We start from the raw sequence: 47,132 nt of genomic DNA, 5'->3' as shown, positions 1-47,132 counted from the left end.
TAATCAGCATTGCTGCTGGTTCTTGCTCTGTTCAGGATGCCGTACAATTTATTGACTTCATTAATACCTTATGACTCATACATATTACTACATATAAGACAAGTATTGACGGTTCTATTTTTTTCTTGTACTACTTGTATTGTTTATCAATATTTCAAAGAACTAACGTGACTTCTGTCGCGCTGCTTTCTTAGCGAAAGCGGATGCAAAGATAAGGACCTTTTCAGATAACTTCCAAACTTTTTTCGAAGTTTTTTTGTTTTTATTTTCTGAAGCCTTAAACTTTAGCAGAATGTCAATTGTTAGGCCGTCCCTCTCTTGGAAAGCGGGTGCAAAAGTACGAGGTTTTGCTATACAATCCAAATATATCTGACTATTTTCTACCACTTTTTTGAAACTTTTCTGTAACCACCTGATTGACAATGATATTGTAGAGTATCTTTTTCTACTGTAATTGTAAAAGCTATTTTCTTTATACATTAATATATATTCACGCGTGAGTAAAGGATTGAATAGATAAAAATCACGACTACAAAATTAATATCGATGAATCAGTGAGCGTGAATAATATACAAACTTGCGGAAAAGCTTGCCATTTACAAACGTATGGAATAAAAAAGATAATAAAAAAAATGGAAGAATCTGTTTAAGTTTTATTATATCGAATTGCCGGAACAGTGTAACAAAACAAAGATTCCGCCACCTTTCTTGCCAAGAAAAGCAACGGAACCTGGTTATCATTTGAATTTCTGAATTTTATGGATGGAGTAAATCTTTCTTTATTTCTTTAAAATAGGGATTCCAACTACTGCTACTATATGCCGAAATCGCAGCCTCTGGCACAAATAGTGTACTTATTGATTTTAGAGAAGAATCAAAAGCAGCCGTACCAAGCGTAGGTGGAGTACTTCCCAAACAGTAAACTTGGCTCATTTTCGTACATAAGTGGAATGCATTTGTTTCAATGGATGTTAATGAAGCCGGGAAAAAAGATCCCACTAACGCAGAACAACCTGAAAAAGCAAACTCACCGATTGTTTCTACTACATTCGGATAATAGAAGGTAGTTATACCACTACATCCGGAATATGTATTCCTGAGTATATTTTTCACCTGTGTACGTTGCATATTAATACTTTCCATGTTCTTACAATCCGTAAATACACCTGCTCCTAAAGTTTGCAGTGCATTGGGGAGTGCTGCTCTATCTATATAAGCATCTTCGTAAGGGAAAAACTCTGACTTAAGTAAAGTGCAATAAGAGAAAGCTCTTACTTGTATCTCAGTGATATTATGATGTAATGTCACATACTGCAAATTCGCACATTCATCAAATAGATTATTCCTGAGTACTGTTACTCCTGTAGGAATAGTAATAGCCTTTAATGAACGGCATCTTAAAAATGCAGCCTCCCCTATCTGAGTGATACCATTATGCCATGTGACGCGCTCCAGATTCTGACATTCCTGAAAAGCATAGTCAGGGATATCTGTTACTGTCGTAGGTATATTGATAGATACGACTCCACAACGAGAAAAGGTTGAGACATATAATTTCTTCAAACCCTCATGCAAAGTGATCGTACTTAAGTTCGTACAGTTTTCAAACACCCAACCTTCATACTGTGACGTAGATACTTCTGTATTTTTGCCCAAATCTGTTACACTACCTGGAATATCTATCAATGTCAGTGAAATACAGTTATTGAAGGCTTGTCTACGAATCTCTTTCAATCCGTCGTGCAATTTCACTTCCACCAAACCGCGGCATTGTTCGAATGCCCATTCACCTATGATTTCCACATTCTCAGTATCAATACTTGTCAATGCTCTGCAATTAGTGAAAGCTGCATAACCGATAGTTTTCATAGATAAAGGCAGTCTGACTGCTTTCAATGAAGTGTTTGGTGTATCACCACCGAAACGTAATGCACGATCCGGCAGTTCAGTCAAGTCGGTCATCGAAATATCCAGCACTTCAAGTGCAGTTAATGATTCTCTGATATATTTAAAATCTTCTACCGTAATAGAGCCCTTTAGGGCCAGTCTTTTCACAGATGTATCCAATCCTTTGATACTTAAATCACCTCCGGTACATGCCACTATCTCACCATCAAAATATTTCACTTCTCTCGAAACTGATATTGTACCATCATTAGCGTCAGTCACTGTCACCGTCAATAGAGCTGTATCCGACAGTTTGACATTTGCCGGAGGGGTAATAGTAATCTTTGCACTTCCCGGAGTATATGTTCCGTCTGTGCCGGTGAAAGTCGGTTCCGTTACTGCTACTTTCCATGTATCTACCGCACCACGACTTTTAATAATCCAGTCTGCTTCATTACCATTCGTAATAGTAGCAACAATGGATTTATAATCTTCCTCTTTCATAGTAGAAGCAAAAGTGACATCTATAGAATTGTCTGAAGGCGATGCATAGAACAAATCGCTGCCACCAATACCCACAGCGAGGCCGTCAACTAGCATCGGAAGCGTGAATTCCTTTCCATTTGCTAATGTGAAGATCACTTTGCCGTCTTCTATTTTCACACCGTCTTTTTTGAAAACAGAATCCCCCTGCTCACCTTGCGGACCTTTCTCCCCGTCTTTCCCAGCGGAACCGGTATCTCCCTTTTCACCGGTGGCAGCCACTTTATTACTATTACTGTCCAGTAACCATTCATCATCTACTTTCCAGTACAGTTTGCCTTCAAACGTATCTACACTGATAACGGGAGAATGACCGGGCTCACCATCCTTACCAGGCTCACCATTGTTTCCAGGTTCACCATCGTTTCCATTTTCTCCATCTTTACCGGTAGTAGGTATTTTATTGTTATCAACATCAGTCAACCATGCAGAATCGGCATCACCGAGCTTTATAGTCCAATAATATATACCGTCGGTATCTTTCTCCGCACCAATAAGAGGGGTGATGCCGTCGACACCGTTTATACCGTCAGCACCGTTCTTACCATCCTTGCCGTGATAGATGGTGATGGGCTTGCTTTTAGTGAAAGTGATAGTGTAACCCACTTCTACTGATCCTTCTACAATAGGAGTAACTCCGGTCACATAGTCATTCTGTTCCAATGCTGAAACCAGTCCCTGCAAGGCGCTGATCTGTGTATTGGTAGTGCTGCACCATGATTCCAGTTTTTCTACTCTCGATTTAAGGTCGTTCACATCTTTGCGCAAAGCAGTGTCGTCATAGTCATCTCCGCAACTGAAAAATGTTGTTGCCAAGAGGAGTGACATACCTAAATGTTTTAATTTTCCCATATTCTCTAGTTATTAATTAATAATGTAAATCGCTATCAGATCCCTAAGAAAAAAGAAGTGTTATAAATGCAATGATTATTTTAAGTTCGAAGTTATACAACCATTTCCCATTCATGCTTGAAATAGGTAAGTATGGTTCCGGGACTAAGATACTCACGACCGGGTGCCCGTGTCCGGCTGCGAAATCGGTAATGGGCGTGTATCACAAGGCAGGTCAGCCGGTAATTAAAATATTTATGGCAACGGTGTTGAAGATAGTCGAACAGACGGCAGATGCGCGTAAAGAAACTGAAGACTTCATTATAAGGAATAGTATGACGTTTATGATTACCTTTTTCGGCTTCTTCCAGTTCGTGAAGGGCATAGATGAGCTGATCAATATCATCTTTGGTATTTTGCATGGTACGGTTAAGACGTTCCTGTCTGATTGCCTGCATGGAAAGCTGCTCCTGTTTGTGCTTAAGACGCTCTTTTATGAATTTATTTTTTTGCTTCATTATACTTAAGTTGTCCGTTTGTATAGGCGAAAATTACTTCGTAAGTAACAGAAACTTGTTTTATGACAGAACAGAGCGCAGTTCTACCATAATCCTGATTATCAACAGATTATTTAAGTCAAGAAAGACAAATAGCAGTGTATTCCGCTTTATTCATTTCAAAGTGGGAAGAAAAAGTTATATGCGTTTTCATAACTCTTGCAACTAGTATGTATCCCTATCCTTGTTTTTTGCCTTGTGTCGAAACTTTTTTAGTGATCTAATGAAAATAACTTTGTAAATAATATATTTTTTATTAAAATTCTTATATCTTTGCAGCATCGATAACTCTCTGTTACTTACGAAGTAACAGCATCTTAAGCTTCATTCCACATTCTCTTTTCCCCTGTGATTATGTAATTATTAACGACTATATTTGCCCGATTAAGTTCCTCCCCTTCAAAACTCTTGAGATACGTCCGTGTGACTTCAAGTGAAGAATGTCCCAGTCCTTCGGAAATCACCTCTTCGGGAACCTGGCAATATTTGGCAAGTGTAGCCCAAGTGTGGCGTGCCGTGTAGGAACTGACTTTTACCTCCTCCATTCCCATCAGTCCGGGTAGTCTCGAAAGGTTGAAGTTCAGCTTACGCAAGCAACGGCGATAATCATCAAAAGCTTCTCTATCGAAAGAAGTGGGAGTAAGGATATCCAACAGATAGGGCGAAGATTCTTCCCGGCTCCTATAACGTTCGATAAGCTGACGTGCCTGCGGCATAAGCTTGACACAAAGTTCAGTACCCGTCTTTTGGCGTCGGCATATCAGCAGGTCCCCTTTCAAATCCACTTTGCGCAAGTGAGCAAGGTCTACAAAAGGCATCCCTTGCAGCAACAGCATCAATCGCATTGTGTCCTGCGCCCGGTACACCTCCGGAGGGAGTACAGGACTGGAGAGTCTGCCGGAAGAATACTTTCCGTCAACAACATCACCCAGCAACCGGCTCGTCTGCCCGGCAGTTAATGCCAATTTATGTTCGGAAGATACCCCTGTTTTGAGATTGACAAACAGGCGACATTCTCCCGCCACAACCCCACGATCTACCGCACGGTTATAAATAGCACGCAGCGCACGGATATAAGTAGAAGTTGTGTTATAACTCTTCTGCTCTTTCTCCAGATAATATTGAAATTTACACAAGCTTCTTCGGTTCAGTCCTCCCCAAAATATTTTGCCACCACCTACAGAAGCGGTGAATGCCTGCAAGGCATAGTGATAGATATAGGCCGTCGCAAAACGGTTCTCTTGCCGCAACTCGCCAATAACTTCGTAAACAAAGTCTGTAAAGCTATGCTGTTTCATATAATCCTTTCTTTTTAAGTTCATAATTGAGATTCTTTTTTCGCCATAAACTATATAAAATGAACTACCCTACACAATGTTCAACCGATTTTTTTGTCGAAATAAAAAGGAATGTACTCTCCTTACCCTTATTACCAATGCGGTGCTTCACGGTTTTTCCACACCTGCAAACGATTTTTACCTTTGCAGCGTTTTAATAAAACATATGTGTAAGGTGATGAAATATTCTCTCTACAAAGCGGATGCTGAGGAAGAAAACGAAGATTCTCCGAAACTTGACGAGAAACCCGGAGGGGGTAGCACCAATGAATACACGGCGACGTAACAAAAAGAAACGCTACTACGGATATTAGGAGAACTGAAACTGTTATTTCCACAGGCGAAAATCGTAGGGCATTATCAGTTAAGTGCGGATGTCTGAATCAAGTGTCCGGAGGTTGCGAGGAAGGAGTATGAATGGTTGTAGGGGGGAGATAAAAAAAATGTGCTGCTTCAGGGCGGCACACTTTCTTTTTATTCTGACTTTATTCTTACCATCCGGTTCCATCCCATCCGGCAGCAGTGTACCATGACAAAGTACGATAGAAAGTATTCATAGTAGAATTGCTTGCGCCAGTAGGTATATATGTAGAAAGTCCTTCCGAACCTTCCATAGTAAACATTCTATGAATGATACCGGAATAGTTTTTGAGAGTTGTTTTCCTATATACAACAGCTGCTTCAAAGGCTGTATACCAAGACCGATAATCCGTATTATCTACTCCACCTGTCAAATTTCGGATCAGTTTTTCAAAATCATAATTAGCGTCATCGTTAAAATCATAAGCTAGTATATCACTACGGTCTACTTCCCTTTTCTCTTGAATATATTTAGGAATGATTGTCTTGGTTGCTGCTGCCAAATTATCCAAAGCCGCACTCTTTATCACAGAAGTAGCAACTCCTCCCGTCCAATTCTCATTACTAACAGGAGCAACCCCTGTATAAGATTTTTCATAATATCCATAATACGCCTCTGCTATATTCGTCGCCAAATTTGTTTCAGTAAACATTTCCGGTACTACTGCCTTATAAGGTGCACCCGGTCCCGGAATCTCCGTAGGAGAACCAATAAAATATTCGGCACAGTCACGAAGTTCATAGGCGACTTCCACAGATTGCATATTACATGAGTCAAACAATATGAATTTTAATGGTTTTGGAAAAGCAGAGGACAATGCTTCACGGAAATCCGGTATATTCATCTGAGTCCTACGATAATATCCGATGGAGCGAGAGTTCGCATTATTACTGGCCGGCACCCATGAAGAGCTATGAGACAAAAATACAAACCCATAACTATCTGCCGGGAAATAACTAACTGTTTGGGAAATAACACTGGCCATAACTTCCTTATCCAGCGGATTTTGTTCATCATAAGTAAAAAGAGTATCGGCCACTACTTTACCATTCTTCTGTTTCAATGAAATCAAGTGAGGAACGTCATTTACCATCTCACTATAAACAACCAAATTACACTTGGAATAATCAACCTCTTCCATACCCGCCTTCATATCGCTAAAGTTGACTTTAAAAAGGCTTGATAACTCACTGACTCCATTATCCCCCACGATATAAACCAACACTGTACGTCCTACCTGCTCACGTGGTTCGGGTCCTTCAGGACCTTCGTTTTCATTATTCTCACAAGCTGCAAACAACGCAGCCAAACCCATGAGAAGGGATAATATTTTAATCTTTTTCATTAGATTACCAATTAGTTACGGCTGCAAAGATAAAAAAATAAGAGATGCAAACCTGCATCTCCTATCATATTAACAATTAATCTTTTACTCTTCCGGTTTTATAAAGTGGAATTTATCAGTATCAATCCGTGTTACTGTGGTATTCCTGTTCCTTTTATATTTACTCAGAATCTTCGTTGCCTCTTTCTCCAGTTTTTTCCTGTTTTCTGAGAAATAGATCATACAGGTACTATTCTGTTGCAGTCCGTTATCTTCCACATAATTCTTCAGCTGATAGCTGTACAGATCACGATGAGTCAGAAAACCTTCCTTGCTAACCTTTGCGCTATCCAATATTTGAATATCCGTAAAATACACGACTGTATCCGTAAAGGAAGCGGCAATTCCGAAGGCATAAACTGTTTTTGAGTGGTCTTTCTTTAAAGAGAAAGCCGAGCACATTGTCAACACAAGTGCCATTGCAAATAGTATTTTTACGTATTTCATATCATAAATTTTTAATTGTGGCAAAGGTAACAAAAAAGAGGAAATATCATCTATTTATCATTAAGATTTAGTATTTCTATTCATATATCCATAGCAACACGGGCTTCTTCTCGGCTTTCAGCAGCGCATCGACCTTCCGCATCACGTCATCACAGATCACAGGACATCCCTGACTGATCCCCAATGGAAGATGCATGGGGTATATCTCCAAAGTCGGTACCGGAGTGTACGAATGAAGCACAATGTAACGCTTGAAAGCATTGCTGTTGGTCGATTCCAATCCATGCAGTTTATAATGTACATTAATCCCCCATTTACTATACGAACGGATTCCTACCTTATACTTCCCCAAAGAAGAGCAATAGCTGCCTTCCACATTACTATATACCGGTTTCTTCGGCGTGCTCTCCTTGCCATATCCATGAGCACACAGACTTGAATATTTGATGGAATCGCCTTTGAAATCCCAGACAAAGAAACGTTTCTTGCCGGAAGGAATGCTGAAATCTATCAGAAAGCAATAATTCGTATTAAATCCTTTCTCTACGCAATAGGTTTTCGCCGCAAGGGCCTTTTCCCGCAAGGGTTGTTCGGCCTTGGCTACGATGCCAATGCCCAAACCAACAAGCGTGAATAATATCAGAGCAGACTTCTTCATAAAATGGTGCATAGTATAGTATTGACGAATAACGGCTAAATAAAAAGTCGCATAAGTACATTCTTCAGATGATTACTCCAAGAAGTGTAGCTTATGCGACCCCTAATTCTTTTTTTCAGAAACTGATATTCCTCACTTATCCCAAGTAGGATTTGAGCAATTTACTACGATTACTTTGTCTTAGTCTTCTAATTGCTTTTTCTTTAATCTGACGAACGCGCTCACGTGTGAGGCCAAACTTATCGCCGATTTCTTCCAATGTCATTTCTTGTTGTCCGATACCGAAAAACATCTGTATGATTTCTTTTTCGCGTTCGGTTAACGTAGAAAGAGCTCTATCAATTTCCCTCGCAAGAGACTCATTAACCAGAGAGCGGTCCGCCATAGGCGAATCGTCGTTTACCAACACATCCAGCAGGCTGTTGTCTTCTCCTTCCACGAAAGGCGCATCCACCGAAATATGACGGCCGGATACCTTCAGCGTATCAGAGATCTTGTCAACCGGAATTTCCAGTTCATCTGCCAACTCTTCGGGAGACGGACGCCGCTCGTTTTCCTGTTCGAACTTTGAGAAGGCTTTGCTGATCTTATTCAGCGAACCTACCTGATTCAACGGGAGACGAACAATACGCGACTGCTCTGCCAATGCTTGCAGAATAGACTGGCGAATCCACCATACAGCGTAGCTGATAAACTTGAATCCACGTGTTTCATCAAACTTTTCGGCGGCCTTGATCAGTCCTAAATTGCCTTCATTAATCAAGTCAGGCAAACTCAAACCCTGGTTCTGGTACTGCTTAGCCACAGATACGACGAAACGAAGATTGGCACGTGTCAATTTTTCCAATGCTACACGGTCACCCTTACGAATGCGCTGAGCGAGTTCCACTTCTTCCTCGACTGTAATCAGGTCCTCACGGCCGATTTCCTGCAAATACTTGTCAAGAGAAGCGCTCTCTCTGTTAGTGATACTTTTGGTAATCTTTAGTTGTCTCATTCTTTAAAAACAGATTTGGAGTGCAAAGTTACGACAAATAATTTGTTAACATACATATTTAGGCAACTTTTTCACTATATTTTCAACTAATAAAACAAAAAAGAATGCCGACAAGTTGTGTGACGGCATCCTTTTTCTATTTCATTAGCTTATCCTACAATCTTCTTACCTTAATTTATAACTTATTCCTGAGTCAGGTCTACTGCAAAGTATCCGCGCTTGCCGGACGGGAATACGCCGGTCAGGAACAATACCTGATTCGGAGACTTAACAGCGGCTTTCATCACTTCTTCCAGATCGCTAACTTTACGCATCGGCTGGTCGTTAGCTTTCAGGATGATGAAACCTTTGCGAACTCCTGCATCTGACATCTTACCGGAAGAAACGCCTGTCACTTGCAGACCATAGCCGAGATTCAGCTGTTTCTTCAAATCATCCGGCAGTTCTTTGAATGCAGCACCCAGAATTTCCATACCAGCTTCCTTCACGATCTTGGTAGTACCCTGTTCGTTCTTCAGCGTCACTTCGACTGACTTTTCTTTCTTGGCACGAACCAGTTTCACAGTTACCTTATCGCCCGGACGGTGTTTAGCCAATGCTTCCTGCAGGTCGGCAAAGTTATGTACTTTCTTGTTATCCACACCGACAATGACGTCGTCTACCTTGATATCAGCACCGGCAGCCGAACCGTTATCAACGATTTCACGTACCCATACGCCGTCTACCACGCCAAATTCTTTCGCTTTATCACGCAGTGTAGTACCGGACTTATCGATAGGACTCTGATCTTCCATGATGCTGCTGCCCAAAGAAGCTCCCTTGATGCCAAGGAGGGCACGCTGTACCGTTCCGTATTGTTTCAGGTCGGCAACTACCTTAGTCATGATGCTGGTAGGAATAGCGAAGCCGTATCCTGCGTATGCTCCCGTAGGTGAAGACAACACGGAGTTGATACCTACCAGTTCGCCTTTCGCATTCACCAGTGCACCACCACTATTCCCTTGGTTGATAGCGGCATCTGTCTGGATGAAAGATTCAATACCACCATTGTATACTCCCAGAGTACGGGCTTTGGCACTTACGATACCTGCTGTCACTGTAGAGTTCAGATTGAAAGGGTTTCCTACAGCGAGTACCCACTCTCCTACTTTCAGTGTTTCGGAATCTCCGACCGGAATAGTAGGCAGATCATCTTCCGACTCAATCTTGATCAGAGCAAGGTCTGTGCTCGGGTCAGTACCGATCACACGTCCTCTGAACTCACGGTTGTCATTCAGTTTCACACTGATCTCATCGGCACCTTCAATTACGTGATTGTTGGTCACGATATATCCGTCTTTAGAAATGATGACTCCGGAACCAAAGCCAACACGAGGCTGGGATTGTACCTGACGCTGCTGTCCGCGTCCGTCTCCAAAGAAGAAGTCAAAAATATCCGGTGCTTGCTGAACGGTTCTTGTTTTAGCTTCCTGAGTAGACTTTATATGTACGACAGCATGAAGCGAATTCTCCGCAGCTTGTGTCAAGTCAACCGGTTGAGCGTTTACCGCGTCAAAAGCAGCCAATTTGACATTGGGATTCTGCTGGAACATCTCATTAAAAGATGTCTCCTTGGCAGCATCATTGGATTGCAACAATTTATAAGTTGTCAATCCTGCAACTCCTGAGCTAAGAAGAATAATAGCTCCTACTCCCAGAATGTTCTTTGTTGTCTGTTTCATGATTTATAATTCTTTAAAATGTTAATATTCGACATTGTTTTAACTTTTACGACGTTAAAATAATAACAAATATCGTTCACTTATTCTACTTGTCACTCTTTTTTGTCCTCTTTTAACAGAGAATATTTGAGGCTTAACAGCGCTTAACGACAGCAACTGACAAATTTACATTCGTTGTATGTCAGATGGCTTTAACAGTCTGACATTCATTCAGTAAGATCAGATTTTCATGACACCGATTCCGGGTAAGTCATTCAAGGTGATTTTCCCCTTCACCACTTCTACCCCTTTGAAGCGATCGTTGGAGATAAGCAGGTTACCATCGAGGTCAGCAAAATCGACCGCCGGAGAAAATTGCGAGGCGGCAGATATCGCACACGAAGTCTCCGTCATACAGCCCACCATCACGCGCATTCCCAAAGCGTGCGCCAGCGTCACCATCTTCCATGCTTCACGCATACCGGTACATTTCATCAGTTTGATATTGATTCCCGTAAATGCGCCCTTCAAAGCGGCCACATCCTTTAAACGCTGTAACGACTCATCGGCAAACACCGGCAGAGGGCTTTGCTGCGTCACCCAGGCTATGTCATCCAGTTGCTCCTTCGGCATGGGCTGCTCTATCATCACAATCCCCTTCTCTTTCAGCCAATGGATCATATCGAGCGCGTATTGGCGGTCTTTCCATCCTTGGTTGGCATCTATGGCAATCGGAAGGTCTGTCACCGAACGGATCGTCTCTATCATTTCCTTATCGTTGTCTCTTCCCAGCTTTACCTTTAATATATTAAACCGGTCTGCACACTCTTTTGTTTTGGCACGAACCACATCGGGCGTATCGATACCGATCGTAAAGGTGGTGGAAGGGGTCTTTTCCTTATTCAATCCCCATATCTTATGCCACGGAGCTCCCAGCAGCTTTCCCACCAAATCATGAAGGGCAATATCTACCGCTGCCTTTGCCGCCGTGTCTTTCGGAGACAGACTGTCAACGTATGACAAAATGTCCTCTAACTGAAAAGGATCACTGAATTGCTCCAGATTTACTTTTTTAAGGAAGTTCATCACCGACTCCACCGTCTCCCCAAGATAAGGGGGCATTGACGCCTCTCCATATCCGGTCACTCCCTCATACTCGATTTCTACCTGCACATCGGGTGTGGTGGTGCGCGAATAAGTGGCTACCGTAAAGACGTGCCTCAACTTTAACTCATAAGGGAAAAAAGTCATTTTCATCTTTCCTCCCATACCCTGTTTGTTTATATGAATGGTGGAAGCTACAGATTCTCCCGCCAATGCCTGGCTGACAGCTATTCTGGAGCCTAAAGTTGCAAAGGCGGCCGTTTTCAGGAAATCTCTTCTATTTGGCATTTGTTGAATGGATAATTGATAATGGATAATGATTAGTCATATAGATAATAAGGGTTATGGTCAGTGGTATTCATACCTTTCTCCTTATTTATATAAGGCAGGAAGCGGGTGGCAAAAAGCAGACGGCCGGTGTTGAACTCGTCGTAGTACTCGTCTTCGGGATCAAAGCTGCTGATATGTACGTCTCCCAAGGCATGGATGAAGCGTTTGTTGCCCAGATAGATGCCGACATGCGAAATGCCTTCTTTGCGGTCGGCTGTGGCTTTGCGACCGAAAAAGACGAGATCTCCGCGTTGCACGTTGGAGAAATCAGGAGCGATTTCAATGCGTTCGCCTACATAAGCCTGTTGCGACGCATCTCTCGGAATGATTATATCGTGCATAAAAAGCACTGTCCGGACCAGACCGCTGCAATCGACTCCTTTCGAAGAAGTTCCCGCCCACAGATAGGGGATTCCGATCATTGTATAGGCGGTTTGAATAATGCTTTCGACATCCTGTTTCAATGAAGCTCTCCACTTCGTTTCGGGTTGTGAAATATGTTTGGATATATATGCCTGGCGACCGTCGGGATAAGACACTTTGTAAAAGCGCCCTTTGCTCCCCTCCCACTTCAGACGGTTGCCGGCAACGACATCCGATACGGTCTGAGAGTCATCATTCGGTTTTTCGTACGTAAATCCGTAGTGGGAAGTCACTACGATCTTCTCAGCACGGTTCCATTCATCGTATTGCTCTTTCGACATCGGAGTAACCACCATCCGGTGTACCCATCCCGTATAGTCATCCGGAGTCTGAATCTCATACCAGCCGGTATATTGCAATACCTTGACCGGCATTCCAAGCAGCGCCTGCGTACTCATCCCGGACGTAAACTTACCTTCATCGCGCATATTACAAACAGAAATATGTACTACCCCATAAGCCGAATCAGCAGGCATGGGGCGTATTTCCTGAGCTTTCAGACTAACTACCGCTACTACCAGCAAGCAATAGAAAAAAAGGATATTTTTCTTCATTGAATCATGATTTAATGATAGCAAAGGTAGAAATTATTTCTATTTGTGACACTTTCTTTGGCTAAAACAAAATAAATGACGTATTTTTGCAGTCTAAAGCAGTTGGCCGGTCTGTCGCGTGCGCGTTTCGCGCAGGAGGAAAGTCCGGGCAACACAGAGCATCCTACTTCCTAACAGAAAGCTGTCCGCAAGGGTAGAGTAACGTAGAAGAAAATAACCGCCGCTCCTTTCGGGGAGAGGTAAGGGTGAGAAGGTAGGGTAAGAGCCTACCAGTCGTATGGCGACATACGGGCTGTACGTCTTAGGAGTTGTAAGGTCATGTAAACCGGCGTTATGAGAGCTGCTCGCTCCATGTCGGAGGGTAGACCGCTAAAGTGTCGTGGTGACACGCCACTCAGATAAATGACAGGCACCTTATATCTATAAGGTACAGAACTCGGCTTACAGGCTGACTGCTTTTTTTCTTTTTTAAACTGCTTTTTTAAAATTCTGAGCCATGAAGAAGAAAATCACCGATATATGGAAATTCATCACGTATGACATCTGGCGCATCACGGAAGATGAAGTGACTAGAACGAAATTCTCGCTCTACAATATTATCAAAACCATCTATCTCTGCATCAACCGATTTACTAAAGACCGGATGGCAAACAAGGCCTCAGCACTGACATACAGCACACTGCTTGCTATTGTGCCTATACTCGCCATCCTATTCGCCGTGGCCCGCGGATTCGGATTTGATAATTTGATGGAGCACCAGTTTCGGAGCGGCTTCGGGGGAAATATAGAAACGACGGAAGCTATTCTTTCTTTCGTCAACTCCTACCTCTCGCAAACCAAAGGCGGTATTTTCATTGGGGTAGGTCTGGTGATGTTACTATGGACCGTGATCAATCTGGTGAGCAATATCGAAATCACTTTCAACCGTATTTGGGAAGTAAAGAAAGCGCGTTCCATGTACCGGAAGATTACGGACTATTTCTCCATGTTCCTGCTCATGCCGATTCTGATTGTGGTATCGGGCGGTCTTTCTCTGTTTGTGAGTACCGTTCTGAAGCAGATGGACGATTTCGTTTTACTGGCTCCCGTCATGAAGTTCATGATCCGCCTTATCCCATTTGTTTTGACTTGGCTGATGTTTACAGGGCTGTATATCTTCATGCCCAACACGAAAGTAAAATTCAAGCACGCTCTGATTGCAGGTATCCTCGCAGGTTCCGCTTATCAGGCTTTCCAGTTCCTGTATATCAACAGCCAGTTATGGGTATCGAAATACAATGCTATCTACGGTAGCTTCGCCGCTCTCCCCTTGTTTCTGCTCTGGCTGCAAATCTCATGGACCATCTGTCTGTTCGGAGCTGAATTGACGTATGCCGGACAAAATATCCGCAGCTTTAGCTTCGATCAGGATACCCGCAACATCAGCAGACGTTACCGGGACTTTATCTCTATCCTGATCATGTCGCTTATCGCCAAACGTTTCGAAAAGAATGAACCGCCTTATACAGCAGCAGAGATATCGGAAGAGCATCAAATCCCTATCCGGCTGACTAATCAGGTACTCTATCAATTACAAGAAATAGACCTGATCCATGAAGTAGTGTCCGACCAAAAGAGTGAAGATATTGGTTACCAACCCTCTATGGATATTAACCAGCTGAATGTAGCCATCTTGCTCGACCGACTGGATACTTATGGGTCCGAAAACTTCAAGATCGACAAGGATGAGGAGTTTAATGACGAATGGAAAGTACTGACTGAATCCAGAGAAGAATACTATAAGAAGGCAAGTAAAGTGCTACTGAAAGACCTATAGAAATTCCCATAAACGTCTTTGTTTTTTACCAATTCTCAATTTTGAGAACCATATTTAGGCAAATACCTCATAATCAAGAAATTAAAGACTCTTGATTTTTCCTTTAAAAGAAACAGGCCGTTGGTTTTAAAGGAAAGCCTCGTTGGTTTTAAAGGAACGACCTCTTCCTTTTAAACCAACGAGGCTTTTTACTGTATATCTACTCCGGCAAGTCCAAGGAGTAATCTTTTTTCAATTAGTATTGATTATAAGAAATGACCTTTTCTTTCGGCTTCCTCATCTTCTTTCGTTTCTCTTTCACCGGATACCCGATTGCAATATCCAGCAATAAACGTTTAGAAGCAGGAATACCTGTCAATTCCTTGATCTCTTTTTCATCAAACCAGCCCAAGATGCAGGAACCCAGTCCTTCATTCTCTGCAGCCAATGTGATATGAGCAGCAGCGATTCCAATATCAATCAGCGGGAAATGCTTGCCTTTTACTTTTCCTCCAAGCAAGGATGTAATATTAGCAGACTCTTCTACAACCAGAATATGTACAGGGGCATCTTTGGCGAACTTATTCATGCCAAGTCCGGCTGCCGCCTTCCCCACTTTTGAAGCCAGCTCATGGTCCGTCACGACCACAAACTTCCATGGCTGCGCATTGCAGGCAGAAGGAGCCAGACGAGCAGCTTCCAGAATGCGCTCCAGCTTCTCTGCTTCTACCGGGCGCTCTTTATCATACGCCCGGTCACTCTGACGAGACAGTACCAATTGCAGAAAATCCATCAGACATCTATTTTTTAATTATCTATACTGAATCATCCGGCTGATATATTTACCGATGATATCAAATTCGATATTCACTACGCTACCGATTTCAAATGTATGAAAGTTGGTATATTCGTAAGTATAAGGTATGATAGCTACCTGGAAAGTATCATCCGTCGGATTGCATACCGTCAGACTGACACCATTAACAGTCACCGAACCCTTGTCTACCGTGATATAACCACGTTTCGCCATTTCCTTATCAAATGCATATTTAAATGTAAAATACCAGCTTCCTTCCGCATCCTTGATTTCCACACAAGTAGCAGTCTGGTCTACGTGTCCCTGCACGATATGTCCGTCCAGTCGGCCATTCATCATCATGCTGCGCTCTACATTCACCTTATCGCCCACTTTCAGCAAACCAAGATTCGAACGGTCCAGCGTTTCTTTCATGGCAGTTACCGTATACGTATCATCGGTCAGACTCACTACCGTCAGGCATACTCCGTTGTGAGAAATACTCTGATCAATCTTCAGCTCATTTACAAACGAACACTTAAATGTAAAGTGTATATTCTCCTGGTCTTTCACCAGTGCTACCAAAGTAGCGTACTCTTCTACGATTCCAGAAAACATAATGTTATTTATTTTAGTACGGCTCAAAGATACAAATAAGGAAGGAGCTTAAAAAATAAGAGCAAAAAAAAATGGGGCTTTTCACAAAGCTCCATTTTTCAGTTTTCAATAGGTATTAGTTTTTTTTTAAGGTAAAAAGATTGTTTTCAGGATAACGGTGCAAATATAGTCGCTTTTACTGATACTCTCCAAATTATAAAACATGTCATATAACATCTTTTTGAAATTTCTTTGGATTTATTATCATTTGACGCAAAACCGCCCATAACTTGTCCGTTACAAGGGACAAATATAGGATTATTTTCTAAGTAGCCCTAATTTTTGTTTAAAAACATGCAAAAAATTACGATTTCGGGTAGTTTTCGTCCACTTTTCCGCTATGTTTTAAGACTTTCGCATCAATAAAGAAGACTATTTCTTCGGCTATATTAGTAATATGGTCGCCCGAACGCTCCAGTTTGCGGAACACACCAACCAAGTCAACACATGTATGCGCCGTCTCCGGATGTTCGCGGATGTAATCTGCCAGGATGCCTGTGGCTTCCGCATTGATATCATCCAGCAGATTATCTTTGCCGAATACCACCGTTGCCATTTCAATGTTCTCTTCGTTCAAGGCACGTTTTGCCAGTTCCAGCATGGATAATACCTCTGCCTGCATCTCTCCCAAACGCAGACGAGTCAGCAGATCGGCGTCCAGCACCGGTTCTTTACAGCGAATAACGAAACGGGCTATCCCTTCTGCAAAGTCCCCCAGACGTTCCAGATTCGTATTGATTTTCAGCATTGCCAGCACAAATCGGAGATCAATCGCCACCGGATTATACAATGCAATGATATCCTCTATATCACTGTCGATCTTCAGTTCAAAGGCATTCACCCGACGTTCGCGAACCATTACCTGTTGTGCCAGTTCCTTGTCAAGTGTCATGACTGCTTCCCCTGCACGGTCAAGCTGATTGTACACCAGTGTCCACATTTCATCCACTTCTTTCTTCAATAGAATGAGTTCCGATTCTATAAACTTTACCATAGTCTATATATATATAAATGATTAATATTCTCGTTTTTCACAAACACTCCGGTGGCGCTTAGCCGAAACGTCCTGTGATATAATTCTGGGTAGCCTCTTTCTCAGGGTTGGTGAATATCCTTTTCGTATCACCATACTCTACCATCTCTCCCAAGTAGAAGAAAGCCGTCTTGTCACTGACACGTGCCGCCTGCTGCATATTGTGAGTTACGATCACGATTGTATAGTCCTTCTTCAGTTCATGAATCAGTTCCTCTACTTTGGCCGTAGAAATAGGATCGAGCGCGGAAGCCGGTTCATCCATCAACAGTACCGAAGGAGATACCGCCATGGCACGGGCAATGCAAAGACGCTGCTGCTGTCCACCGGATAAAGCATAGGCAGACTCTTTCAGTTTATCTTTCACCTCATCCCAAAGCGCAGCCCCTTTCAGCGTCTCTTCTACCCGCTGGCGGATGAAAGCGTTATCTTTCACTCCATTGACGCGAAGCCCGTAAGCGACATTCTCGAATATGCTTTTCGGGAAAGGGTTAGGGCGCTGGAAAACCATGCCCACATTCTTGCGAAGCTCGTCCACTTCCATCCCTTTGGCATAAATATTATGCCCGTCAATCCGGATTTCACCTTCCAGACGGGTAGCGGGAATCAAGTCGTTCATCCGGTTGAAAAGACGAAGGAAAGTCGATTTGCCACATCCTGACGGTCCTATAAAGGCAACTACAGACTTTTCTTCAATCTCCATGCTAATCCCCTTCAAAGCGTGAAAATCACCATACCAGAAGTTTACATCACGCGCATCTATTTTTATTGTATCCATATACTTATCAATTCGTTTTTACTCTTTTCTCGAAATATTTTCTCAATGCATTTGCCAGCAGATTAACCAAAAGGATAATCACAATCAGTACCAAAGCCGTACCATAAGCCAACGGCAACTGCGCTTCCATATCCGTTCCGCTGGTCGAAATCACATACAGGTGATACGGCAGCGCCATACACTGGTCCAGAATGCTCGTCGGCAACTGCGGCAGGAAGTAAGCGGCACAGGTAAACAGAATCGGTGCCGTCTCGCCTGAAACACGTCCCAAAGCAAGGATTAATCCTGTAATGATGTTCGGCATCCCCATCGGAAGAATCACATGCCAGATCGTCTGCAATCTGGTAGCCCCCAATGCCCTGCTTCCTTCACGCATACTGTCGGGAATCGCTTTCAACGCCTCCTCTGTAGTACGAATAACCAAAGGTACGCAAAGTAAACCTAACGTCAAAGAACCCGCCAGAATACTGTCACCGAAGCCCATATAATTGACAAACAGCGCCATACCGAACAGACCGAAAACGATAGAAGGAATACCGCTCAGATTATTCGTCATCACTCGTATAAAACGTACCAGCTTCCCTTTCGGAGCATATTCATTCATATAGATTCCACTCATCACTCCCACCGGAAAAGCGAAAAGCGCACTGCCAACCATCAGATAGAAAGTACCGACAATAGCCGGCCAGATACCTCCGCCGGTCATCCCGTCCGTAGGTGCCGAAGTGATGAAGTCCCAACTGATAGCGCCCGCTCCCTTATATATAATGAAACCGAGAATCGCAAACAAAATCAACACTATGCAGAGACTCAACAACCGGAAAATTCCGAAAGCCAGCCTCTGAGAACGGTGTTTCGCTTTATTATTACTTCGTATTTCCATATCACTTGCTACGTTTTATTCCTTTAGAAGAGATATACTCCACGCTAAAGTTGATGATTAATGTTATAAAGAACAGTACGACACCCAACAGGAACAATGCTTCGTAGTGCGGTCCGCCTGCCGGAGCTTCTCCCAGTTCCGCCGCAATCGTTGCCGGAATCGTACGGAGCGGTTCGAGAATTGTTGTCGGTATCACTGCGGCATTACCCGTTACCATCAATACTGCCATCGTCTCTCCGATAGCGCGTCCGATGCCCAGCACCACGCCGGAAGTGATTCCGGAGATCGAATAGGGAATCACGACCTTATATATAGTCTGCCACTGCGAAGCTCCCAGCGCCAGACTTGCTTCCCGCATCGAACGCGGGCAATTGCGCATGGCATCTTCGGTAACCGTTATGATAGTAGGCAGCGCCATGATAGCCAGGATGATACTTCCTGCCAAACCGCTCTCCCCTACCGGCAGATCAAAGAATTTCTGAATCAGCGGAACAACAACGATCAGGCCGAAAAAGCCATAAACCACCGAAGGAATACCACTCAGCAGCTCAATAATCGGTTTCAGCCAGTTACGCACCTTCGGATTGGCGACCTCAGACATATAGATAGATACCGAAAGCCCGAACGGAAGCGCAAAAAGTATAGCGAACAGACTCACCCACAAAGTACCCGCTATCAACGGCAGAAATCCGAATAAGGCGGCAGGAGTAGCTGTAGGGAACCATTCGGCACCCGCAAAGACATCTTTTACCGAAATGGTATTATCCTTGATAAAATGCACCGCATCGGGCTGTACTATAAATTTCTGCGGAACAAAAGCCACGATACCGGGCGTTTTTTCCACCAACTGCGTGATTCTTTCACCGGCATACTCGTAAGCCGGACCCAGTTCTTCCTCCGTATAATACTCCGTGATGTCTTCCAAACGAAAAACCCGGATAGGGAGATCCTCCCCACCGAGTTCTTTCCAGTTCGTTATCTCCTCGTCGAAAACGTCCTTTATCTGAGCAGGGCTCAGCGTATTTACCTTATTGCCTTTGTTCAAAGCCAACACGTACCCTTCTTCAATCACCTTGCTATTGAACAGCCCGAAAGCCTCCGTAAACAGGAAAAGCACAATCAGCAGGATTGTAATACTTGTTACGAAACCGCTACAAGTCAGAATTCCTTCTATTATTTTCTCAAAAATCTTCTTCATACCTATTGGTTTTCTGATGCAAAGAAAGCAACTCCTTATTAAGGAGGTGTGACTAACGTTTGAAGGAAGTATTTCAATGCTGTTACATTTGTGTTACAAACATTATTTCTCCCTTATCTGAAACAAAAATGTAATATGTGATTGTTTTATTTGCACCAACAATAAAAAGAATAATTATGAAAGTGAGAAGAAATTTATTAATCGCCCTTTCCCTTCTGTCTCTCAGCGCCAACGCACAGCGTATCAAAGGCAGCGACACCGTATTGCCTGTTGCCCAACAAACAGCAGAGCGATTTATGAATCAGCATCCGGATGCGCGGGTCACTGTCACCGGAGGAGGCACCGGGGTCGGCATCTCCGCACTGATGGATAATACGACGGATATTGCCATGGCTTCCCGTCCGATCAAATTCAGCGAAAAGATGAAAACCAAAGAAGCCGGACAAGAGGTGGACGAGGTGATCGTAGCCTACGACGCCCTTGCCGTAGTGGTGCACCCTTCCAATCCGGTGAAACAGCTCACCCGCCAGCAGCTGGAAGATATCTTCCGTGGAAAAATCACCAACTGGAAGCAAGTGGGCGGAGACGACCGCAAAATAGTTGTCTATTCCCGCGAAACCTCTTCGGGAACTTACGAATTCTTCAAGGAAAACGTGCTGAAAAACAAGAACTATATGGCAGGCAGCCTTTCCATGCCCGCCACAGGTGCTATCATCCAGTCCGTCAGCCAGACGAAGGGAGCCATCGGGTACGTCGGGCTGGCATACGTATCTCCCCGCACCAAAACGCTTTCCGTTTCGTATGACGGAAGCCACTACGCCGCCCCGACAGTGGAGAACGCAACGAACAAGACTTATCCCATTGTCCGCCCCCTTTATTACTATTATAATGTGAAGAACAAAGAGCAGGTAGCTCCTCTGATCAACTTCATTCTTTCGCCCGAAGGACAGGAGATTATAAAAAAGAGCGGTTATATTCCAGTAAAATAAAAAAAATGTCCTACTTTTGTAGCCTATAAATAGAGTTAACATTTTAACGTTATGACAGATATTAAAAACGAAGACACAGGCGATAAGAAAAGCCTGAACTTTATTGAACAGGCAGTAGAGAAGGATTTGAAGGAAGGTAAAAATGGTGGAAAAGTGCAGACCCGCTTCCCGCCCGAGCCGAACGGATACCTTCACATCGGTCATGCCAAAGCTATTTGCCTTGATTTCGGCATCGCTGCCAGACATGGCGGTGTATGTAACCTTCGTTTCGACGACACAAACCCGACCAAAGAGGACGTGGAATACGTAGAAGCCATCAAAGAAGATATTCAATGGCTTGGCTACCAATGGGGAAACGAATACTACGCTTCCGACTATTTCCAGCAATTATGGGACTTCGCCATCCGCCTCATCGAGGAAGGAAAAGCATATATCGACGAGCAAACAGCTGAACAGATTGCCCAGCAAAAAGGTACTCCCACGCAAGCAGGTGTGAACAGCCCGTACCGTGACCGCCCAATCGAAGAAAGCCTGGAACTCTTCAAGAAGATGAACAGCGGTGAGATAGAAGAAGGCGCTATGGTACTCCGTGCCAAAATCGACATGGCCAATCCTAATATGCACTTCCGCGACCCGATCATCTATCGTGTCGTGAAGCATCCGCACCACCGCACAGGTACTACCTGGAAGGCTTATCCGATGTACGACTTCGCCCACGGACAGAGTGACTTCTTCGAAGGAGTAACCCACTCTCTGTGTACGCTCGAATTTGTGGTACACCGTCCGCTCTATGATCTCTTCATCGACTGGCTGAAAGAAGGTAAGGATCTGAACGACAACCGTCCCCGTCAGACTGAGTTCAACAAGCTGAACCTGAGCTACACGCTGATGAGCAAACGCAACCTGCTGACGCTGGTAAAAGAAGGATTGGTGAACGGATGGGACGATCCCCGTATGCCGACTATCTGCGGCTTCCGCCGTCGTGGTTATTCTCCGGAATCTATTCATAAATTTATCGATAAAATCGGTTATACGACTTACGATGCCCTGAACGATATCGCATTGCTGGAAAGCTCCGTACGTGACGATCTGAACAGCCGTGCTACCCGCGTATCTGCTGTCATCAACCCGGTGAAACTCATCATCACCAACTATCCGGAAGGACAAGTGGAGGAACTGGAAGCTATCAACAATCCGGAAGATCCGGAAGCAGGAAGCCACATGATCGAGTTCAGCCGTGAATTATGGATGGAACGCGAAGACTTTATGGAAGACGCGCCCAAGAAATATTTCCGCATGACTCCGGGACAGGAAGTACGCCTCAAAAACGCTTACATCGTAAAATGTACCGGATGCAAGAAGGATGAGAACGGCGTAATCACAGAAGTATATTGTGAATATGACGCGAACACCCGCAGCGGTATGCCGGATGCCAACCGCAAAGTGAAAGGTACGCTCCACTGGGTAAGCTGCAACCACTGCCTGCAAGCAGAAGTACGCCTCTACGACCGTCTGTGGAAAGTAGAAAACCCACGCGACGAACTGGCTGCCATCCGTGAAGCAAAGAACTGCGAAGCTCTGGAAGCAATGAAGGAAATCATCAATCCGGATTCTTTGAAAGTTCTGCCGAATTGCTATATCGAGAAGTTTGCGGCAACCTTGCCTGTGCTCTCATACCTGCAATTCCAACGCATCGGTTATTTCAATATCGACAAAGACTCGACTCCGGAGAAACTTGTATTCAACCGCACGGTAGGATTAAAGGATACCTGGGGCAAAATCAATAAATAAAATTCAGCCCTCACAGGCTACTTAAACATAAAAAGGCAGTGCCAAAAGCCGAATAAAGAATAAATCTATGATATTATTCAGGCACGAATTACACGGATTGCACGGATTTAAAGAGTTCACGTAACTTACAAGCCGCTTCAATCTGTGTAATCCGTGCCTAAACATCTTTTTAGCGCTGCTTTATTCAAATCAAAATAAATCAGAATGGGGAGAAAAAATTCACCGTCCGCAAATAAAGAACTAAACGAGTTAATCGCTCAATATGAAACGGCAAAAGCAGAAAACCGACAACTCTATCTGGACGGAGACCAACTAGCCGACATTGCTGACCGATACGCTGCCGAACGGAAATTCGACGAAGCGCAAGAGGTCATAACTTACGGCCTCCACCTGCATCCCGACAGCACAGATCTACTGGTAGAGCAGGCCTATCTTTATCTTGATACCGGTAAAATACCTCTGGCGAAAAAAGTAGCAGAAAGCATCACAGATGATTATATTACTGATGTAAAAATGCTGAAAGCGGAACTTCTGCTGAACGAAGGACAACTGGAAGCAGCCCGAAGCACATTAGATACCATAGAAGATACGGATGAACTGGAAACAATTATTAACATCATCTATCTCTATATGGATATGGGATACCCCGAAGCCGCCAAGGAATGGTTGGATAAAGGTACCCCCCGATTCGGTAAAAAAGAAGATTTCATAGCTGTCATGGCAGACTATCTCGCAGGCACCAATGAACTCGAAGCCGCATCGACCTATTACAATCAACTGATTGATATGGACCCTTACAATGCCAGTTACTGGGTGGGACTTGCCAAATGCCGCTTTGCAGCTGAAGACAGCGAAAAAGCAATCGAAGCCTGTGACTTTGCACTGGCTGCCGACGAGACGTTTGGAGAAGCCTACGCTTACCGCGGACATTGCTATTTCTATCTGAACAATTCGGATGCCGCCATTGAGAATTATACAAAGGCGATAGAATACAAAGCCTTTCCTCCCGAAATGGGTTACATGTTTTTGGGGATGGCATATTCCAACAAAGGAGCATGGCAAGAAGCAGACGATTGCTACCAACGTGTCATCGACCGTTTTGTAGCAGACGGAGCCGGCAACTCTCCTCTATTGATAGATACTTATACCAACAAAGCTGTAGCCGCCTCCCAACTAGGCAAGCATGAGGAAGCGCATCTGTTATGTAAAAAAGCCAAAAAGATCCAGCCGGATGATCCCGGTATCCATCTGACAGAAGGTAAACTCTACATGAAGGAAGGTCAGAAAAAAAAGGCAGTCAAGGCTTTTGACAAAGCACTGGTGATGGAACCGAGTGCAGAAATGTGGTATTTGGTAGCTTCGGCCTATTCGGACGCAGAGTACTTATATCAAGCCAAACTCTGTTTTGAAGAGTCATACCGGATTGATCCCAACTATGCAGACGTCACAGAGAAACTGAGTATTCTCAGTCTGATGCATAACGAGATAGACGACTTCTTCAAGTACAACAGTGAAAGTGCCCATCCGATCAGCGAGGACATCATTCTGGATCTGCTGTCCAGACCTAACCAAACGGAGGAAGGCGAACAAATGCTCAAAGAAGTCTGGAAGCGCATGAAGAAAGAGAAAGGAAATAAATAATCATATTAATAAACTTTAGCCCAAAAACACATGGAATCAGTAGCTTTTATCCAGTGGTGTCTCGAACATCTGAATTATTGGACAATCACTTTATTAATGACTATAGAAAGCTCCTTCATCCCTTTCCCATCGGAAGTGATCATCCCGCCGGCAGCATACAAAGCAGCTGTCAATGACGAGCTTAATATTTACTTGGTAGTCTTATTTGCCACCATCGGTGCAGATATCGGCGCATTAATCAACTATTATCTGGCCAAATGGCTGGGACGTCCCATTATTTATAAATTTGCCAACAGCCGCATCGGGCACATGTGTCTGATCGACGAAGCCAAAGTACAACATGCCGAATCTTATTTCGACAAGCATGGCGCACTTTCCACCTTCATCGGCCGATTGATTCCGGCAGTTCGCCAACTGATTTCCATACCGGCAGGACTTGCCCGCATGAAAATGCACACCTTCCTGTTGTATACCACTATCGGAGCCGGATTATGGAATACAATCCTCGCCATAATCGGGTATTACCTCTCGACAGTGCCCGGCATCGAAAGCGAAGAACAACTGATTGCCAAAGTAACAGAATACAGCCACGAAATCGGCTATTGCTTCATCGCAATCGGAATATTCATCGTGGGCTTCCTGGTTCATAAAGGAATGAAGAGAAATAAATAATAAGTAATAGGTAATAAGTATTAGGTATTAACCGAAGCTGCTGTGTTATTAGCTTATCCGCACGGTTTAATACTTAATACTTATTACCTATTACTTATTACTTATTACTTAAAAATTAAACTGCACTCCTACGCCCAGCACTTCTTTGAATTGCAGGCGTGATCCTTTGCTGCCGTCTTTCTGAACTATTTTGATATCATCGTCATAGACCATATTGGTAGTCAGCGTAGTGGAGAACCATTTGTTGATTGCCATATTAATCTGCACTTCCCAGTTCACATCAATATTCTGAGGTTTATGCAAGTAGTCAGAATACAAGTCCAGACGGGAATATACAGTCATGTTCTTTAAGAATTCATATTTCACCTCTCCTTTCAGATTAGCACCGAAGCTCGACAAAAGATGTTTGCCGGGATCGACACCAAAAGCGCCTTCATCAGACAAACGGTCATTTAGAACAAAGGTGCCGCGCCAAGAGGCAGGAGACAATACAACCGTGAAAATCTTTCCCGGATCATATGTGAATCCCAAACCGGTAGTCAGATATGCCGGAGACATAAATTCGGAGATAGCGACATCCTTATTGACTGAATAGTCGTATCCTGGCGAGAATTGTGTCTGGAAAGTGGTAAATGCACTTGCATACCAGTTTTTGGCGATAGAATACCCATAGTTGGTATTCATATATATTTTATCATTGGCCTTTCTCATGCCATCCTCCCCTGTCTTATTCAAGCCATAAGCCAGTTCAAGACGGTTGTTCCATATATGCTTTCCCTTTTTATAGTTAGCCTGATAAGTACCTTGCAAGTCAAAAGCGACAGAATTGTCACCTCCGGCAGACCAGTTGGTCAAACTAACCTGCGTCAGCTTGAGTCCGGCAAAACCTTCCGTTGTCCAGGGAGAAGTTTGTGTACTATCGGCCGTTTGAGCCGACAAGTGTGCAGCGCCCATACCTAACAGGGCGATGAAGAAAAATCGAATTTTGTCCATGTGGTTAAGGTTTAATGTAAAGTAATAGGTAATAGGTATTAAGTAATACTCCGCATAATTAATGCCAATAATGAAATAAGCGACTTCGGCTAATACTTATTACTTAATACCTAATACTTATTACCTATTCTTTAACTGCCGCCAATGCCTTCTCATAGTCAGGTTCCTGAGTAATCTCCGGAACAAGTTCCGTATATGCTACTTTGCCGTCTTTGCCGATTACGACTACTGCACGTGCCAGTAAGCCTGCCAACGGTCCGTCTGCCATACGCAGTCCGTAGCTCTCGTCAAAATCAGAGAAACGGAAATCTGACAATGGGATTACGTTTTCGATGCCTTCCGTCGTACAGAAACGTGCGTGGGCAAAAGGAAGGTCTTTGGAGATAGCTAATACTACCGTATCTTTGAGACCTGCTCCCATTTTATTAAATTTGCGTACCGATGTTGCACAGACACTGGTATCCAGACTTGGAAAAATATTTAGAATCACATTTTTGCCGTTCAGGTCTTTCAGGGAGAAAGAAGACAAATCTGTTTTTACTAACTCAAAGTCAGGAGCGACTTTACCTACTTGTATAAATTCACCGATCAGTTTCACCGGTTGTCCTTTGAAATTTGTTGTTGCCATATTGCATTTACATTTTAAAATTACTTTATAATAAAAACAACTTATCCCCGGAATATGTTCACACGAAAACCTTTTCTAAAATCAATTTGTTATTCCTCCACAAATTCACAGAGTATTCATTTAAAATTAAAGAACGTATGGAAACTGTTTTCAATGAGATCAAACATTCAGTAAAAAACTGGTGGACCTCTCTCCTGTTAGGAATCGTGTATATTATTGTCGCCCTTTGGCTTATGTTCTCACCTCTCAGCAGCTATGTGGCACTTAGCATCGTTTTCAGCATATCGATGCTGATAAGCGGTATTCTCGAAATTATATTCTCCCTCAGCAACCGCAAGGGTGTACCGAGTTGGGGCTGGTATCTGGTAGGAGGAATTATCGACCTTATCTTAGGTATTTATCTGATTGCCTATCCGATGGTCAGCATGGAAGTGATTCCGTTTATCATCGCCTTCTGGCTTATGTTTCGGGGCTTTTCCTCTACCGGCTATTCCATCGACCTCAAACGTTACGGCACCCGTGACTGGGGCTGGTATATGGCCTTCGGTATCCTCGCCATCATCTGTGCTCTCATCATATTGTGGCAACCGGCAGTAGGTGCATTGTACGTGGTCTACATGATTTCCTTTACTTTCTTCATCATCGGACTTTTCCGCGTCATGCTTTCGTTCGAATTGAGGAATCTGCATAAAAGAAAATAAAAATCTTTCGGCAGTTACTTCGTATTTTGTTTATCTTTGTAGGCAATTTACACGAATCAATAAACTAAAAAAGAAGAAAAATTATGGCAATGCATACTTGGTTTGAGTGCAAAATCCGTTACGAGAAAACAATGGAAAACGGAATGCAGAAAAAAGTGACTGAACCTTATCTGGTAGATGCACTCAGCTTTACAGAAGCAGAAGCACGTATTATTGAGGAGATGACTCCATTTATAACAGGAGAATTTACAGTATCGGACATTAAACGTGCCAACTATAGCGAACTTTTCCCCAGCGACGAGGAAAGTGCCGACCGCTGGTTTAAGTGCAAACTGATCTTTATCACCCTTGACGAAAAAAGCGGTGCGGAGAAAAAGACTTCTACCCAAGTGCTGGTTCAGGCTGCCGACTTGCGCGACGCAGTGAAGAAGCTGGATGAAGGCATGAAAGGAACGATGGCCGACTACCAGATCGGTATGGTATCCGAGACCCCGTTGATGGATGTATATCCTTACAGTGCCGGACCGAATGACAAACCGGAGTTTGATCCGTCAAAAGCATAAGTAACCATGAGTATTGCTGACAATCTTAAGCAAGTGCTGGCCGAACTCCCACAAGGAGTCCGGCTGGTTGCTGTCTCAAAATTCCATCCCAATGAAGCGATAGAAGAGGCTTATCAGGCGGGACAGCGTATTTTCGGAGAAAGCAAAGTGCAGGAAATGACAGCTAAATACGAAACGTTGCCGAAAGACATCGAATGGCATTTTATCGGGCACTTGCAGACAAACAAGATCAAATACATGATCCCCTACGTAGCGATGATACATGGAATCGATACGTACAAACTGCTGACGGAAGTCAACAAGCAAGCTGTCAAAGCGGGACGTATCGTGAACTGTCTGTTACAGATTCACGTTGCACAGGAAGAGACCAAATTCGGTTTCAGCCCCGAAAAATGCAAGGATATGCTGCATGCCGGCGAATGGAAAGAACTGTCTCACGTACGCATCTGCGGATTGATGGGAATGGCAAGCAACACCGATGATGTTGAACAAATTAACCGGGAATTTTGTTTACTGAATAGGCTCTTTCAGGAAATAAAAGCAAACTGGTTTGCCGAAACCTTTACTTTCCGTGAATTGTCGATGGGTATGTCACATGACTATCACGAAGCAATCGCCGCAGGAAGCACTCTGGTACGGGTAGGAAGCAAGATATTCGGAGAAAGAAACTATTAATCAGTAGCCAACTACTTTAAAAAGATATAATTATGACCGATTTAAAAACTACTTTCGCAGGGCTTTCTCTCAGAAACCCAATCATTATCAGTAGTTCGGGACTGACCAACAGTGCCGGCAAAAATAAGAGACTGGCAGAAGCAGGTGCAGGTGCCATCGTACTGAAATCTCTGTTTGAGGAGCAAATCATGCTGGAAGCGGATCAACTGAAAGATCCCGCTTTTTATCCGGAAGCAAGCGATTATCTGGAAGAATATATCCGTGAACATAAATTAGCTGAATATCTCACCTTAATCAAGGAAAGCAAAAAAGAGTGTAACATCCCCATCATAGCCAGCATCAACTGCTATTCGGATGCGGAATGGATAGACTTTGCCAAACAGATACAGGAAGCCGGTGCCGATGCACTGGAAATCAATATTCTGGCATTGCAATCGGATGTACAATATACGTACGGTTCATTTGAGCAGCGTCATATCGACATCCTGCGTCATATCAAACGGACAGTAAGCATTCCGGTGATTATGAAACTGGGGGACAACCTGACAAATCCTGTCGCTCTGATCGATCAGCTGTACGCTAACGGAGCAGCTGCAGTGGTTCTCTTCAACCGTTTCTACCAGCCGGATATCAATATCGAGAATATGGAACAAATATCCGGTGCAGTATTCAGCACTTCCGCCGATCTTGCCACTCCTCTCCGTTGGATTGGAATCGCATCCTCAGTGGTAGACAAAATCGATTATGCAGCCTCCGGTGGTGTTTCCAGTCCGGAAGCAGTAGTAAAAGCAATCCTTGCCGGAGCTACTGCCGTAGAAGTTTGCAGCGCTGTCTATCAGAACACGAACGCATTCATCGGAGAATCCACCCGCTTCTTATCTGCATGGATGGAACGGAAAGGTTTCGAAAGTATTGCTCAGTTCAAAGGAAAACTGAATATTAAAGACGTTCAAGGCATCAATACGTTCGAACGTACGCAATTCCTAAAATATTTCGGTAAGAAAGAAAATTAAGAATGAAGGACTAGAAACAAAGAATAAAAAAGAAGAATGAAGAATCCGCCGGCGCATTTATACTACCGGTAATTCTTCATTCTTCTTTTTTTTAGTTCTTTATTATTTATAACAGATTACTGGCCAACTCACTCAACTGACTGCGTTCGCCTTTCACCAGATTGACATGTGCAAAGATATTCTGGTCTTTCATACGGTCGATCATATATACAAGACCATTAGACTGACTATCCAGATACGGCTGGTCAATCTGCTGGATATCTCCCGTAAACACCATCTTCGTACCTTCGCCTGCACGGGTAATGATCGTTTTTATTTCATTCGGGGTCAGGTTCTGCGCTTCGTCAATGATACAGTACATTTCACTCAAACTACGTCCGCGGATAAATGCCAGCGCTTCAATCACCAGTTGCTCGCTCTTCTGCATATCTTCGATACGTTTCACTTCGGTCGAGTTAGCGGCAAACTGACGTTTGATCACATTCAGGTTGTCAAACAGCGGTTGCATATATGGAGCAACTTTTTCCTGTGCGTCTCCCGGAAGGAAACCGATATCTTTGTTGGACAACGCCACCACCGGACGTGCCAGCAATACTTGCTTATAATCAGTCAACTTACCTAAAGCAGCCGCTAAAGCCAGCAATGTCTTACCCGTTCCTGCCTTTCCTGTCAATGCCACCAGTTTGACGTTCGGATCGTTCAGTATCTCGAAAGCAAAACTCTGTTCGGCATTACGAGGTTCAATACCATAGTTGCGTCCCTTCGTGACGCGGCAAATGGAATGGGTAAAAGGATTGTATCGTGCCAGTACACTGTTCCGGTCACTTTTCAGAACGAAGCATTCGTTAGGATGAATGACGTCTTTAAAGTCAAATTCACTCAGATCGATGCCTTCTTTGGAGGAATAGATACGGTCGATTAATGCCGGATCCACGTTTTCAAAGATCTCATTGGATTTCTCGAATATATCGACATTGGATACTTTATCTGTGATATAGTCTTCGCTGGTAATGCCGATGGAACGTGCCTTCATACGCAGGTTCACATCCTTGGTCACTAAGATAGCCGGAGTCTTCGGATATTTACCCGCCAGATATTCAACGGCTGCCAATATCAGATGATCAGGTTTCTTCACCGGAAAAGATTCATGAACTTTGGGAGCATCCACATTGCCGGGGACAATGAACAGGCGTCCCAATCCTTCTCCCAGACTCACTCCTTTAGAGAAAAGTTCGTCACTTGTCAGCAAATCCAGTTCCCGGACAAACTCACGGGCATTGAAATTAATCTGCTCGTTTCCTTTCTTGAACTTGTCCAGTTCTTCCAGTACGACAAGGGGGAGATAAATATCATTTTCCTGAAAATTCTTCAAACAATTATAGTCGTGAAGAATAACATTTGTGTCAATTACAAAATTTTTCTTAGTTCCCATGATTTCTTAGATTTTAATGTTGATATTTGCAGTCTCATTCATCAATCCTCCGTTTACAGTTGGAATGATGGTTCTAAAGATAAACAATTTTGCGAGCAATAAAGATTGCCCGGAGTTAAATATTATAAAACATGGATTATCAGAACACTTTAAAGTACTTATATGAAAGTGCACCGATGTTTCAGCAAATAGGTGGTAAAGCATATAAGCCAGGTTTAGAGACAACACACAAATTGGACGAACATTTAGGTCATCCGCATCAAGAATTCAGAACGATACATATCGCCGGGACAAATGGAAAAGGTTCCTGTTCGCATACGATCGCTGCCGTGCTACAAGCCGCGGGCTATAAAGTCGGGTTATTCACTTCCCCGCATCTGATCGATTTCCGCGAGCGTATCCGTATCAACGGTGAAATGATTCCCGAAGAGTATGTGGTCAACTTTGTAGAAGACCACCGTTCCTTCTTCGAACCTCTGCACCCTTCTTTCTTCGAACTTACCACGGCAATGGCATTCCGCTATTTTGCCGATCAGAAGGTAGATGTGGCAGTGATCGAGGTAGGCATGGGCGGACGTCTGGACTGTACCAATATCATCACCCCCGATCTGTGTGTTATTACCAATATCGGTTTCGACCATATGCAATATCTGGGCCACACACTGACTAAAATAGCCAAAGAAAAGGCAGGAATTATCAAAGAAGATGTTCCGGTAGTAGTGGGAAAAGTATCCGGAGCGGTGAAAAGAGTATTTACGATGAAAGCCAAGGCAATGAATACCTTCATCACCTTCTCGGAAGAATTAAAGAGTTTCACCCATGTGCAATATTTGTCATATGATAACCTGAAGGAGTCCAGAGCCGATTTGCAGGAATTATTGGAGGAGGAAATAAAACTTCAGCAGATACAGACGCTTCCAATGAAAATGATGCAATTTGTCTCTCTTATCAACCCGGCTGACGCCATACGTGCGATAGACAGAATCATGGATAAAAGAAAAGACGCAATATCCATTCATAATTCCAGTTTTATGACGGGATTATACTACGAACTGAGCGGTCTCTATCAAACAGAAAATTGTCTCACAATCCTGGCAGCCCTGGATATTTTAAAGAACCTGGGATATGAAATCTGTAATAAAGATTACCATACCGGATTCTCTAATGTATGCGAGATGACCGGTCTGATGGGACGCTGGCAGAAACTCCAAAGCTATCCTGACCTCATCTGCGACACAGGTCACAACGCTGATGGCTTTAAAAGTATTCGCAAGCAATTGAAGTATATACACGAAAAGTTGCATCAGGAATTGCATATTGTATTCGGCATGGTCAGCGACAAGGATATCAGCAGTGTTCTGGAACTGTTGCCGAAAGACGCCACCTACTATTTCACCAAAGCGAGCGTGAAACGTGCAATGCCGGAAGATGAGCTGATGAAAATGGCTTTGGAAGCGGGACTGAAAGGCACCTCCTACCCTACCGTAGTGGATGCCGTGCGGGCAGCAAAAGAAAACTGCCCCCCTAAAGACTTCATCTTCGTGGGAGGCAGCAGTTTTATTGTCGCCGATTTGTTAGCGAACCGCGATACACTCAATCTCCACTAACGCATCCTTCGGCAAAGCCTTTACGGCCACAGCCGAACGTGCCGGAAAAGCTCCGTCAAAATACGTAGCATATACACCGTTCATTCCGGCAAAGAAAGACATATCCTGGAGGAATACAGTCGTTTTTACAATGTTTCCCATTGTCAACCCTGTTTCTTCCAGGATGTGTTTTATATTCTCCAACGACTGGCGTGCCTGTTCTTCAATTCCTTCCGCCATCTTTCCGGTAGCCGCATCGATAGGCAACTGACCCGATACGAATACCATTCCATTGGCTTCTATCGCCTGACTATAAGGACCGATAGCTCCCGGTGCTTTTTCACTGCAAATTACTTTTTTCATATTTATCTTCTTTTTTCTGTTTACCAATCCTCAAAGGTAGTAAAAAAATGCCTCTCGCAAAACGAATTTTGCAAGAGGCAACCATATTTCTGCTTATTAAAGACTATTCGGCTTTTTCTGTTTTTTCTTCTTCGGCAGATGCTTCAGCAGGAGTTTCTCTCGACACATTCACTGTTACATTTACAGAAGTTGGCTGCGGCTGATATGGCATACGGTTCTTCGGATCTTCACCATACTGATTAGGACCTACCGTACCATCGGCAAACAACATGTAGAGACTGAATACCCACCCGATGATAGGAACACAACAAATGAGTATCAACCAACCGGACTTGTTCAAGTCATGCAACCGCTTCACGCCCTGCGCCAAAGAGAACCATATAGAAGCTATTCCCGCTACGATACCAATCAAGATACCAAACAAGGAACCACCTGCGGAACCGGCAGCCGCACCAAGAAACAAAGTAGCTAAACCGAGAGAATAGGCAACACCAAAAACGATACCACCGATAATACCAGACAGGAAATATTCGATTCTACGAATACGACCGTCAAAAGAAAAAGGAGCTTTGAACATAATTTTATTAAGTTTATGTGAATAAATAGTTGATTGTAATCTTGATATGCTAGCAAAGATATAAAATAAATTAAATAAAGAAAGCTTTTATGTCAAAAAATCACCTCTTCTATCAAGAATAGAAAGCAAAAAAGAAACCAGCTAGTTTTTTTGTAGCACATTTTCTTAAACCTATTAACTGTTGATCAATGAAATCTCCTCGCTTGCGAAGCCTGCCACAAAAATATTCCCCCAAAAGCATATTACGCGATATTACAACCTATTTTGAGGATTCCGTTTTCCCTATCCGAGAAATAAATAGCATGTTATAATCTGGTTTACAAAAAGTTGCATGCACTCATCCGCATTCGACACTTCGCTTTATCCTTCTCTCTCAAAAAGACAAAAGGACAAAAAGGCACATGATAGTTTTGAAGATGGCAATGAGGAAAAAGAAGCGGATCAGCAAGGTAAAAAACAGAAAGCAAAGGCCATGTTTTCCTAAAATCATGTACAAATATCTGCCTGATTTCCTGTTGTTATGAGCATAACCAGTTATTATTGTCCTTAATGCTATCTCCCACACTTTATCCTTTAAATAATCCGTATAATATCCAACACTTTATTGGTAAACTACCGGAAGTGTTCATCAACAAAGCAACAATCTAGCTCGCGTAAAATACAATTTCGGCAATCACATAAAAACAGTCAATAAAAAGCAGTCAATAAATTAAAAATCAGCAAAGTAGTTTAAAGAACGCATCATAAGAATTTATAAAAGAGGCCATATGTCCTTTTTGTCATTATGTCACTTTGAAAGCTTACAAAAATCATTGGGAAGTTTGAAGAAATCTTCTTAATGATTGGATTCAAACATTGAGAAGATTCAATACAATCTTCTCAATGTTTTTTCTTTTTATCGGTGCGTTCGTTCAAGAATACGCTCCCAATCGTCGTTTATTTCAATTCTAAGAACTGAATTGCAGGTAATTGGAGTAATATCCTAAAACACATTCTGCCAATCTTTTAACCTTGGATGCTTACTGTCTTTCTCTGAGAGAACCACTTTTTCAGCAGGAATACGCCAATCAATATTCAAATCCGGATCATTCCATGCTATTGCTCCTTCACTTTGAGGAGAATAGAAGTTATCACATTTATATTGGAAAATCACTTCTTCACTTAAAACACTAAATCCATGAGCAAATCCACGAGGTATAAAAAACTGACGATGATTTTCACCTGTTAATTCTACAGATACATATTGCCCAAATGTAAGAGAGCCTTTTCTTATATCAACAGCAACATCTAACACAGCTCCTTTTATAACTCGCACTAATTTACTTTGAGCAAAAGGAGGTTTCTGGAAATGTAGGCCTCTCAATACTCCATAGCTAGACTTACTTTCATTATCTTGAACAAAAGTCGTTTTACAAACCTTTTCCTCAAATTCTCTTTGAGAAAAAGATTCAAAGAAATAACCACGATCGTCTTTAAAAATACGAGGTTCAATAATAACGACTCCCTCTATATTAGTCTTTATAATTTCCATTACTTTATTTCTCTACATAAACTCCTTCATTCATTGATACAACTCAGAATTTCTTTCCAAAACAAATACTCAAAAATGTTTTTACTAATATTTTAAAATCAAACCACCACGATCGATGTTGCAAATAGAATAAATCGTACCGTAAACGGCGCAACATTTTCTCCATAGTATCTGTATAACCATTATACAATGTAGCATAAGAAGTTACCCCAGGACGAATCTGATATAAAAAACAATAACGCGAATCATGTTCCATTATTTGATCAATATAAAATTTTCGTTCAGGTCGTGGTCCAATAAAAGCCATATCACCACAAAATACATTCCAAAGTTGAGGCAACTCATCCAAATGATGTTCACGAAGGAATTTACCAATTTTAGTTAATCGGCTATCCTTCCCTCCAATATAAAGACGTGGTCCAGCAGATTCTGCATCTAATCGCATACTGCGAAACTTATAGATATAAAATGGACGTCCAAATCTTCCGATACGCTCCTGCTTAAATATTGCTGGTCCGCCATCCTCACGCTTTACAGCTATATAACATATCAAAAATAATGGAGAAAAAATAATCATTAATACTACTGCAATTACACAATCCCCAATCCGCTTAACATTGCGTTCAAAAGCATTCATCCCATCAGGAATGAAACCTTCATTATACCCCATAATCATTATAGTAATAAAATAAATACATCAGACAAAATACAAAGTCGTTTTATAGATCAACACTCATTTTTTGTAATTCACCAAGTACACGCTTATTGATGTTTCTTCGTTTTAAGTCGAATAGCCATCCCCATTTATTAAAGTATTTAATCATATTTAAAATATGTATTTTCAACATTCTTTTGTTTGTTTTTGAGGCAGCAGCATGTGCATGGACAATAGATACTTCAGGAAAAAAAATAGTCATATACTTTTCATGCATACGGCGAGTAATATCTATATCTTCTGGATACATAAAAAAACGTTCATCAAATAACCCAATATCCTGTAAAGCAGATATGCGAAAAAACATAAAACACCCAGACAAATAAGGCACATTCATTATTTTATTGTATTTTGTAAAGCGTAACTGAAATTTAATCATACGTCTTTCCACAATTGAAGAAGGTAAGAAACGTTTAAACATCAAATCAAAGGGAGTAGGTATTAGCTTACACAGATATTGCAATTCACCATTCGGATAATAGACTTTGGGCATAATTTGTCCCACATTTTTATGCAAATTCATAAATGACACTAACTTTTCCAACACTCCTGTTTCAAAGTAAATATCAGGATTTACAACCACATGATAAGTTGCTCCCAGATCCATTGCTTCCTGAATGGCAATATTATGTCCTGCACCATACCCACGATTCACACTATGTATATAATGAACCCGATCCGAGACACATTCCAACTCCCGTAAACGATCATCTAATGAATTGTCTATCACATATAGTTTTTCTACTGGTCCAGCCAAGACACAATCCATAACTTGTTTTATCTCACTTATACGATGATGGTAAGATACAATTGAAGCTGTAAGCATATTATATATTAAATTTTTTATTAAAAAGAAATTCTTGAACTCTACAATAAAGCCGCAGTATACTATAGGCATGCCAATCAACCATATATACAAAAAACTTTTTGCGAAAAGGCAAAGTGTGAAAGTATTGATTATATCTCCATTTTGGGTAAGATTTAAAAAATTCAGCTATCATTTTTTCTGCTTCTTTTGGATCTCCTCCTAATCTAATGATATGATAAAATACACCATATAGTAACATTTTTATGCCACGAAAGCAAATTTCATCTTTATACTCATTAGGTATACTATTAGCAAGAAAACTAAAAGCCTGATAAAAAGAGTTTGCAATCTGATCACTTTTAGCCGTAGATAAAGATCCTGGACGATATAAATAATGATATAATGGTTGAGAAATATATGATACTTTAGAAGATTTATAAACCAAAATTGGCATCATTGCTGTATCCTCTGCATTATATATAGCAGGAATTGAAACTCTATCAAATAATGTACGTTTTACAACTGAGGTACACAAACTATCAAAACATAATGCTATAAATGCTTTTTTCTCTTCTAACTTATGATATACCGCTGTACTCTTTATGCATTTTTTATTGCCATTTCCAAAATCACGGTAGAAATCACAAAATACAATATCAGCACCTGTTTTTTGAAGTTGTCCATACATTTTCTCTAAAAAATCAACTTCATACCAATCGTCACTATCCAAAAAGGCTATGTAGTCCCCTTTAGCCATTTTAATGCCATAATTACGTGACTCCCCAGGACCGCTATTCTTTATATTTCGAATAATCCTTATACTAAGTATACTTTGTTGCTGATATTTTTCTAACTGACAATACGTATCATCAGTCGAGCAATCATCAACAAAAATTACCTCAAAATCTATAAACGTCTGTTTTTCTAAAAAATGAAGTCCACGCTCCATATATCGCCACGAATTATAACAAGGGATAACAATCGAAAAAATAGGAGATTTCATATATTTATTTTCTATCTAATGATGAGGATAAATTAAAATAACTAAAAGATAAAAGCAAAGAAGTAGCAAAAGCAAATTTATTTGTGCCAATTGTACAACCTTTAAAATCCATAACAAGTAAATAGACAAATATCAAAACATAATAAAAACGAGTATCCTTATCCATCTTCCAAAAGGGTAATAAAATCAATTGATAGAACAATAGACACAAATATCCTCCAATACCCATAAAAAGTGTATGTCGTAGAATTCCTGGATCAACATGCATATAGTATGCTCCATTTTCATAAGAATATCTGCCAGAACCAATTAGAAACTCTACATAATTAAAATCACGATTCCACATTTCCATTAGATGATTAGTTGACGCAGTTTCTATTTGTCCTGATTTACTTTTAGAATAAAGAAATTCAAAAGCATAAGGAAATACTTGTTCTTCTAGAAAAGCATAAAAGTCTGGCAATATAAAACTCAGCATAAATATTGTAGCAAACAATATAATAAGTAACTGAAAAGCAAATTTGATTTTCCGAGAAGTTTTCACTTTTTTAGAAACTATAAAAGCAAATAACCCGATTGCTACTCCAACAAAGCCTGTTCTTCCCGCAAAAAAAATACCCACAAATATTAACAATCCTATAAATACATTTGTTAATGATATTTTTTGACTCAAAAACTCTTTTACATAAATAATAAATCCAATCCCATATACAAGAGATAAATGATATGTCGTAGCTGCCGATAGTGCTTTTCCACGAATCATACTACCAGCCCCTACCACATCATCTGGTTGAAATTTATTAAAATATAGAATTAGCTCGCTTAAGGTGGGGTTTGAAACTACAATACATTGAATAAAGGTTTGAACTACAAAAATCCAAGTAAATACAGAAAGCACCTGCCTATCTGTATACTCTTTATATTTTAAATATGCAAACACCGGAATTGCTGCCAATAAATGAACAACCTGTATTCCTACTACACGAAAAAAAGAAAAATCAAAAGTCAAGAAGAATAATGGATAGACAATACTTAATAATGTTATACCCCACCACCCCAAAAATATATTTTTTATATAGCAGTCTTTAAAAACCGCACTCACATTATGATAATAAACCTTATTAATTATAGCATAGCCATATAACGGGAAAGCTATTAATAAAGAAACTGAAATTCCAGCAATGTAAAAAGCAAAAACATAGCAGAATAACAAAATAAACAAAAGTATATACTTCACAAGATCATCTTTTTATTGATCGTAAAACTTTGCCTAATTGTGCCATAATATTAAAAAGAAACAACATATTCAATGCAGCAAATTGTAAACCCAGTTTCCAATAAACAGATATATGAGTAGATTGCCAAATATGAATATTTGCTTCCGAATAAAGTTTATTCCATTTTTTTTGTTGTTCACCCTTGCTCCCTAGAAGTAAATTAAGTTTAACAGTAAGTTTCATAAAACATAAACTGTCAGCATAGTAATAATACACTTGTTGCTTTTCAAGAAACATTTCAACAGAAGCTAATGCTTCTATCAAATTATTCAATGAAAATTGACTCATACAAGTTATATAAGAGCCTGTATTATAATGAATATAATGATACAACGGTTCTGAAACATAAGCTATCTTATTAGCATGGAAACATAAAGGAATAATTGTACACACATCTTCCCACATATTAACTCCTTCTGGAAAAATGATCTTAGTACGTTCATAGAGAGTCCTAACAATCAACTTATTCCAAGTACTACAATGCAAATTACCTCTCATCATTTCTAATACACATTCTTGAGGTTTTTGTGAGAATAGCTGTTTTCGTATTATAGAATAATTGATATAATCATCGTAATAATCACAAGCTACAATATCTGCACATGTTACAAGAGCTTTTTTCAATAACTTTTCATACATGTCTCTTTCTATCCAATCATCACTATCACAATATATAATATATTGTCCAGACACATACTTTAGTCCTGTATTTCTCGTTGCTGCAATACCCTTATTTTGTTTATGCTCTATTATCTTCACTTTTTCTTTACGAACAGGATATTCTTCTAATACACGTTGCAAAATAATCATGCTTTTATCTGGAGTACAATCATTTACAAAAATAAACTCTATATTCTCAAGCGTTTGCTCCATCAAAGAACGTACACAACGTTCAATATACAACTCAACATTATAAATAGGAATAATTACACTTATCCCTATAGCATTTATCTCTGACATTGTATCTTATGGTTTTTCATATCGTTTCATAAAATATAAAACTTTTAAGAAAAAAGAATGTATATATATTCTCAGTTTTCTTATCCACATCCCTCGACATTGTTTTTTCTCCTCTTGATTAATAGATGTCGGATGCTCTCCACTCCAATCTTGATCCAATAAATGTGGTAAAAAAGCATATATTTTTACACCTTTTTTCCGAATATAAAACCAATCATCGGCTGTTATAAAAGGACGAGACTCTATAATCAAAGAGGCAGCCGCTCTATTTATAGCATAAGCATGAGTAAGAAAAGCATCATATACATTAGCTACACGGTAATGCCCTTTAATCGCCTTTGTACTTAAATACCAATACCATCCAGACAAAAGAACAATACGAGGTTCATTAGTGATTAACAGTTTTTCTAACTCTGGGAGAAGAAAATCAATATTCTGACGAACTATAATATCGTCTTCCAATATCAGTACATATTTTTCCTTTGATTCTAGTAATCGCCTATAACACTTTTGATGACTTAGAGTACAACCAATTTCTCCAGGGCGAACCTCCTTAGCATATCGCAAGCGGAACTTTTCATAATCAAAATTCTCTTCTAGTTGTTCTCTATTCATCCCCTTCCCATTTACAGCTTCTATAAATTCACTTGATAACGAAGGAGGTAGCAAAGCTAACTGCTTCTGCATATAGTTTCTACGTTCTATAGCTTCTTTAAGGTTTATAATATAAGCTTTCATGAAATAAAATTATTTACAAGGGTTTACACTATCCAAATCCTTTAACCATGTATCATAAAAAGAAGAATTTTTTCCATATGAATTATCTAGAAAATAGACTCTCTTATATAATAGCACAGATAATATCATAACATGAAGACGCGTTGTATATATTAAGTGGTAGCAACTAATAAAACGTACCCCAAGTTCTATCATTAAAGGACGAAATTTTTTAAAAGCCATTATATCAACTAAAGAAATTATTAAGCGGTTTGACATTTTATATTCTCTCATTTTCTGCTGTAGAGATATAAGTCTAGTGTACATATTTATTCTTAATGAAGGAGATTCTAAAGAAGGCCAATCTCTAATATCAATCTCATTGGAGATAAAGTTCTCTTTATCTAATTCGCATCCCATTTCTTTATCTAATCGTCTAACATATAAAGTTTTAATTTTCTCATCAACTGACCATTTTTGCAAGTAATCCAAATCAATACAAAAGGCCATATCTGGTAATAACAATATCTTATTCAGAAAATTTTCCCTTAGTATATTGTAGGAAGATAAATCTCTTGCACAAATAACCATTTTCTCATGCATAGCCATCTTACGAGCATCCTCTTTAATCAAAAATATATTCTCATAATGAACAGATTGCGGAAAGATTATTATTCGATTTTCGGGATATCTTTCTATCACTTTCAATCGAAACTCCTGCATATCACGCCATAAGTCTCCAAAATTACCTCCACCATGTAACAAAATAATAGTATCTAAAGATAGTTTTGGAAAAGTACATGTATTACATGACGAATATCCGAGACATTTATAAGGCAGCTTTCTTAAGAAATTCCATTCTCCCTGCCATATTAAAGTATCTCCTATATTAGTATGATAAGGTAAATCCCATAACACATAATCACTATCTATCAATGGGATTAATTGTTTTTCTATTTCAGCACGTAATCTTTCAATTTTTTCTTTCGCTCTCATCATCAATTAAAATTGTATTCTTTTTGTAATGTAATGGTATCCTCTTGATTGTCTATAAATTTTCTAACAATACGTTCATTATCATTCAATAGTTTTCCTCTCAAGATCAAATCTTCTTCTTTGCAGATTAAGTCATAAAGAGAATAAATCCGAGCTATTCGATCTTCCTCAACTATTGATTTACAAATTTCGAAACTGACCTCAACTGTATCTGACTTTTCATAGAAATTCAGATGTAAAATTATGGAATAATCAGCTAAGACCTCAGAGTCATTCTCATGATGAGCTGTTTCTGACCCTGGATATGAGCAAAGATTTCCTAACGAATAAGCAACGAAACGTTTCTTTCCTGTTTTCTTCCCTAAATGAACCACATGAGGATGATTACCAATAATAAAATCTATATCTTGTTTTGATAACCATTTAACCAAAGATAATGTATATGGATCAGGAGTATTATTATATTGTCCTCCAGAATGCATGCACATTATTATATAATCAGCATTTTTCTGCCTACACTTCTGAATATCCTTACGTACCTGTTTTTTATATGATAATGCATGAAAAGAATAACTACTTTTTTCTTTAAATATATCATGAAGTTTATTCATGATTCTGGTTAAGTATTGTTTTTTCCGAGGAATCTCCCTTTCTTGATCTTGAAACAAGTTTACCATATAACGATCTTCACCTAAATACTCACCATTTAATGATGCATTGGTGCCATAAGTATATGATAAAAAAGCAAATCGAAGTCCGCCAATATCTTTTATAAATATCTTTTCCTTATCAGATTTCTGTGCATAAGTTCCAATGTGCTCCAGCCCATACCGATCTAATGTTTTTAAGGTATTCAATAGCCCTATTTTTCCTCTATCCAAACAATGATTATTAGCTGTTGTTAATAGATTGAATCCTGCTTTTTTCAGACTTTCAGCAAGACAGTCAGGAGTGTTAAAACTCCATTTATGACTAGAATATACTAATTCTTCACCAGCTAAAGGTGTCTCCAAATTACCTATTATATAATTTGACAAAGAGAAACTTGATAATATATTTCTAAAAATTGTATCAAATCCATCCGAATGTGAACAGATAGCCTCCTTTTGCTCAGGCTCTATTAAAATATCTCCTGTAAATGTCAAACGTATCATCTCAATATATACAGTTTTATTTTAGAAGCTATTTTTCTACATTTAGCAGCCAGTAATAAAATCTTCTTTGGAATGGTATTATTAATTTTATTAAAATCAAAACCATAAATCCATTCCAAATCACTTCTTTGAGGTATATTATCCTTATTTTCAATAAATCTATCTTGAATATCTTGCCAATAAGGTATACAAATCATTGGATTCATTATTAATCTTTTTTGAATACGAGAACCTATTGTTCCTATTTTATTTTCGACATTTTTAAATCCATATTGAGAAGGAGATTCTCCCTCTGCAATTATTCCAAAAATTGTTCTATAGCATTTTTCACAGTTACAACAATTCTCTCCTCCTGAGCTTTGCCAACAGACTCTTAAAACAATTTTCTTGTGACTTTTTTTTATATAATTACAAATATGAGTAATTTTTTCTTGACGATGAAATTCATATTGATCATGCACTACCTTACAACAGGCATACTCAACATTATTATCAATTGTTGGAGAGCTAGCACACGTTACATCATCATCTTTGGTATAAGAAGAAGCTATATAAACAGTTTTTAGCTTTAAATTAAAAGCTAATGGAGCAGCATGTCCTATCAACCCTATACCATGTTGAAAACCATGCCACCAAGAATCACCAGACTGCACAACCAATAAGTTTAGCATTCCTTCATTTATGAAAGTTCTAAAATTAGTCTTTATATATATTTTTTCTAAACCAAACATCATCGCTGTTTCATCAACGTGTTTCCGCACATTATTCCACCCCAATTGATCATCTATTTTTATATCAGATCCCCATAATGTTAACAAAATAGGACTCTCATCAACATGGGCAATTAAAGAAGCAAAAGCATCTACTCCTCCACTGAAAAAAACAGCAACTTTTCCTGTGGGTTCTTCGTTATTTTCAATAAGACATTTTACCTCAATACTACCTTTAAAATTCATCATTGGATACATATCTATGTATCCTTGTTTAAATCTATTTATACTATTATAAAATGTCCTATCTAACTCTTCTACTTCTAATATAGCATCAGTTAACCATACAATTGGTAATACATTAACAATGAAAGGAATTACAGCAATATTCTTAGGAACTCTTTCTATATTCTCATTATATTCTATTCGAAAAGTGTTCCCTTTTTCAATATTAAAATACTTACAGCAATTACCTTCTATCAAATAACAAATTTCAATGCTATATTGATTTATAATGACAGAATTAATAGAGATTCTATTTTTCATTTCTTTTATTTTTAATACCTAATTTACATATATGGTTAATCATTTGTTTTTTAATCCATATTCTTTCATCTCCGTTCAGTCCTATCCAGTAACTTATTATTACGGTTCCACCTAATGATAAAATAGTTACAAGAATAAAACGAATGAATCCTGCATTTAGTATCACAAAAATTACAAGAGGTATAATACTTGAAAGAGCAGCAACAAGTAAAGAACGCCCTACTACCTCTGTCAAATATTTAAATACCGGAAAATCAATCATTCTTTTTAGTAATATTAATCGAGTAAACAAGGCTATTATATAAATAAAAAACTCTATATAAAATATAACTTGAGGAGCACTTCCTAATTTAAAAAACAAAAAAACAACAGGAAGATTCATCAAAAATAAGAGACTCATAACCATCTGATAGTTTCTAATTTTACCAGTAGCTAAGGCACCATATACAAGAGTTCCAGACAGAATATCACAAAGTGTACAAATCAAAATCAAGCGACAAAACACTATACCATATGTAGGAATATTCTTCAACCATATATTTAAAATAAATTCTGTCTCAAATATAAATGGAAGAGCCAAAAAAAATAATAACAGGAAAGAGAATTTTGAACTTTTTATAATGATCTTTCTCATTTCATCCAAATATTCTTGAGCATATGACTTTACAATTTGCGGATTAACAGCCATCTGAAAATTGGTAACGAAAGATATTATTGCCGTATTCACCTGAACTGCAATTCCTCGTGCAGCATTCAAGGTTGGTCCATAAAATATATTCAATAATATATTAACTCCTTGCGTACGAGCTATCAAAGCAATATTTGCAGATAAATTCCAACCTGCGTAACTTGTTAGTGAATAAAACGTGTTTTTATCAAACACAAAATGATATTTACATTCACTAAATTTGCATTTACAATATATCCTGTAAAATAAAGCTATTACAACAGTTACAGAGAATATGAAAATCGCATATAATTTCAATTTATCATATCCTATCCACATCAACATAAACACAACCAATAACTTCAAGCAAACTTCTATAATACTCATATATGCATAGATATTCATTTGCTCTCTAGCTATAATTATTGCATTATATGGAACCTGGATAACAGAAACAACAAAAGAAAAAATAGAAAATTGATAAACCCATCTAGCTGCATCCATTCGTTCTTGTGGAATATTCATATACGTATTGAGAAACCATATGCCTATTGTCTCTGCCAATAATAGCACAAGTATAGCCACTCCACAATGGATAGACACCGTTAAACTAAATGTATTCTTTAATAGCTGCAGATCTTTTTTTCCAATAGCATAAGATAAAAAGCGCTGTGTGGAAGCAGCCATAGTTCCATTCAAAAAAGAAAACATTGTCACAATCCCCCCCACTACATTATATATACCAAAATCCTCTACTCCAAGTACTTCTAATACAACTCGTGAAGTATATAATGCTACTAACATTGTAAGCAACATTCTTATATACAACATAAAGGTATTTTTAGCTATTTTATGCGTATTTTGAGAAGACACAGACATCTTTGTTTTCACACACATTATCTTTTTAAACTATCAAATATCTTTTTTCCAAATAATCCCCATCCTAGCATAACAAAGATTGATAAAAAAATAAATAACAAGACATACACTTTCATTCCCAATCCTGAAGTTTTTAAAGGAATTACAGCTGGTTCGACCACAGCAAACACAGGTTTTTCTTCTTGAACTTTAGCTCTAGCAACTTGCAATTGATTAGCAACTTGACTATAAACTTGATATGTCAAACTCATTTCATTCTGTAAACGTTCTTGCTCAGCACGTACACTCTGGAGAATAAGATTATCATGTGAATCAACGTATTCCGCATATTCTTTTTGAGCCGTATAATATTCCTGCTTTCTTTCTTCAAACAACTTTTCTAAATAAGCACAATCCTCTTTGGCCTTTGAAGTCCGATAACCAATAATATATTCTTGTAAACTGCGAACGACAGAATCTGCAACAACAGCAGCTACCCTAGGATTCTGTAGCGTAACACTAACATTTGTGATCGCAGTCTTTTTATCAATAGTAGCTCTAATACTCTTCTTCAAAATATCAATTTGGGCTTTTTCTTTCTTTGTTAGTCTAATTACTCCATTCTGCAATTTCTCGTTAGAGTATTCCTTTTTATCTATAAACAATGATTTTACTCCACTTACAGCTAGACTCGGTAGACCTGCAATATAACTCCACCAAGGCGAAGATTCTGTCATTAAATAATTAGATAATGTTTGTGTTTCTCCGCTATCTATTATTCTCATTTTTAATAATTCCAATAAAAAGGGAGTAGATGATACAATATCTGATGATAAAGAAGCATTTAATGCATCAGTACTATTCCCCATACCAGCACCTCCACCTAGAAATGAGGCTGCCAAACTTGTTATTCCACTACTTCCTTTATCGCTCCCCATCTCTGGTGAAAGAGTTACAGCAACTGTATACTGCTTAGGGATACTCAAACCTACAATAATACCAAACACTAAGCCAACAGCAGTAGCTTTATAAAGTTGCTTACGAATAGCCACTATTTTACGAAGAATATATACTAAATCAACTTCTATTCCCTCGATTTTATGATCTACTGACCGACCTTCTGACATAATATTATTTCTTTATAAGATTAGCAATAGAAGCAATCATCATACCCAAAGAACTGAAGGAAGTAGCATAACCTAAAATATTAGCTATGTTTCCTTTCTTCTTAGCCTTACTAGGCACAATAATCTCACATCCCGGCTCAATCTGTTTCTTACCACTACCCTTAACCTTAGTCACCTGACCATTCA

The 47,132-nt window shown here is 40.2% G+C and carries 44 protein-coding genes and 1 other RNA gene; 11 read left to right on the top strand and 34 right to left on the bottom strand.

What is annotated here, in order from left to right; all coding sequences use genetic code 11:
- Positions 1 to 756: 756 nt before the first annotated feature.
- The 10 genes from KTR07_RS22375 to KTR07_RS22330 all read right to left on the bottom strand — a co-directional run bounded on the left by KTR07_RS22375 (position 757) and on the right by KTR07_RS22330 (position 13,113).
- On the bottom strand, positions 757 to 3,282 hold the full coding sequence (locus tag KTR07_RS22375) for a leucine-rich repeat protein (RefSeq protein ID WP_217315509.1): 2,526 nt from the start codon (positions 3,280 to 3,282) through the stop codon (positions 757 to 759).
- A 92-nt stretch (positions 3,283 to 3,374) separates the two neighbouring features.
- Entirely contained in the window at positions 3,375 to 3,779 is a 405-nt protein-coding gene (locus KTR07_RS22370; RefSeq protein ID WP_008762464.1) for a hypothetical protein, read from the bottom strand.
- Positions 3,780 to 4,135: 356 nt separating this feature from the next.
- Positions 4,136 to 5,116: a site-specific integrase gene (locus tag KTR07_RS22365; protein WP_008766627.1), complete on the bottom strand. Its 981-nt coding sequence runs from the start codon at positions 5,114 to 5,116 to the stop codon at positions 4,136 to 4,138.
- A 530-nt stretch (positions 5,117 to 5,646) separates the two neighbouring features.
- Positions 5,647 to 6,861, bottom strand: coding sequence for a clostripain-related cysteine peptidase (locus KTR07_RS22360; RefSeq protein WP_032813323.1), 1,215 nt, complete (start codon positions 6,859 to 6,861; stop codon positions 5,647 to 5,649).
- Between the two features lie 84 nt (positions 6,862 to 6,945).
- Positions 6,946 to 7,347, bottom strand: coding sequence for a hypothetical protein (locus tag KTR07_RS22355; protein ID WP_008762460.1), 402 nt, complete (start codon positions 7,345 to 7,347; stop codon positions 6,946 to 6,948).
- A 76-nt stretch (positions 7,348 to 7,423) separates the two neighbouring features.
- Positions 7,424 to 8,005: a murein L,D-transpeptidase catalytic domain-containing protein gene (locus KTR07_RS22350; protein ID WP_008766631.1), complete on the bottom strand. Its 582-nt coding sequence runs from the start codon at positions 8,003 to 8,005 to the stop codon at positions 7,424 to 7,426.
- A gap of 136 nt (positions 8,006 to 8,141) precedes the next feature.
- Positions 8,142 to 9,002, bottom strand: coding sequence for an RNA polymerase sigma factor RpoD/SigA (locus KTR07_RS22345; RefSeq protein ID WP_008766632.1), 861 nt, complete (start codon positions 9,000 to 9,002; stop codon positions 8,142 to 8,144).
- A gap of 182 nt (positions 9,003 to 9,184) precedes the next feature.
- A complete protein-coding gene (locus tag KTR07_RS22340; RefSeq protein WP_008766633.1) occupies positions 9,185 to 10,723 on the bottom strand; it encodes a trypsin-like peptidase domain-containing protein in 1,539 nt (512 codons plus the stop codon).
- Between the two features lie 219 nt (positions 10,724 to 10,942).
- The gene (locus KTR07_RS22335) at positions 10,943 to 12,094 is read right to left on the bottom strand and encodes a dipeptide epimerase (protein ID WP_008766634.1); all 1,152 of its coding nucleotides are present in this window, start codon (positions 12,092 to 12,094) and stop codon (positions 10,943 to 10,945) included.
- Positions 12,095 to 12,126: 32 nt separating this feature from the next.
- A complete protein-coding gene (locus KTR07_RS22330) occupies positions 12,127 to 13,113 on the bottom strand; it encodes a C40 family peptidase (protein WP_008766635.1) in 987 nt (328 codons plus the stop codon).
- Between the two features lie 98 nt (positions 13,114 to 13,211).
- On the opposite strand from KTR07_RS22330, the gene rnpB reads away from it, so the two are divergent.
- Together rnpB and KTR07_RS22320 are read left to right on the top strand one after the other, a co-directional pair.
- Positions 13,212 to 13,573: RNase P RNA component class A (gene rnpB / locus KTR07_RS22325), an RNA gene on the top strand.
- A 36-nt stretch (positions 13,574 to 13,609) separates the two neighbouring features.
- Positions 13,610 to 14,929 (top strand): YihY/virulence factor BrkB family protein, encoded by a 1,320-nt coding sequence (locus tag KTR07_RS22320; RefSeq protein ID WP_008766636.1) that lies wholly within the window; start codon positions 13,610 to 13,612, stop codon positions 14,927 to 14,929.
- 235 nt (positions 14,930 to 15,164) lie between these two features.
- Here KTR07_RS22320 and KTR07_RS22315 read toward each other — a convergent pair whose 3' ends face one another.
- The 6 genes from KTR07_RS22315 to pstC form a co-directional block, all read right to left on the bottom strand.
- Complete coding sequence (locus KTR07_RS22315; RefSeq protein ID WP_008766637.1) at positions 15,165 to 15,701, bottom strand: nitroreductase family protein; 537 nt, start codon at positions 15,699 to 15,701, stop codon at positions 15,165 to 15,167.
- An 18-nt stretch (positions 15,702 to 15,719) separates the two neighbouring features.
- Positions 15,720 to 16,322 carry a riboflavin synthase gene (locus tag KTR07_RS22310; protein ID WP_008766638.1) on the bottom strand — a complete coding sequence of 201 codons (603 nt, stop codon included), beginning with the start codon at positions 16,320 to 16,322 and terminating at the stop codon, positions 15,720 to 15,722.
- Between the two features lie 343 nt (positions 16,323 to 16,665).
- Positions 16,666 to 17,355, bottom strand: a complete 690-nt coding sequence (gene phoU / locus KTR07_RS22305) for a phosphate signaling complex protein PhoU (protein ID WP_008764961.1) — start codon at positions 17,353 to 17,355, stop codon at positions 16,666 to 16,668.
- A 58-nt stretch (positions 17,356 to 17,413) separates the two neighbouring features.
- A complete protein-coding gene (gene pstB, locus KTR07_RS22300; RefSeq protein WP_008764960.1) occupies positions 17,414 to 18,172 on the bottom strand; it encodes a phosphate ABC transporter ATP-binding protein PstB in 759 nt (252 codons plus the stop codon).
- A 7-nt stretch (positions 18,173 to 18,179) separates the two neighbouring features.
- Positions 18,180 to 19,055, bottom strand: coding sequence for a phosphate ABC transporter permease PstA (gene pstA / locus KTR07_RS22295; protein WP_008764959.1), 876 nt, complete (start codon positions 19,053 to 19,055; stop codon positions 18,180 to 18,182).
- Position 19,056: 1 nt separating this feature from the next.
- Entirely contained in the window at positions 19,057 to 20,253 is a 1,197-nt protein-coding gene (gene pstC, locus KTR07_RS22290) for a phosphate ABC transporter permease subunit PstC (protein WP_061473072.1), read from the bottom strand.
- A 176-nt stretch (positions 20,254 to 20,429) separates the two neighbouring features.
- Between pstC and KTR07_RS22285 the strand changes: the two genes are divergently transcribed.
- From KTR07_RS22285 to KTR07_RS22270, 4 genes are all read left to right on the top strand, one after another.
- Complete coding sequence (locus tag KTR07_RS22285; protein ID WP_008762446.1) at positions 20,430 to 21,242, top strand: PstS family phosphate ABC transporter substrate-binding protein; 813 nt, start codon at positions 20,430 to 20,432, stop codon at positions 21,240 to 21,242.
- Positions 21,243 to 21,293: 51 nt separating this feature from the next.
- Positions 21,294 to 23,033, top strand: a complete 1,740-nt coding sequence (locus KTR07_RS22280; protein ID WP_054960075.1) for a glutamine--tRNA ligase/YqeY domain fusion protein — start codon at positions 21,294 to 21,296, stop codon at positions 23,031 to 23,033.
- Positions 23,034 to 23,237: 204 nt separating this feature from the next.
- Positions 23,238 to 24,674 (top strand): tetratricopeptide repeat protein, encoded by a 1,437-nt coding sequence (locus KTR07_RS22275; protein ID WP_008764957.1) that lies wholly within the window; start codon positions 23,238 to 23,240, stop codon positions 24,672 to 24,674.
- A 30-nt stretch (positions 24,675 to 24,704) separates the two neighbouring features.
- Positions 24,705 to 25,346, top strand: coding sequence for a DedA family protein (locus KTR07_RS22270; RefSeq protein ID WP_113748383.1), 642 nt, complete (start codon positions 24,705 to 24,707; stop codon positions 25,344 to 25,346).
- 108 nt (positions 25,347 to 25,454) lie between these two features.
- Here KTR07_RS22270 and KTR07_RS22265 read toward each other — a convergent pair whose 3' ends face one another.
- Positions 25,455 to 26,339: a DUF3078 domain-containing protein gene (locus KTR07_RS22265; RefSeq protein WP_008762443.1), complete on the bottom strand. Its 885-nt coding sequence runs from the start codon at positions 26,337 to 26,339 to the stop codon at positions 25,455 to 25,457.
- Between the two features lie 124 nt (positions 26,340 to 26,463).
- Entirely contained in the window at positions 26,464 to 26,967 is a 504-nt protein-coding gene (gene tpx, locus KTR07_RS22260; protein ID WP_008762442.1) for a thiol peroxidase, read from the bottom strand.
- 137 nt (positions 26,968 to 27,104) lie between these two features.
- Between tpx and KTR07_RS22255 the strand changes: the two genes are divergently transcribed.
- The 4 genes from KTR07_RS22255 to KTR07_RS22240 all read left to right on the top strand — a co-directional run bounded on the left by KTR07_RS22255 (position 27,105) and on the right by KTR07_RS22240 (position 29,919).
- The gene (locus KTR07_RS22255; RefSeq protein WP_008762441.1) at positions 27,105 to 27,668 is read left to right on the top strand and encodes an HdeD family acid-resistance protein; all 564 of its coding nucleotides are present in this window, start codon (positions 27,105 to 27,107) and stop codon (positions 27,666 to 27,668) included.
- An 83-nt stretch (positions 27,669 to 27,751) separates the two neighbouring features.
- On the top strand, positions 27,752 to 28,231 hold the full coding sequence (locus KTR07_RS22250; RefSeq protein WP_008762440.1) for a DUF4494 domain-containing protein: 480 nt from the start codon (positions 27,752 to 27,754) through the stop codon (positions 28,229 to 28,231).
- Between the two features lie 6 nt (positions 28,232 to 28,237).
- Entirely contained in the window at positions 28,238 to 28,906 is a 669-nt protein-coding gene (locus KTR07_RS22245) for a YggS family pyridoxal phosphate-dependent enzyme (protein WP_113748382.1), read from the top strand.
- Between the two features lie 32 nt (positions 28,907 to 28,938).
- Entirely contained in the window at positions 28,939 to 29,919 is a 981-nt protein-coding gene (locus KTR07_RS22240) for a dihydroorotate dehydrogenase-like protein (protein ID WP_008762438.1), read from the top strand.
- 106 nt (positions 29,920 to 30,025) lie between these two features.
- Here KTR07_RS22240 and KTR07_RS22235 read toward each other — a convergent pair whose 3' ends face one another.
- Complete coding sequence (locus tag KTR07_RS22235) at positions 30,026 to 31,351, bottom strand: PhoH family protein (RefSeq protein ID WP_008764954.1); 1,326 nt, start codon at positions 31,349 to 31,351, stop codon at positions 30,026 to 30,028.
- 131 nt (positions 31,352 to 31,482) lie between these two features.
- On the opposite strand from KTR07_RS22235, the gene KTR07_RS22230 reads away from it, so the two are divergent.
- The gene (locus tag KTR07_RS22230) at positions 31,483 to 32,958 is read left to right on the top strand and encodes a folylpolyglutamate synthase/dihydrofolate synthase family protein (RefSeq protein ID WP_113748381.1); all 1,476 of its coding nucleotides are present in this window, start codon (positions 31,483 to 31,485) and stop codon (positions 32,956 to 32,958) included.
- Here KTR07_RS22230 and KTR07_RS22225 read toward each other — a convergent pair.
- The 15 genes from KTR07_RS22225 to KTR07_RS22155 form a co-directional block, all read right to left on the bottom strand.
- The gene (locus KTR07_RS22225; protein WP_008762436.1) at positions 32,926 to 33,300 is read right to left on the bottom strand and encodes a RidA family protein; all 375 of its coding nucleotides are present in this window, start codon (positions 33,298 to 33,300) and stop codon (positions 32,926 to 32,928) included. The genes KTR07_RS22230 and KTR07_RS22225 overlap by 33 nt on opposite strands.
- Positions 33,301 to 33,403: 103 nt before the next feature.
- Positions 33,404 to 33,877, bottom strand: coding sequence for a DUF805 domain-containing protein (locus KTR07_RS22220; protein WP_008762435.1), 474 nt, complete (start codon positions 33,875 to 33,877; stop codon positions 33,404 to 33,406).
- Positions 33,878 to 34,859: 982 nt separating this feature from the next.
- Entirely contained in the window at positions 34,860 to 35,408 is a 549-nt protein-coding gene (gene rfbC, locus KTR07_RS22215; protein WP_113748380.1) for a dTDP-4-dehydrorhamnose 3,5-epimerase, read from the bottom strand.
- Positions 35,409 to 35,451: 43 nt separating this feature from the next.
- Positions 35,452 to 36,078: a sugar transferase gene (locus tag KTR07_RS22210; protein ID WP_113748379.1), complete on the bottom strand. Its 627-nt coding sequence runs from the start codon at positions 36,076 to 36,078 to the stop codon at positions 35,452 to 35,454.
- Between the two features lie 49 nt (positions 36,079 to 36,127).
- The gene (locus KTR07_RS22205; protein WP_113748378.1) at positions 36,128 to 36,949 is read right to left on the bottom strand and encodes a glycosyltransferase; all 822 of its coding nucleotides are present in this window, start codon (positions 36,947 to 36,949) and stop codon (positions 36,128 to 36,130) included.
- 1 nt (position 36,950) lies between these two features.
- Positions 36,951 to 37,934, bottom strand: a complete 984-nt coding sequence (locus tag KTR07_RS22200) for a glycosyltransferase family 2 protein (RefSeq protein WP_113748377.1) — start codon at positions 37,932 to 37,934, stop codon at positions 36,951 to 36,953.
- 4 nt (positions 37,935 to 37,938) lie between these two features.
- The gene (locus tag KTR07_RS22195) at positions 37,939 to 39,171 is read right to left on the bottom strand and encodes a hypothetical protein (protein ID WP_117981769.1); all 1,233 of its coding nucleotides are present in this window, start codon (positions 39,169 to 39,171) and stop codon (positions 37,939 to 37,941) included.
- 4 nt (positions 39,172 to 39,175) lie between these two features.
- Positions 39,176 to 40,171 (bottom strand): glycosyltransferase family 2 protein, encoded by a 996-nt coding sequence (locus tag KTR07_RS22190; protein WP_113748375.1) that lies wholly within the window; start codon positions 40,169 to 40,171, stop codon positions 39,176 to 39,178.
- Positions 40,172 to 40,177: 6 nt separating this feature from the next.
- A complete protein-coding gene (locus KTR07_RS22185) occupies positions 40,178 to 40,909 on the bottom strand; it encodes a glycosyltransferase family 25 protein (protein ID WP_113748374.1) in 732 nt (243 codons plus the stop codon).
- A gap of 9 nt (positions 40,910 to 40,918) precedes the next feature.
- Entirely contained in the window at positions 40,919 to 41,887 is a 969-nt protein-coding gene (locus KTR07_RS22180) for a polysaccharide pyruvyl transferase family protein (protein ID WP_229036438.1), read from the bottom strand.
- A complete protein-coding gene (locus tag KTR07_RS22175; protein ID WP_113748373.1) occupies positions 41,887 to 43,038 on the bottom strand; it encodes a CapA family protein in 1,152 nt (383 codons plus the stop codon). Before KTR07_RS22175 ends, KTR07_RS22180 begins: the two co-directional genes overlap by 1 nt.
- Complete coding sequence (locus KTR07_RS22170; protein WP_113748372.1) at positions 43,035 to 44,294, bottom strand: hypothetical protein; 1,260 nt, start codon at positions 44,292 to 44,294, stop codon at positions 43,035 to 43,037. The genes KTR07_RS22175 and KTR07_RS22170 overlap by 4 nt, the downstream gene beginning before the upstream one ends.
- A complete protein-coding gene (locus tag KTR07_RS22165; protein WP_234148149.1) occupies positions 44,284 to 45,852 on the bottom strand; it encodes a lipopolysaccharide biosynthesis protein in 1,569 nt (522 codons plus the stop codon). Before KTR07_RS22165 ends, KTR07_RS22170 begins: the two co-directional genes overlap by 11 nt.
- 5 nt (positions 45,853 to 45,857) lie before the next feature.
- Positions 45,858 to 46,946: a chain-length determining protein gene (locus tag KTR07_RS22160; RefSeq protein ID WP_113748371.1), complete on the bottom strand. Its 1,089-nt coding sequence runs from the start codon at positions 46,944 to 46,946 to the stop codon at positions 45,858 to 45,860.
- 4 nt (positions 46,947 to 46,950) lie between these two features.
- Positions 46,951 to 47,132, bottom strand: a 182-nt coding sequence (locus KTR07_RS22155) for a hypothetical protein (RefSeq protein ID WP_176847375.1), incomplete at its 5' end; no start/stop codon positions are given.

Origin of the sequence: Bacteroides sp. MSK.20.82 (genome assembly GCF_019052485.1) — a bacterium.
GTDB lineage: Bacteria > Bacteroidota > Bacteroidia > Bacteroidales > Bacteroidaceae > Bacteroides > Bacteroides thetaiotaomicron.
Note: the sequence above shows the minus strand (reverse complement) of the source record. Positions and strands in the feature narration are given on the sequence as shown.

Excerpts from the sequence above, each read along its gene's own strand:
- KTR07_RS22375 (WP_217315509.1), bottom strand. The coding sequence starts at position 3,282 with ATGGGAAAATTAAAACATTTAGGTATGTCACTCCTCTTGGCAACAACA.
- KTR07_RS22370 (WP_008762464.1), bottom strand. The coding sequence starts at position 3,779 with ATGAAGCAAAAAAATAAATTCATAAAAGAGCGTCTTAAGCACAAACAG.
- KTR07_RS22365 (WP_008766627.1), bottom strand. The coding sequence starts at position 5,116 with ATGAAACAGCATAGCTTTACAGACTTTGTTTACGAAGTTATTGGCGAG.
- KTR07_RS22360 (WP_032813323.1), bottom strand. The coding sequence starts at position 6,861 with ATGAAAAAGATTAAAATATTATCCCTTCTCATGGGTTTGGCTGCGTTG.
- KTR07_RS22355 (WP_008762460.1), bottom strand. The coding sequence starts at position 7,347 with ATGAAATACGTAAAAATACTATTTGCAATGGCACTTGTGTTGACAATG.
- KTR07_RS22350 (WP_008766631.1), bottom strand. The coding sequence starts at position 8,005 with ATGAAGAAGTCTGCTCTGATATTATTCACGCTTGTTGGTTTGGGCATT.
- KTR07_RS22345 (WP_008766632.1), bottom strand. The coding sequence starts at position 9,002 with ATGAGACAACTAAAGATTACCAAAAGTATCACTAACAGAGAGAGCGCT.
- KTR07_RS22340 (WP_008766633.1), bottom strand. The coding sequence starts at position 10,723 with ATGAAACAGACAACAAAGAACATTCTGGGAGTAGGAGCTATTATTCTT.
- KTR07_RS22335 (WP_008766634.1), bottom strand. The coding sequence starts at position 12,094 with ATGCCAAATAGAAGAGATTTCCTGAAAACGGCCGCCTTTGCAACTTTA.
- KTR07_RS22330 (WP_008766635.1), bottom strand. The coding sequence starts at position 13,113 with ATGAAGAAAAATATCCTTTTTTTCTATTGCTTGCTGGTAGTAGCGGTA.
- KTR07_RS22320 (WP_008766636.1), top strand. The coding sequence starts at position 13,610 with ATGAAGAAGAAAATCACCGATATATGGAAATTCATCACGTATGACATC.
- KTR07_RS22315 (WP_008766637.1), bottom strand. The coding sequence starts at position 15,701 with ATGGATTTTCTGCAATTGGTACTGTCTCGTCAGAGTGACCGGGCGTAT.
- KTR07_RS22310 (WP_008766638.1), bottom strand. The coding sequence starts at position 16,322 with ATGTTTTCTGGAATCGTAGAAGAGTACGCTACTTTGGTAGCACTGGTG.
- phoU (WP_008764961.1), bottom strand. The coding sequence starts at position 17,355 with ATGGTAAAGTTTATAGAATCGGAACTCATTCTATTGAAGAAAGAAGTG.
- pstB (WP_008764960.1), bottom strand. The coding sequence starts at position 18,172 with ATGGATACAATAAAAATAGATGCGCGTGATGTAAACTTCTGGTATGGT.
- pstA (WP_008764959.1), bottom strand. The coding sequence starts at position 19,055 with ATGGAAATACGAAGTAATAATAAAGCGAAACACCGTTCTCAGAGGCTG.
- pstC (WP_061473072.1), bottom strand. The coding sequence starts at position 20,253 with ATGAAGAAGATTTTTGAGAAAATAATAGAAGGAATTCTGACTTGTAGC.
- KTR07_RS22285 (WP_008762446.1), top strand. The coding sequence starts at position 20,430 with ATGAAAGTGAGAAGAAATTTATTAATCGCCCTTTCCCTTCTGTCTCTC.
- KTR07_RS22280 (WP_054960075.1), top strand. The coding sequence starts at position 21,294 with ATGACAGATATTAAAAACGAAGACACAGGCGATAAGAAAAGCCTGAAC.
- KTR07_RS22275 (WP_008764957.1), top strand. The coding sequence starts at position 23,238 with ATGGGGAGAAAAAATTCACCGTCCGCAAATAAAGAACTAAACGAGTTA.
- KTR07_RS22270 (WP_113748383.1), top strand. The coding sequence starts at position 24,705 with ATGGAATCAGTAGCTTTTATCCAGTGGTGTCTCGAACATCTGAATTAT.
- KTR07_RS22265 (WP_008762443.1), bottom strand. The coding sequence starts at position 26,339 with ATGGACAAAATTCGATTTTTCTTCATCGCCCTGTTAGGTATGGGCGCT.
- tpx (WP_008762442.1), bottom strand. The coding sequence starts at position 26,967 with ATGGCAACAACAAATTTCAAAGGACAACCGGTGAAACTGATCGGTGAA.
- KTR07_RS22255 (WP_008762441.1), top strand. The coding sequence starts at position 27,105 with ATGGAAACTGTTTTCAATGAGATCAAACATTCAGTAAAAAACTGGTGG.
- KTR07_RS22250 (WP_008762440.1), top strand. The coding sequence starts at position 27,752 with ATGGCAATGCATACTTGGTTTGAGTGCAAAATCCGTTACGAGAAAACA.
- KTR07_RS22245 (WP_113748382.1), top strand. The coding sequence starts at position 28,238 with ATGAGTATTGCTGACAATCTTAAGCAAGTGCTGGCCGAACTCCCACAA.
- KTR07_RS22240 (WP_008762438.1), top strand. The coding sequence starts at position 28,939 with ATGACCGATTTAAAAACTACTTTCGCAGGGCTTTCTCTCAGAAACCCA.
- KTR07_RS22235 (WP_008764954.1), bottom strand. The coding sequence starts at position 31,351 with ATGGGAACTAAGAAAAATTTTGTAATTGACACAAATGTTATTCTTCAC.
- KTR07_RS22230 (WP_113748381.1), top strand. The coding sequence starts at position 31,483 with ATGGATTATCAGAACACTTTAAAGTACTTATATGAAAGTGCACCGATG.
- KTR07_RS22225 (WP_008762436.1), bottom strand. The coding sequence starts at position 33,300 with ATGAAAAAAGTAATTTGCAGTGAAAAAGCACCGGGAGCTATCGGTCCT.
- KTR07_RS22220 (WP_008762435.1), bottom strand. The coding sequence starts at position 33,877 with ATGTTCAAAGCTCCTTTTTCTTTTGACGGTCGTATTCGTAGAATCGAA.
- rfbC (WP_113748380.1), bottom strand. The coding sequence starts at position 35,408 with ATGGAAATTATAAAGACTAATATAGAGGGAGTCGTTATTATTGAACCT.
- KTR07_RS22210 (WP_113748379.1), bottom strand. The coding sequence starts at position 36,078 with ATGGGGTATAATGAAGGTTTCATTCCTGATGGGATGAATGCTTTTGAA.
- KTR07_RS22205 (WP_113748378.1), bottom strand. The coding sequence starts at position 36,949 with ATGCTTACAGCTTCAATTGTATCTTACCATCATCGTATAAGTGAGATA.
- KTR07_RS22200 (WP_113748377.1), bottom strand. The coding sequence starts at position 37,934 with ATGAAATCTCCTATTTTTTCGATTGTTATCCCTTGTTATAATTCGTGG.
- KTR07_RS22190 (WP_113748375.1), bottom strand. The coding sequence starts at position 40,171 with ATGTCAGAGATAAATGCTATAGGGATAAGTGTAATTATTCCTATTTAT.
- KTR07_RS22185 (WP_113748374.1), bottom strand. The coding sequence starts at position 40,909 with ATGAAAGCTTATATTATAAACCTTAAAGAAGCTATAGAACGTAGAAAC.
- KTR07_RS22180 (WP_229036438.1), bottom strand. The coding sequence starts at position 41,887 with ATGATGAGAGCGAAAGAAAAAATTGAAAGATTACGTGCTGAAATAGAA.
- KTR07_RS22175 (WP_113748373.1), bottom strand. The coding sequence starts at position 43,038 with ATGATACGTTTGACATTTACAGGAGATATTTTAATAGAGCCTGAGCAA.
- KTR07_RS22170 (WP_113748372.1), bottom strand. The coding sequence starts at position 44,294 with ATGAAAAATAGAATCTCTATTAATTCTGTCATTATAAATCAATATAGC.
- KTR07_RS22160 (WP_113748371.1), bottom strand. The coding sequence starts at position 46,946 with ATGTCAGAAGGTCGGTCAGTAGATCATAAAATCGAGGGAATAGAAGTT.